We start from the raw sequence: 56,556 nt of genomic DNA, 5'->3' as shown, positions 1-56,556 counted from the left end.
GACCTGCTCGACCTCCGTCAGCACACCAACGGCGAACAGACGGTTAACGCGCGCCCCCGTCGGGGTGACGACGTAGTTCGGCGCGCGCTCCTCGTCGCTCTCGGAGTAAGACAGCGTCGCGTCGTCGAACTCCGCGGCGAACAGCCGCCGGGCGACCTCGCGGTTGCCCGGCCCGGAGTCGGCGCTCATGGGCCCACCCCCAGTTCCGCGAGGAGTTCGTGCGCTCGCTCGCCCGGATCGACATCCGTGGGCGCGAACTCGTCGGCGTTGAGGTTGGCGCCGTATTCGTCGACCGAAAGCGAGCCGCGGGCGCCGTACTCCCCGCCCTCCAACTCGGCGGCGATGGCGTCGGCCACGACGTCGCGGTCCATCGCCTCGCGAGCGGCCTCACGGGCGTCGTCGAGGTCACCGCCGTAGATCTCCTCGGTGATCTCTCGGTCCAGAATCACCGTACAGGTGCCCGTGCCGTCGTCGAGGATCGCTTTGGTCCGCAGGTCGTCTTCGCCGTCGACGCTGCCGTGGGAGCGGCATTCGCCGTTCTGAATCGCGCGATTGCACTCCGGACAGCGCTCGATGAGGCCGGAGCCGTCCCGGACCTCGATGACGCTCCCGGTGAGCTCCACGTCGAAGAGACCGCCGCCGGCGACGGCCTCGCCGATGCTCATCGACGGGGCATCGTCGGTGACGACGATTTCCCTGTCGAGTTCTTCGACGGTCGAGAACGCCGAGATATTCACCGATGGCGCGCCGCGATACTCCCGAACGTAGACGTCCTCGAGTCGGACGCTCGCGCCCGCTTCGATTTCGGGGTGCGGGTCCCAGTCGGTGAACGGCAGGCGCGCGGTTTCGTCGCCGATGACCCCCGAGAGGATCTCGGTTTCCCCATCGCGACCATCGATTACGCGGTCCTCGACCTCGACGATCCGGGCCTCGATGTTCCGACCTCGGTCGCCCGCTGCCAGACCGATGAGGTCGCGGTCGCCGCCGACCTCGTACGGAACCGGGAGCTCCTCGTTTTCCAGGGCGACGCTGGTGCTATCGCCGAGATTGAGTTCGGGGCTCCCCTCCCACTCGCGTACACCGGCGTTGCCGACGGTGACGGTATCGCCCGGTTCGAAGCCGAACTCCTGCCAGGCTGTGTAGGAAACCGCCCCCGTCTCGTCGGCGAACTCGCCCTCGCGGATGGTGATGTCCTCGCCCTGATAGCGGATGGAGCGAGTCCCTTTCGTCAGCACCCGGACGGTGACGGTGACGTTATCGTGCTCGGTCGTGAGGTCGGCCACATCGAGCGATTCGGGAGTGCCGTCGCCGCCGCCACCACCGCCGTGTTTGCGGCGGATGCTCTGTTTTGCCTCGTCGACCGGAACGCTGTACTGGAGCAGGTTCTCCAGGTCCTCTTTGACCTCCTCTTTGTCAACACCGAGAGCGGAGGCGAGCTCCTCGGCGTGTGTATCAACGTCCATCAGGCGAATCTGGGTCTCCATGGGTAATAAGGGTTAGTTCCCACAGCCTGCGGCCAATCGAACTACCCTTGAGCCTCGACCACCCACTCACCGATATGGACACACAAACGCGACTCTCGGTCGCCCGGGAGGCCGCAGTCACGGGGGCCGAGGTCGCGATGGGCGGATTTCGCGGGGAGTTCACCGTCGAGTCGAAGGCGAGCGCACTCGACTCCGTCACCGAGTTCGACCGCGAGGTCCAGCGGCGAATCGCCACGCTGCTACGAGAGGAGAAGCCGGACGCCGTCATCGTCGGCGAGGAAACACTCCCCAACATCGACACCCGGACGACCGTTCCCGAGGAGGGCGACGCCTGGGTGGTCGACCCCATCGACGGCACGAACAACTTCGTCGGTGGCAACCGCAACTGGGGTGTCGCCGTCGCCGCCGTCGATGACGGCGAGCCGGTCGCTGCTGTTAACGAGTTCCCCGCGATCGGTGACACGTACGTCGCCGCCGCCGGCGGAACGAGGCGGAGCGGCGAGTCCTGTTCGGTGAGCGACCGGACTGCGCCGGAGGAGTTCACCATCAACCCAATCTTCGGACTCTCCCCACGCCACCGCCGGATGCTATCCGAATACGTCGGAATCGTCGCCGAGGAGTTCGGTGACCACCGCCGGTTCGGCTGCGCGCAGCTCGCCCTCTCGGCAGTGGCTGCGGGCGAACTCGAAGCCGCCGTTTCGGCGGTCCCCCTCCATCCGTGGGACCTCGTCGGCGGCGCCCATCTGGTCCGCCAGGCCGGTGGTACTGTCACCGACATCCACGGCGACCGGTGGACGCCACACGCCGTGGGACTCATCGCCTCGAACGGCGCGGCTCACGACCGACTCGTCGACGCCTTCGACGCGGCGGATTGACTGGCCATCGACGGAGAGGGCTTATACTGCCGGACAGAACGATGCAACTATCGCTCGCCGTGGATCGGCCGTCACCTGGTGTGATGGTTAAAGGTTGGTGCGCAACTCTGTACTGACTTCTGTCCGGCAGTATTACTCCTCGACGTCGTAGCGAAGAACCACGCCCTCGTCGAGTCGGTCCACGTCCTCGAGCGAGAGCTCCGGGAACGCGTCCGTGTCCGTGAACCCCGTCCCGTCGGCGAGCGTCGGGGCGTCCCGACCGCCGATAACGACGGAGCCGACGAACACGGTGAGCCGGTCGACCAGCCCGGCCTCGAACAGCGAGAAGATGAGTTCGCCGCCGCCCTCGACCAGCAGCCGCTGCATGCTGAGTCCGGCGAGTCGGTCCAACCCCGCGCGGAGGTCGACCCGCTCCGTCCCGGCGACGATGACGGTCCCGCCAGCAGTGTCCAGTGCATCGATAGCGGCGTCGTTCGCCGCCTCGCTCACCAGCAGATACGTGGTCGCGTCGTCGTCGAGCACCGCGGCATCCGTCGGCGTCCGCGCCCGCGAGTCGGCGACGACGCGAGCCGGGTTCGGGTCGCATCCGTTCTCCACGCGGCGCTCGCGCCGTGCCCCATCTTTGATCGTCAAACTGGGATCGTCAGCGAGGACGGTCCCGACGCCGACGAGGATCCCGTCGGACTCAGCGCGGAGCGCGTCCATCCGGTCGAAATCCATGGGACCGGAGATGGCCACCTGCTCGCGCTCGCGGGTCGAGAGCTTCCCGTCGACGCTCTCGGCAGCGTTCACGTGGACGTGCATAATACGACTCCGGGCGCCGACGGGTCGGGTCTTTCGGTCGCGGACGAGGAACGCTCAAGTCGGCCCCTCCCCACCGCCGAAATAATGAGCATCGAGACGGCGGTTGTCGTTATCGGCGGCGGCGCCACCGGCGTCGGCATCGCGCGCGACCTCGCGATGCGGGGCGTCGACGTGACGCTGCTTGAGCGCGGCGAGGGGCTCAACGCCGGCACGTCTGGGCGCTCCCACGGCGTGCTTCACAGCGGCGCCCGCTACGCCGAATCCGACCCCGAGGGCGCTGCCGACTGTGGGCGCGAGAACCGTATCCTCCGAGAAATCGCCGAGGGATGTGTGGCCGATACCGGTGGGCTGTTCCTCCAACTCGAGGACGACGATTCTGCGTACTTCGACCGGAAGGTCGAGGCCTGCCGGGAGGTTGGCATCGACGCCGAGACCCTCGGTGGAGCAGCTGTCCGCGAGCGGGTCCCCGACGTGAGCGAGAATATCGCTCGCGGCATCGCAGTTCCCGACGGTGTCGTCTACCCCTCAAGACTCGTCGCCGCGACAGCGGCCAGTGCCTGTGAGCACGGTGCTGAGATATCTACAAGGAGCCCAGTGACGGCTATCGACGCTGGTAGCGAGGGGGTAACCGTTCACGTCGGCGGCGAGAGCGACCGGTGCATCGAGGCGAACGCGGCTGTCAACGCCGCGGGGCCGTGGGCTGGCAAAGTGGCCGCGTTGGCGGGCGCTGAACTGGAGATGCGACCCACCCGGGGCGTGATGGTCAGCGTCGACTACACCGGAATCGGTCCGGTGCTGAACCGCTGCCGGCCACCCGCTGACGGAGATATAGTCGTTCCGCACGGCAATCAGGCCGTGCTCGGCACGACGAGCGTCGCCGTTGCCAACCCGGACGAGTTCGAGCGAGCCGACTGGGAGGTCGCGCGAACGCTCCAAGAGTGCGCCGAGATGGTGCCGGCCCTCACCGACGCGACCGTCGAGCGCACCTACTGGGGCCTCCGGCCGCTCTACGAACCCGACGAGGTGGACCGCGGGAGCCGTGGAATCTCCCGCGATTTCGCCATCGTCGACCACGCCGGCGCGCAAGAACTGTACAGCGTCGTGGGGGGGAAGCTGACGACATACCGCCAGATGGCCGAAGCTGCCACAGATCGACTCTGCCAGCGGCTCGGTATCGACGAGTCCGGTCGAACGGCTGACTACGAACTCCCCGGTGCTGGCGAGCCGAACCGGCTCGACGACCTGGTCGCCGAGTTCAGCGCGGCCGGCCCGGCCGATAGCGATATGATCGGCTGAGCACGCGGGCCTGCCAGCTCCCCGAGGCTGAAGAGCGTCGTCGCCGATGCACCCCGTATGGCCTACTACTTCGGCATCTATCACTGGCGACGCCGGGGTCGTCGACTGCTCGGTGCTGTGGCGCTCGTCATCGCCGGACTCGTTGTGGGACGGCGGGACGGGGCGCTCGCGAAAGCAACAGCGCTCACTCTCGTCGCTGCGGGTGCCAAGCGCGGTCGCGGCCCGCTGGACCGGCTGCTCTCGCCGCCGCCCTGGCAGCCCGACGACTGGAAATACCGAGCGCTCCGCGAGGCGATGCCGTACGCGGAGGCCGAGCAGGCCCTGGATGTCGGCTGTGGCACCGGTCGCTCGCTGGTCGGCCTCGCTCCGGCGGTGCCAGAGCGCTGCCGGCTCCTCGGCCTCGACGTGTTCGACGACCGGGTCATCCTCGGAAACGGCCCGACGCTGGCACGGCGGAACGCTGCAGAGGCGGGACTCGACGCCGGGGTGGTCGCGGGGGACGCGGCGAGGCTCCCTCTCGCCAGCGGGAGCCAGGACGTCGTCACTGCCTGTCGCGTGCTCCACGACCTCCCGCGAGCGGCCGCTGAGTCGGCGCTCCTGGAGGCCCGGCGCGTGCTCCAGCCCGACGGAACCCTCGGGGTGCTGGAGCTCCCGATTCCGCACGACTCGGCGGCGGACCCACTCGACTACTGGGAGAGGCTCGTCGCCGACGCAGGGTTCGCCGTGGAGGAGGCGCGGGAGGTGGAGGCCGGCGGCTACTACCTGCTGGTGGCGACTCCCGAATAAATGAGGGAGGCCCTGATGCCAGAGTCGACGGCTGGCGAACAACCGGAGTAGTGGGGTCGGCGCGACGGGCTCCGGAGGTCCTCGCCGTGTTCGTCGCGCCGTGACTCTCAGATCACACGGTTGGCTGGTCCCGTTATCCGAGAAAAAGGTTCGTCGTGGCTAGTTGGCTGTTAGTCGTCGACGGGTTCGACGCCGATCGTGACCGTCACGCCCTCGATCTGCCACTCCTCGACCAGCCCACTGTCAGTGTCGATGTCGTCGACGTCAACGAACGCGGCTGCACGAACCTCATCTGCGACCAGGTCGCGCTTGTCCTGGAAGAAGCCGGCGACTCGGTCGTCCTCGGCGTCGACGGCGACGCGAATCTCCTCCTCGACGTCGAGATCCAGACGCTTTCGTGTCTCCTGGATACGCCGGATCAGGTCGCGAGCGTACCCCTCGCGCTCGATCGCCTCGGTGAGCTCGGTGTTTACGTACACCGTCCCGCCGTCGAACTCCGCAGCGGAGACGTTCTCCGGCGGTTTCGCATGGTACTCCACCATCTCGTCGTCGAGTTCCACCGTCTCGTCGTCGACTTCGACGCCGTTTTCGACGTCCTCGCGGCGCTTGCCCCGAACGGCGGCCATCACGTCCTGGGCGTCGCCGCCGAAGGCGGGACCGATAACACTCATTTGCGGTTCGGCCACCTCGACCAGTTCCCCGTAGCGCTCCGTGACGACGAGGCGCTGGGCGTTCACGCGCTCGAGGAACAGCTCCTCGAGCGAGACCATCGCCTCGGCGACCTCCTCATCCGCGGTTTCGATGACGACCTCCTGAACTGGCCACCGCAGCTTCCGCCCGCCCTGCTGGCGTGCGTTCGCGGCGGCCTCTTCGGCGTCCCGGAGGACGGTCATGTTGCGCTCGAGTTCGGGGTCGCGGAGCGCCTCGTCCGGCGTCGGCGCCTCCAGCATGTGGACCGTGGCTGCCTCACCGTCGAGGGTCTCGTACATCAGCTCGGCGAGGTACGGCGTGTACGGCGCGATGAGGCGAACGACTTCGTCGAGAACCGTCGAGAGCGCAGCGTAAGCGCCGCGCTTGCTCGCGGAGTCGCTCTCCTCCCACATTCGCTCGCGGATGGCCTTGATGTAGAACCGGGAGACGTCCTCCGTGACGAAATCGAGCAGGACGTTGAGCCCGTCGTGGACCGCGTACTCGTCCCAGGCCTCCTCGGTTTCGGCCGTCACCGTCTGGAGCCGCGAGAGAACCCATTCGTCCACGACGCTGAGCTCGCCAACGCCGGAGCCTCCGGCCCCGACTGGCTCGTCGTGCTCGGAGCGATCCCGGCGAACGTTGCCGAGGTCAGCCTCACCGGGGTCGTAGTCGTCCAGCTCCATGTACGGTAGCGGGAACCGGAACACGTTCCAGAGGATGTTGAGCGTCGACTGCATCTCCTCGAGTCCGTCCCACTCGAAACGCAGATCCGCCCCATGTTGGTCGTGGCTGAGCAGATACGCCCGGAGCGGGTCCCGACCGACCTCCTCGATGGCTTCGTGCGGGGTGATGATGTTGCCCAGACTCTTGGACATCTTCCGGCCGTCGCTGTCCAGCGCGAAGCCGTGCATCACTACCTCCTTGTATGGGATGCGGTCCAGCGCGGCGGTGCCCATCCCGAGCTGTGACCAGAACCAGCCACGAGTCTGGTCGTGGGCCTCGACGATGACGTCGGCGGGCCAGAACTCCTCGAAATCCGCCTCGTTGCTGGGGTAGTCGAGCGTTCCCCAGGAAGCGACCGAGGAGTCCAGCCAGACGTCGAACACGTCAGGGACGCGCCTATGGGTCACGCCCTCTTCGGTGATAGTCAGGTCGTCGACGGTCGGCCGGTGGAGGTCGAGTTCCTCGACGTCGACGTCCTGGTCGGCTCGCTCGACCAGTTCCTCACGCGTACTGATGACGACGAGATCATCGGGGTCTCCCTCCTCGGGCACCCAGCCTTCGGGCGTCCAGATCGGGATGGGGATGCCCCAGTATCGCTGCCGGGAGACGTTCCAGTCCGGCGAATCCTCGACGAAGTTCCTGAAGCGACTGTCTCGGGCCTCCGGCGGATGCCACTCGCTGTCCTCGATGTTCTCGAGCAGTTCGTCTTTCACGTCGGTGACGGTGATGAACCACTGATTGGTGGCGAGGAAGATGATATCCGTGTCACACCGCCAGCACTGCCCGTACTCGTGGGTGTACGTCTCGCCAGCGAGCAGAGAGCCGCTGGACGCCAGGTCGTCGATGATGTCCTCGTTGGCGTCGCGGACGAACTGACCGGCGTACTCGCCGGCGCGCTCGTCGAAGACGCCGTCGCCGCCGACCGGACAGAAGATGTCGAGGCCGAGTTCGTCGCCCCGCTCGAAGTCCTCCTGCCCGTGGCCGGGGGCGGAGTGGACCAGTCCGGTGCGGTCGAGTTCGACGTAGTCGGCGTGGTAAACCTGGCCGGCGCCGACGAAGGAGGGGTGGTCGGGCACCTCCTCGGCCAGTGGGTGCTCGTACTGCCAGCCGACGAGGTCGGCGCCGTCGTACTCCTCGAGCACCTCGTAGTCGTCGTAGCCCGCCTTCGAGAGCACCTCCTCGACGCACTCCTCAGCGAGATAGAGCACCTCGCTCTCGCCGTCGCCTTCGGCGCGGAGCCGCTGATACGTGGCCGCCTCGTCGACGGCGACGAACGTGTTCGCCGGAATGGTCCACGGCGTCGTCGTCCAGATAACCAGGCTTCCTTCGTGGTCCTTCAGCGGGAACTTCACGTAGACGGAGGGGTCCTCGACCTGGTGGTACTCGACCTCGTTTTTCGCGATGGCCGTCTCACACCGGGGACACTGGGTGATGGAGCGCTTGCCCTGCTCGACGAGGTCGTTCTCGTGGGCCTCGGCGAACGCCCACCACGCGGCCTCGATATACTCCGGCGAGATGGTCTGATACGGGTTCTCCCAGTCCATCCAGACCCCCAGCGACTGGAAGTCCTCGTCCATCTTCTCGCGGTTCTCCACCGCGAACCGTTTGCACTCGTCGATGAACGCCTCCATCCCGTACTCCTCGATCTCCTGTTTGGAGTCGAAGCCGAGTTCCGACTCGACTTTCGTCTCGATGGGCAGGCCGTGCATGTCGTAGCCCGGCCGGTCGGTGACGTTGTACCCCTCCATCCGTTTGCGCCGAACGACCGAGTCCTTCAGCGTCTTGTTCCAGGCCGTCCCCAGGTGCATCTGACCCGAAGTGTAGGGCGGGCCGTCGACGAAGAAGAACGGTGGGTCGTCGGCGTGGGCGTCTTTCGTCCGCTCGTAGGCGTTGTGGTCGTCCCAGTGGTCTGCGACCGCCTCCTCGATCTCCCGCGGCGCGTACTGGTCCGGAACCTCCTCGTCCATACTGTGTCGCTGTCGTGGGTCGCTTATCAACCCGGTGGTCCGGCAGCCACACTGTCGAACCTCTCCCCACAAACGGTTTATCGGAACGGCAACACGAACGGATCGATGCGTACCCTCATGCTCGCCACCCTCCTCGTCCTCGCCGGTTGTACTGCGCCGCTCGGAACCGACGCTCCTCCGACACCGACAGGATCCTGTATGGAAGAGCCGAAACCGACGCCGACCGCCGACGGATCCGACGTCGACGCGCAGCCCTACCCGGACCCGCCGGCGACGTTCTCGACGGATTCAGTCCGGGAGTACGTCGAGGTCTACGAGTCAGCGCTGCTCCGGAACGACGCGCTCGCGGGGCAGAACCTGAGCTACCTCGAGGTGTACGTCGAAGACCTGAGCGTCACACGACGGGGAGACATGTACGTGGTCCGACTCCAGTCGTACACCAACGGCGGCTACTACGAGCGGGAGGGCGAGGGAACCCCGATCGTGGTTCACTGGGACGGGGCTCCCACGCCGGCGAGTTACCTCGTGACCGAGGACCGCCTCGTTCGGGCTGAGTCCGACGGCGACGACCACGTCTCGCTCGCCCGGCTCCGGAACGGGACGACCCTCGAGTGCTTCTGAATCGACGCCGGCCGAGAAGATTTACGGCCGCTCTCCGATGGTGACCGCATGGCTGAGCACGACCACGCCGATCCCGACCGCAGCGGCGCGATTCATCATCTCGAGCTGTACACCGCAGATATCGACGCCGCCGTCGATTTCTGGGGCTGGCTCCTCGGTGAACTGGGCTACGAGCTGAAAAACGACTGGGCCGGCGGCCGGTCGTGGATGAACGGGCCTACCTACGTCGTCCTCGTCGAGACCGACAAGAACGCGGAGTTCGACCGCAACGCCCCGGGACTGAATCACGTTGCGTTCCACGCCGCCTCGCGGGAGCAGGTGGACAGGCTCACGAAAGGCGTCCAGGAACGGCGGGACGCGACGCTACTCTACGAAGACCAGCACCCCTACGCGGGCGGGTACTACGCGCTCTACTGCGAGGACCCGGAGGGGGTGAAGGTAGAGGTGGTGGGGCCGGAGGCGTGACCGGCAAGGCGAGGCGGGTGCCACGAAGGAGATGTTCAAACCGCCTGAGCCCGAACCGCCCGTATGAGCGAGATTCCGCTCGAATACGTCCACCGAGAGCCCGATGGCGACACCGACAGCGCGCTGTTCATCCTCCACGGCCGCGGCGCCGACGAGCAGGACCTGCTCCCCGTCGCCGAGCAGCTTCCGGGTGACCGGCACGTCATCAGCTTCCGCGCGCCGGACCGCCTGCAGGGCGGCTACACCTGGTACGAACTCGACCTCTCGGCCGGTGGCCTGGAACAGAGCCAGCCCCACGACGAGCAGTTCCGCCGGAGCCTGGACCTCGTCGCCGAATCAGTTGACGCCGCCGTCGGGGCGTTCGACCTCGACGCCGACAGCCTCGGCTTGCTCGGGTTCAGCCAGGGCGCTATCACCACCCTCTCGCTGCTGCTCGAGGAGCCGGACCGGTTCGCCTGGGTCGCCGCTCACCACGGCTATCTCGCCGAGTCTCACGCCGACCACGACCCCGAGGGAATCGAGGGCAAGCCCGTCTTCCTCGCTGCCGGACAGACCGACCAGATCATTCCGACCCATCGGGGCGAGGCCGCCGCGGACCGGCTGGAAGCGGTCGGCGCCGAGGTGACGTTCGGCGCGTTCGACACCGGACACGGAATCGGGCGCGAGGAGCTCGCGTCACTCGTCGAGTTCGTCGAGGAGCACACGTAGCCCCTCGTTCGTCGAGGTTTCCACCGTCCATGGCGTGTTGTTCTCACGCCGAGGACGACTCGGATGTCGCGTTTTTCGCCTCGGGGAGCCACGCGGGTTCGGCAATAGTGGTCGTGTCCAGCGACTCGTAGGAGAGCGTGAACTGAACAGGCTCGCGAGCACCGTCGCCGTCACTGTCCGGGAGTGTGTAGCTCACGGCGAGAGAGGTCACGACCCCGTTCCTGTTGACGACGGCCGTGGCCCGGTAGGACTCCGCGTTCGGGATCGTCGCCGGCGCGCCGGTGACGACGATTCGGCAGCTATGTGTCTTGATTCCGGCACCGCCGTTCCCGGACTCGGTACAACTGATCCGCGACTGCTCCTCGCTGAGGAAGTATTGGAGATACCTCGTCACTTCGGTGGTGAACGTCCAGGCCCCGCCCGCCGCCTCTGTGGGGTACCGCAGATAGCTCGTCCCTGTCGCATCGACCCGCTGGCGGTAGTTTACCCCGCCGTTAGCGAACACGCCGATACGGACGGAATCCGCGCCGGACCTGTTTCTCGAGAGCCCCCCTGACGGATAGGTGTAGTTCATGTCGAAGCTGTAGTGGTAGGATCGCTGAACACGAACAGTGTAGTTCCACGCGGTGCGACTGTCCATGAACGACGAGTTCGGCGGCCCCGTCGCGGCAACGTGGAGCGTCCGTTGCCGACCGATCACCCGCTGTTCGTGCGCCGCGAGAAGCCTGGAGAGGTCGGTGATGCCGGACCTGCCGACTCCCGGCGGGAGACCGTCCGAGTTCGTCGCCTCGGTTGCCGAATCGCTCGGCCCACTCGACTCGCCGAGCGCGCCAGCCCCCGCAGTCCCGGCAGTGGCATTTTCGGCAACTTGTGGCACGTCTCCCTCGTTCGGGGTCAGTACGGGGCCAGCGACGACGACCCCAACGAGGACGACGACGAGCAGCACACTCAGCGCGAGCCGGGGCTCTCCGAAACCGTTTCGGGCTGTCCGCGGTGTCTCGGCCACGAACTGCCTGAACCGTTCTGAAACCGGCGGTCTGACGTGGGGGCCCGGCGCATCGAACGGTTGTTCGAACGTCGACTCGAACAGCGTTGTGGCTGTCTCTCGGTCGACCGCATAGCGGAGCTGTTCGTAGAGGACAGCGGGCGGGACGTACCGAACGCCGGCCCGTTCAGCAGCTCTCCGGACGGCGTCCCGATCGCGTGCGGGAGCGAGGGTGTCCGCATCATCGAGTGCTGGCACGCCGACACGGCCCGGGTCGACCACGCGGAGGTGCCGCTCCATGCCGTCGCGGGTGGCGACGACTGCACCCCCTTCGATCGACGTCTCCCAGCCCCGGGCCGCCCAGAGGTCGGCGACGAACGCCGTGCGCTCCGCTTCGTCGAGGCTGCGGAACAGCCGCGTGAACGCCTCCTCGGAGGGGAGCGACATTGTCGAGGGGAGGGTCTGCGTCGGCAAAAGCGTTCACCGCGCTGGCGTGTTTGTTTGATGGACGACCCGATAGTGCGGCTTCGACAGTTCGAAGCAGCGTCGTGTGTCCGCCATCGTCAGGGAAGACGCGTCGGACGAAGCTCATCCGACTCCGTCCCGGACTCAGTTGCTCGTCTCGTTTTTCGCTTCGGGGAGCCACTCGGGTTCCGACACCGTCGTCGAGTCCAAGGATTCGTACGCGATCCAGAACCGGACCGGCTCGCGCTCCCCGTCGCCGTCACTGTCCGGAAGCGTATAGCGAACGGATAACGAGCGGACGACACCTGTCCTGGTCACGGTGGCTGTAGCGCGATAGGCCGCCGCATTCGGCAGCGCCGACGGGGCGCCGGTGACGACGACCCGGCAGCTCTGAACGTCGACATGTGCCACGGCGTCAGCAGCGGTATCCCCGGCATTGGGGCCCGAGCAGTCGACCCGTGAACGTTCGCCGTCCAGGAAGTACTGTAGATACACGGTCACCTCGTGAGTGAACGTCCGGGCACCACCCTCCACCTCCGTCGGATACGTGATGTAGCTTGTTACGGTCGGGTCGCTCCGGCGGCGATAGGTAGTGCCACCGTTGGCGAACCTGTCGATACGGACGATGTCGACACTGGACCGGTTTTTCGAGTCCGTCGCTGGTGGATAGGTGTAGTTAGCGTTGTATCGGTAGTGGTAGGACCGCTTGACTCGAACGGTGTAGTTCCACGCGAGCCGGCTGACCATGAACGTCGCGTTCGGCGGCCCGATCCCGGCGACTCGGAGCGTCCGTTCTCGATCGATCACACCGCGTTCGTGTGCCCCAACGAGAGCGTCCAGGTCCTCGATACCGTTTTCGCCGATCCCAGGCGGGAAGCTGTTCGAGTTCGACGCCTCGGTCGCGAATGCCCCCGCCCCGCCGAGAGCGCCCGCAGCCTCGGTGGAATTCGTCGCCATTCCAGCGAACGGTATCGCCTCCGGCTCATTCGGGGACAGGGCGGGACCGACGACGACGGCGCCGACGAGGAGTATCGCGAGGAGTACGCTCATGGCTACGTGGAATCCACCGACGCGATCACGCGGTGCCTGTCGAACGCCTGTGGCCCACTGCCGGAGCCGTTCGGCCAGTGGCGACTCGGCGTGTGGGTCCGGCGCGTCGAACGGCTGGCCGAACGTCGATTCGAACAGCGCCCCAGCCGTCTCCCGGTCGATCCCGTACCGGAGCTGGTCGAACAGTACAGGAGGCGGGACGTACCGAACGCATGCTGCGTCGGCGGCCGCCTCGACGGCCTCTCGGTCGCGGGCCGTGACGAGTACGTCCGTGTCCTCAACTGTCGGGACGGCGAACCAGCCCGGGTCAACGATGCGAATCCGCTGTTCGGTGCCGTCGCGGGTGGCGACGACGACTTCGCCCGCAGTCGTCGTCTCCCAGCCCCGGGCCGCCCAGAGGTCGGCGACGAACGCGGTTCGCTCCGCTCCATCGAGGGCGCGGTACAGCCGCGTGAACGCTTCCTCCGAAGGAAGCGACATTTGTGAAGCAAGGGACTACTTCGGGAAAAGCGTTCACTCCGGTGGCGTGGCTAGTTGAAGACCGGATCCGCTAGTTCGGTTCCGGCGGTTCGAGGGAGATGCGCGTGCTGAACACCATCAGGCAAGACGCGTTGGGCGAAGCTCATCCAACTCCATCCCGGACTCAGTTGCTCGTCTCGTTTTTCGCTTCGGGGAGCCACTCGGGTTCCGACACTGTCGTCGTGTCGAGCGTGTCGTACTCGAAGCTGAACTGGACGAGTTCGCGCTTGCCGTCGTTGTCGGTATCAGGGAGCGTGTAGCTGACCGAGAACGAGGAGACCAGACCGCTTGGCCTGATGGTTGCGGACGCTCGGTAGCCTTCGGCGGCCGGGAACGACGGCGGGGCCCATCTTATGATGATGCTGCAGTGGGCGCCGCGGTAGTCAGTATCGTCGACGCAGTCGACCCTCGTCAGCTCGCCCTGGAGGAACGTTCCGAGGAACCCGCTCACTTCGTCGGTGAACGTCGACGCGTCGTCCCCGTCCGCCATCGGATAGCGACGATAGGTTGTTTGGGTTGCGTTCACCCGTCGGCGGTAGTTGACCCCGCCGTTCGAGAACAGGTTTATTCGGACAGTTCCGGGGCCAGCCGTCGCCGTATCCGCCGCTGCTGGAAACGTGTGGTTGGCATCGACGCGGTAGTGAAAGGAGCCTTCGGCTCGCATCGTGTAGTTCCACGCGAGGCGTCCGGACATGAACGTCGCGTTCGGGGGGCCGGCCGCGGCTACGTGCAGCGTCCGTTGGCGATTCCTCACTGCGTTCTGATGCGCCTCGATGAGCGCCGAGCGGTCACTGATACCGGACTCGACCATTCCCGGCGGGAAAACGGGTTCCCCCTGCGCGTCCGTTCCGAGTCCGCTCGGCCCGGCGGCTTCATTGGCTTCACCGGGTGAAGGCGTCGCGGTCTCGACGACCCGTGTGGGCTCCTCATCGGTGGAGATGAGCGCTGGACCAGCGACGGCGACACTCACCAGCAGCACCACGACGAGCACGCTCACGGGGATGTGAGAGCCACCAAACCGGTCGTAGCTGCGATTTCCCAACTCCAAAACAGCCCCCCGAAGCTGTTGGGAACGTGGCGGCGCGACGTGGCTCTCTGCGTCCAACGGCTGGCCGAACGTCTCCTCGAAGAGCGCTGCGGCGATGTCCCGGTCAACGCCGTAGCGGAGTAGCTCTCGGAGCTCGGCGGGTGGCACGTACTGGAGATCGGCACGCTCGGTCGCAGTCCGAAGCGACGCACGCTCCTGCACCGGCACAAGTATATCGGCATCGTCGGGGACAGCCGTTCTGAACCGACCGGGGTCGACGACGCAGAGACGCTGTCGCTCCCCGTCTGAGGTTGCGATGATCACACCGTTCACGACAGTCGTCTCCCAGCCTCGCGCTGCCCAGAGTCCCGCAACGAACCGCAGCCGCTCCGCTGTGGAGAGGTCGCGAAACAACTGTCTGAACGCCTCCTCCGAGGGGAAGGGCATTGGTGTGAGGAGGGACCGCGTGGGGAAAAACATTCACCGGGTTGGTGTGACTCTTCGGAAACTGCACCGCGGGAGTGGTCACGATAGCTCGGGAGATCCGAGAACGCTCCGATACGAACAGGCGAGCGCAATCCGCAAGCGTCCCGTATTCAACCCCCCGTCTCGTTCCTGGCCTCCGACAGCCAGTCCGGCGTGGAGACAGTCGTCTCTCCAATCGCGTCGTACTCGACAGTGAAGTACACCGGTTCGCGGCTACCATCGCCGTCCCGGTCCGGCAGCGTATAGGAGACCTCGAGAGAGGTGATGATACCGTCGTCCTGCACAACTGCGACCGCACGGTAGGAGTCGGCGTCGGGAAATGTTGAGGGCGCCCCGGTGACGACGATCCGGTAGGCGAAGCACTCCCCGGACTCGAGCGTGCCCACACAGTCCACGACCGAGCGGTCCCCCCGAAGGAACGCCTCGAAGTAGCTCCGGACTTCCCTGGCAAAGCCTGAAGCGTCGCCGGTCGTGTCGATGGCGTACTCGCGGTAGCTCGTCTCGGTCGGGTCAACCTGTTTCCGGTACTTCGACCGCCCGTCGGCGTAGATACTCACGTCGACGATATCGACAGTGGAGTCGTTCGCCGGCGGGAACCGAGACGGTGGGAAGACGAACCGCCCGTCGAAGCGATACTGCCGCGGGCTCGCGATACGGCTCGTGTACCGCCACATCTCTCGCCCGTTCATCAGTGTCGCGTTCGGCGGCCCGCTCGCCCGCACTTTCAGCGTCCGCGACGTCCAGAGGACCGCGTCGACGTGGCCATCCAGCAGCGCCGAGCGGTCGGTGATGCTGCGCTCGCCGAGACCGTCCGGTCGGGCAGCGTCGTCGACAGCGGTGGCTGCAGTCGCCGATGTCGCTGTTTCAGTGGAGCCACCGAGTGCGCCTGCCTCGCCCGCCGTGTACGTCTCCGAGGGGACTGTGACGTCGCTCTCTCCCGCCGGCGAGAGCGCGGGCCCGGCAACCGCGACGCCCACGAGCAGCGCGACAACCAGCAGCAGGCTGAGCTGTCGGGAGCCGCCGACGCGCTCGCGAACGGCGCCCAGGGTGGCGGTGCCAGCCCCCAGAATCCGCTTCGAGAAGGGAAACGTCGTGTCCGGAGCGGCCTCCAGCGAGTGGTCGAACGTCTCCGCGAACAGCGTCGCCGCTGCTTCGCGGTCGAGCCCATAGAGCAGCCGGTCTCGGACCGCCTCGGGAGGCAGATACGTCACATCCGCGGCCGCCGCTGCCTCGCGCACGGGCTCCCGATCGCGGGCCGTAACGAGCACGTCGGCCTCCTCCAGCGACGGCATCCCGAACCAGCCGGGATCAACGACACGGATGCGCTGGGTAGCGTCACCGCTAGTGGCGATGACATCAGTCCCGTCAATCGTCGTCTCCCACTCCCGGGCCGCCCAGAGTCGCGCGATGAACGCTGTCCGCGCCGCCGAATCGAGAGACCGAAACAGCGTCCCAAAGCGCTCCGGAGAGAGGAGAGGCATCGACGAACCCAGGGGACGGCGAGGTAAAAGCGTTCACCGTCGTGGCATGCAGCGGAGGAAAGCCCCGAAGGAAACAACCTGGGTCGGCAGAGCTAAACCAGCCGCGCTATTAACCCGGCTATGAGCGTCGGGACGACTGTCGACGACCTCGGAACCGAACTCGGCGAGCGCATCGCCGCAACCGACGAGTACGAGCGGTTCGAGGCGGCCAAACGGGCCGTCGAGAGTAACGAGGCGGCCCAGGAGCAGATCGAGGAGTTCGAACAGCTCCGCCAGGAGTTCAATCTCGCCCGTCAAACCGGCTCGGCCGACCAGAAAGCCGTCGACGAGGTCAAGCGCGCACAGCGGGAACTCCACTCACTGCCAGTGATGCAGGAGTATCTGGAGGCACAGGAGGTGCTCCAGGAACGGCTCGAAGCCATCAACCAGGCCATCTCGGAGCCGCTGGCCGTCGATTTCGGCGGCGAGGCCGGCGGCTGCTGTCAGCACTGAATCGACTGCGCGAACTCGACACCAGCCACCGATTCCTGCTGCCGAGAGTTCTTGTAGGGGAACGCGCCCAGTAGCGCCATGCTCGCAATCGCTGGCGGCAAGGGTGGGGTCGGCAAAACCACGACAGCGCTCGGACTCGCCGCCGCGCTGCCCGGCAAACCGCTCGTCGTCGACGCCGACCGGGATATGCCCGACCTCCACGCGCTCGCAGGGGTGAACCCAGAGCCGGGGCTCGACGCAGCAGTGCGAGATCAGTCAGGGCACGGCCAGCCCTGTCCCCAGCATGACTGTCGGGTGCTTCCCGCACCGCGTGGAGACGCCCCGCGAACCGACCGGCTGCTGAATCGTCTGGCGGCCAAGCACGGCGGCGATGATGGAACCGAGGAACCGATACTCGTCGACACCCCCGCAGGGGTAAGTGTCGACGCCGCCGCGCCGTTGCAGGCCGTCGATGCGGTGCTGCTCGTGAGCACTGCGTGCGCACCGGCGCTCCGGGACGCAGCGAAGACGGCGTCGATGGCACGAGCGGTCGGGACTCCCGTGATCGGCGTGCTGCTCACCCGAGCCGTCGTTCGTCCCCCGGGGGCTGGGGACCTGCTCGACTGTTCGGTTGTTGGCTGCATTCCCTCCGAACCAACGCAGCCCTTAGAGAGCCACCGCGTGCAGGAACGGTACTCCGCGATCGCCAACCGGCTTCGGGAGGCGGCTCCGGCCGAAATCGGTTGTGAGAACTGATAGCTGCACGGAACGCTTTTAGCATAGAAGTGTGTATGGGCGGACATGGTTGGACGGCTATCGACGGGGATTTCCGTCCTCGACCGAGAGATTCAGGGCGGTATTCCACCGGGCTCCATCGTGCTACTGGTGGCCGACCCCAAGAGCCAGTCCGAACTGTTCCTCTACGAACTCACCGCCGCCAGGCCGACGCTCTACCTCACGACAGTACGCTCGGACCAGGCCGTCGGGAACGCGATCGCGAAAACGCAAACACGGACCGGGAGTCCAACGGTCCGCGACGTCGGCGGCGACGCGCCACTGGACCGAGCCAACCGTCTCGTCGGCACGCTGCCGGAGGAGTCGACGCTCATCGTCGACGTCGTCGACACGCTGGAACAGTACGAGAAAAGCCGCTACCGGCGGTTCCTCAACGAGCTACAGACGGCGATGGTCAACACCGGCAGCATCGCCGTCCTTCACGGGATGAAAAGCGATAGCGAGCCCGAGAACCGCGACGTGACCGGGCACGTTTCCGACGTGGTGTTCGACCTGCGAACCAAGATCACCAACGCGGAGGTCGAGAACCGACTCGTCGTCCCCAAGTTCCGCGGCGGGAAAGCGCTGAAAGAGCCCATCAAGCTCCAGCTGGCCAACGAGGTCAGAATCGACACCTCTCGCGACATCGCCTGACCGACGGCCCGGTGCGCTGGCGGTTTCAGTCCCCGTTCTCTGCCGTTCTCCGAGCTCGGTTTCCGCAATCCACCGGGCTATCCTATCCTTGGTTGTCAATATCTACCAAAGACTTATCTCTACAGAATCGCATTTACAAGCTATGGTGCAGTCAGAAACACCGCGCGTCGTTCGCGACGAGCCGACCCGTGACCTTGGCCCGGATCTCTCGGCCGTGGGAACCGACCTCGTCATCTGTGACGGCGAGGCGATGACCTACCGAGAGTACCGCGAACGGCAGCGTGAGCAGTGATCGGGACGGCCCAACGGCGGGTCGTCGCCGACCTCAGAACGCGTTTCCTTCGAAGCTCGTCTCAGCGTGCAGCTCAGTTTTGAGCGCGTCGTGGACCTTACACAGGTCGAACGCTCGGTCGATAGTTTCCTGACCCTCCGCCTCGCTCACGTCAGCGCCGACAGCGATATGCATGTGGACGCTCGCGAGTTTGTCCTCGTCGTTGAGCTCGCCGGTGATCTCGATTTCGATATGGCCGAGTTCGCCAACGTCGCGCTGCTGGGCGCCGACGCGGAGCGCCGGGACGTAGCAGGCGCCGTAGGCCGAAAGCAGTGCCTCCAGCGTGTCGGGTGCGGACTCTCCACCGGGGTCGATATCCACGGAGAACTCCCGGACGTCGGTCGTCGATGCGTACCCTTCCTCTGAAACGGTGGTGACCTGTTTGCTCATTGCGTCCCGACGTTAGACTGCTCGGCGCCTAAAGCTTGCTACACCGACAGAACATCGGAGAGGGCTCCCGGTACCCGCTACTCCGAGAGCGTGTAGGACTGGTCGCCGCCGAGGACGACGACGTCGGCATCGCTGCCAGTCGCTCGGACCTCGCGACCGAAGTCGTCGACGTCGATTTCGATGGGTGGGAACGTGTCGTAATGCATCGGGAAGGCCACGTCCGCAGCCACCCAATCGACGGCGACGGCCGCCTGCGCCGGCCCCATCGTGAAGTGGTCACCAGCCGGAACGGCGACGGCGTCGGGTTCGAGGAACGGGCCGATGACGTCCTTCATCTCCGACATCAGAGCGGTGTCGCCGGCGTGGTAGAACGACGTGCTGTCGGTATCGCTCAGCTGCGTTGGTTTCGTGTCGCTGACCACGTAGCCGGCTGGCATCCCACCCGAGGCGCCGTAGCCGGTGTCGAGGCCGTTGGAGTGATCGGCCCGGACCATCGTCACGAACGTGTCGTCAAGTTCGACGGTCCCGCCGAGGTTCATCCCGGTCGACTGGTCGATACCGTACTCGTCGCCGAGATAGCCCGTCACCTCAGGCGTGCCGACGAAGTGGGCCCCCGAGAAGCTGTCGGCGTCCGCGATGTGGTCGGCGTGCCCGTGGGTGATGAGCACGTGGTCCGGGTCCAGTTCAGCGGGCGTAGTGTCGGTGAACGGGGTGTCGAAGAACGGGTCGATCAGCAGCGCTGTGCCGTCGACGGTGACCGACCACGTCGAGTGGCCGTGGTAGGTAAGTTCGAACGTCATGCAGTTGCGTGTAGGGTCCGCGCACCCTGAATGTTACTGCCGTGACTGGACGGTCGTCTCTGCCGTCACGGGACGATGAAACACGCTCACCGGGTGAGCGATTTCTGCATGATGACCACCGCCTCGTCGTCGCCAAACGCCTCACGCACCTCCTCGACTTCAGGGGCCTCAGTCACGCGGGTCGAACGCGGCACGCACGCCCTCGCCGACGACCCCCAGCGCGAGCGCAGTGACGGCAAGTATCACAACGGGTATCGTGGAGATCCAGGGGTACGATTGGAGCGAGGGGAGCCCGATTGCCGCCAGCCGACCGAGCGAGTACGCCTGCGGCGGTCCGAACCCGAGGAACGAGAGCGACGCCTCCGCGAGGACGAGCGTCCCCACGCGGTTCGTCGCCGAGGTCAGCGCCCCGCCGGCGACGTTCGGGATGATGTGCGCGCGGAGCACACCCAGCCGACTCGCGCCGGCCGCACGCGAGGCTGTGACGTAGCCCGACTCCGCGACCGTCCGCGTTTCACTCCTGACGAGGCGTGCAGTCCCGCCCCAGTTCAGCAGGCCGAAGACGAACACCAGCGTGAACAGCGACCCCTCCAACACCAGCCGAAGGACGACGTACACCAGAAACGCGGGCACCACCTGCTGTACGTCGATGTAGCGCATCAGCACCTCGTCGAGACGACCGCCGACGTAGCCCGCCACCGCACCCGCGGCAGTCCCAACGCCGGCGACGACCAGCCCCGAGATGAGTGCGAGCGCCGCGGTGACTCGAAGCCCGTGCACCGACCAGACGAGGACGTCGTAGCCGCCCCGGGCCGTGCCCAGCGGGAACCGCCAGGTGCCGAAACAGTGGCCATCGACGACCGCGCCGGTACAGCCGTTCACCAGAATCGTCGGGACGGACATCCAGACCGGCGGCTGGTTGCCGTGAGCGATGTGAACCCGCGGTTCAGAGAGAAGAAATGGCCCCAGGAGACCAACCAGAAACAGTACCGTGACCGTGAGCAGCGAGAGCAGGGTCCAGCGGTCCTCGGCGAGATCCGCAAATCCCTCGCGCGCGAGCGCCGGCCGCCGTGCGAGCGGGCCGAGCCCGTACACAACCACCACGAGCACGGCCGCGGCGAGCGGCCAGTCGAGCTGCCGGAACGCGACGAGAGACGAGTCGACCGTGTAGTCGTAGACGAACAGTGCCCCGAGCAGGAGGAACGCCGCCCCTGCCACGGCCGAGGCTGTGAGCGAGAGCCTTGGGCCTCCGGCGGCGTCGTCGAACTCGAGGTCGGTGAACCGCAGGTCGCTCATCCGACTACAACTGCTCGGGGCCGTGAAAAAAGCTGCTGGAGACCGTAGCGCTCGTTTGAGTAACAGCTTTCCGAGTGCCGTGGAAAGCGTTAGCAGATGACCGAATCGCGGCTGGAACAGAGTGGCCAGCTGCCAGCGGGGAGCGCCGCCCCGCTCTCGCATCCAGAGACGGCCGCCACCGATCCGCTGGAGCGGTGGCGATGAGCAGAACCCGCTATCTCCTGGGTCGGCTGGCGTTCATCGTCGTCGCCGCCTACGCCCTGCTCTCGGTGACGTTCTTTTTCGTCGCGTTCACCCCGGACCCGAACGAGGCGTTCGTCGCGTACGCGGCCGCCATGAGTGGCAGCGACACCGAGGCCGCCATCGCAGGCTACCGGGCCGCTCGGAACCGCGACGTGGCGCTGCTCACCCGGTATATCGGCTGGCTGGTTTCCTACACCACGCTCGACTGGGGGCAGGCCCGGGCCGCTGGGGAGGGCTCCGTCCTCGGACTGATCCGCTTCGTCAGCCCGAACACCCTCGCATACGTGCTTCCTGGACTGGCGTTCGCGGCGATAGCCGGGGTCGTGACGGGCGTCTGGAACGCGGTTCGACCTCGTTCGCTCGCGGCGCGACTGGCCGCGGGCGGGGCTATCGTGCTCGGCGCCGTCCCGAGCTACTGGCTGGGCTATCTGCTGGCGATGCAGTCGATTCAGCGCCTCGAACTGCTGCGGTTCTACAAGTACGAGCCGTCGACAACGTTCGCGGCGACGAACCTCCCGAACCTGTTTCTGGCGTCGGTGACGATTGCCGCCGCGTTGACCGTGGTACAGGTCCGGTACGTCCGTTCCGGCACCGCGGAGTTCGTCCGGACGGAAGCCGCCAAACTGGTCCGGATGAAGGGCGGCCGGGACCGGGACGTGGTGCGACACGCGCTCCGCCTGCTCGGCGCCTCCGTCTTTACGCTGTTCCTCACGGAGTCGCTGACTGTACTGTTTCTGGGCATCTACGTCGTCGAGACGGTGTTCAGGATCCCCGGGTTCGGTGAACTCAGCCTCCGGGCGATCGATGCACGAGACGTTCCGCTGATTCTGGGGACGACGTTCGTCCCGGTCGTTATCGGCCTCCTGGGTACGTTCGTCCAGGACCTCGTCGAGATGGCACTGGACCCCCGTGTCGGCGAGTAACGCAGTGGCCAACCCTTAACACGACCTATGGTTCACCAACACGTATGACCAAGTCGAACCGCCGAGCGTTCCTCGCCGCCTGTGGTCTCACGACGATAGCCGGCTGTGCGGCGCCATCGACGACGACAGAGACGGGTGCGACGACAGCGGCGGCGGAAGCGACGAGTACGCACACGGCGGCCGACGAGACGGAGAGCCAGACCGCAACGGCCACGCAGAAATCAATCGAGCTCGGGGATGATCCCGTCTGGCCCATGTTCGGCGGCGATGCGGCAAACACCGGGCGCCGCGGGGACGGCTCGGGGCCGGCAGGACCAGTCGAGCCGGCCTGGAAAACGGACGTCGGCGGCATCTACACGATGCCGGGCCCGGTGCTCGCGGACGGCAGAACGTTCGTCGGCAGCGGCGAGCGCGCCTACGCGATGGACGCGGTGACCGGCGACCCGCTCTGGGACGCCGCCATGGGCTCGCTGACCCACTACTTCTCGCCAGCGATAGCTGACGATCGCGTGCTCTTTGGCGCACAGTCGAACATCGCGAGCGGGGGCGACCCGGGCCGACTCAGCTCGTTCAGTTTCGACGGGAGGGAGCAGTGGCGCCGCGAACTCGCGATCAGCAGCTCACCCACGGCGGTCGAAGAGACAGTTTATGTTGGCGAGAGCGCCGAATCGGGCGCACAGCTCCGGGCGCTCGCGACCGACGAGGGTGGCGACCGCTGGACCGCAGCCCTCGACGCGAACACGCTTCGCGGTGCGCCGGCAGTCGCCGACGGCATCGTCTACGCGGCGGCGTCGCTACGTGGGGGTGACGCGGGCGTGGTCGTCGCCCGTGATACTGCCGACGGGAGTGCCGTCTGGAGCCATTCGGTCGGCGCCGGGGTCACCGCTGCACCGGCTATCCAGAACGGGACCGTCTACATCCAGGCCAACGACGGCCGACTGCTGACGCTCGATGCGGAATCGGGCGACCCCGGCTGGTCGGTTCGACTCGGCGAGAGCGGGGCGTCGGCGCCGGCACTCACGGAGAACAAACTGGTGGGGCTCGTCGAGAACACGCTGGTCGGAGTCGACCTGGAGGCGGGCGAGCGCGTGTGGGAGACGGATATCGGCTACGCGCTCATCAACGGCGTGACTATCACCCGGGGTCGCGCCTACGTCGGCGGCTCACGGTTGAGCGCCGTCGATGTCGCTTCAGGTGACCTCGTATGGGAAAAACCAATTCCAGGTCAGGGTGGTGCGTTCGGTGCACCAGTTATCGTCGGGAACACCGCGTTCGTCGGCGTCTGCATCAAAGAGGAGGCGGGTGACCCGTACGACGACTTTTTCTACGCATATTTCTGAGGAAGGGAATAGCCCGGATTCGGATAATTTAGCTCGAGAGAGCCTGAACCGCCGAAATCTTTGTAGGTCAAACGGCCATTTCACCCTGAGTAAGACTTATCCGTACCACTCAATAGTTATTCCCATGCCGAAAGGTGACAATGACGCGCCATTCCGGCGACGGAAAGTGTTACAGACTGCAGGTGCGCTCGGGGCTGCCGGTCTCGCAGGGTGTTCGACAAACACGGACGCGACAGATTCCCCAACCCCCGGGGGCGGTGGCGGTGGCGAAGACACTGATACCCCTGAAGACACGCCGACGCCAACCGAACCGCCGCAGAAGGTGGTCGGCGGGGATATGGTGTACGCGAGCACCTCGACTCCGAGCAGCATCAACCCCTACCGGGTCGACGACACGACGACCGGGGCGCGGGTCAACAAGATGCTCGACTACCCCGGCGGCGCGGACGGCACCGAGACGTTCGACCCCGGCTGGCTCAAGTCCTGGGAGCTCTCCGACGACAGTACCGTCGTCGAGTACGAGCTCTACGACGGCCTGGAGTTCGGCGGAGAGTACGGCCAGTTCACCGCCGAGGACGTCCTCTACAGCCTGAACGAGTTGATGCTCCTCACCGGCGACGAGGACTGGTACGCCTACACCGACACCGACTTCTACATGATCGGTCCGGACTCGGAGATGATCCAGTTCGAGCAGACCGGCGAGCTCACGTTCCGCGCGGACCTCCCCGTCTCGAAGGCCAACTGGCTCCACGAGGACCCACTCCTCGGCACGTGGTTCCTGCCGATGGAGTTCGTGAAACCCTACCGCGACGAGGAAGACGCGGAAGGGATGGACAAGGACTCCTACATCACCGAGGGAACCTACTCCGAAGGGAACCTCGGTCCCTACGAGTTCGACGGCTGGACGCGTAACTCCCAGATGGCGTTCGTCCGCAACGACGACTACTACCGCCGCGAGAAGATCGGCGAGGTCAACGGTGTGGACTACTCCAAGTCGCCCTACTGGGACACGCTGACCTACCAGCAGTTCGACGAGTCCTCGACGGCGCTCTCGGCGCTGCAGACCGGCGAGGTCGACCTGGCGGGCATCCCCGACCAGAAGGTGAGCAACTTCCGTGGCAACGAATCGACCCAGCTCTACGAGAGCCCGTTCGACAACGGCGTCTTCTGGCTCAACCTCAACCACCGGGTCAACGGCTGGGGTCCCATCCGGGAGAGCCGGGAGGTCCGCTACGCCCTCGGGAACGCGTTCGACCCCGACACCGTGATCGAGGAGGCGTACAATGGCCTCGCCGTCCCGCTGCGGACGTTCCACCCCAGCTGGGGTCCCTACTACCCACCGGAGGACAAGCTGACCAGCCTCCCGGGCGATCTCGAGGCGGCGAGGACACAGCTCCAGGAGGGAACTGGTAGCGAGTACGGCTACGAGGGTGACAAGTTCGTTGGACCAGACGGGCAGCTCGAACTCAACATCGTCCGAACCGTCGGGAACCCGTCGGTCGAAATCGCGACGAACTGGCTCAAGCAGCGCCTCGAACAGCTGGGCATCAACTCCACCATCGAGGCCAAGCAGTGGTCCACGCTGCTCCAGAACTACGCGATGAACAGCCCCGACAACGTCGAGGGCGTCGACGAACCCGACTGGTCTATCGGTGCGTTCAACGGCGGCCCGTGGGACCAGTCCGCCTCCGCGGAGGACTGGGACATCATGGTCGGCCTCGGCTTCTCCACCTCGCCGTACGCGCCGTGGAGTGCGATAAAGTCCACGCTCGACGAGAAGGGGACGTTCAACCTCTGGGGCTACCAGACCGACGAGTACGACATCGGCGCCTTCATCGGCGAGGCTTCGACCGCCGAGAGTCAGGAGGAAGTCCAGACCAAGATGACGGAGATCTTCTCGTTCATCAGTAAGGACATGCCGTTCATCTTCACCTCTTCGGGCTACAACGTCACGGGACTGGCCAACGACATCGTCGGTATCCCGGGGAAGAAGACCGACGACGGCCGGAAGTCCACCAGCTACTGGCAGGACGTCAACGAGGCGCAGCCTGAACGGCTCTACGCCCGGAACAAGGAGTAGTCGTCCAGCCCCCAGATCAGCTGCCGTTTGTTTACCCCTTTTCAATACACACATGGGAATGAAATGGTATATCGCCCGCAGGCTCGCGTGGACGGTGTTCGCCACGTGGCTGGCGCTCACCATCACGTTCGGGTTACTCGCACTGTCCCCGAACGCAGGTGAGCTGCAGGCGGCCCAACAGGCCGCGATGCAGGGCGGCGACGCCGAGGAAGCGACGCAGGACTACAAAGAACGGATGGGGCTCGACGCTCCGTTCCACGAGCGGTATCTCGACTGGCTCGTGGGAATCCTGACGCTCAACTGGGGGTGGTCGATATCGAGACAGCAGACGGTGTTGGCCGCTATCGGGAGCGCGTACCCCTACTCGTTACAGTACGCGGTCCCGTCGACGATCTTCACCACGATCGTCGGCTACGGGTTGGGGCTCTGGGGCGGGATGCACCGCAACCAGCCCTCCGACTACGCGGGCATGATCATCGCCTTCTTCGGTATCAGCATCCCGAACTTCTGGTTCGCGATCATGCTGATCCTGATCACCGGCGTCTGGTTCCAGGACGCCGCGGTACTCGGGATCGCCTTGGAACCGTTCAAGCTCCCGACGTTCTACGACAGCGCGGTCCCGAGGTCGGAAGGCTGGCTCTCGTGGGCCAACATCAAACAGCTCATCCTGCCGATAGCCGTGCTGTCCACGGCGTCACTGGCGGCGCAGATGCGCTACTCGCGGGCCCAGGTGCTCGAGTACGTCAACTCCGACTTCGTCAAGACCGCACGAGCCAAAGGCGCGAGCGACGTGTACGTGCTGTTCCGGCACATCCTGCGCGTCGCGCTGGTCCCGCTGACGAACATTCTCGTCGGCACCGTACTCGGGACGCTGTTCGCCGGCTCCATCATCATCGAGCAGGTGTTCCAGATACCCGGACTGGGACAGCTCATCTTTAAGGGAATCACGAACAACGATACCGCATTGGTGCTGGGACCGGTGCTCATCAGTACGTTCCTGGTCATCCTGGGGAACCTGCTCGAGGACCTGCTGTACACCGTCCTCGACCCGCGCGTCGACTACAGTGATCGATAATGTCCAGTGAAAACGAGTATGCGGACCTCACGTTCCGCGACATTGATTTCGACGAGGAGGAGCAGGGGTCGGGCGTCGAGGTGACCCTTGACAGTCTCGGGCAGTTCCTGACGCTCGGCATCCTCAGTATCGCTTACCTCTACGATTATCTCGTCGTCCCGGAGAACACCTCGATGTTCGTCCACATGGGCTCACCGGTGCTCACGGGGTGGGACGTCACCAGTGTGGACTGGATGTTCATGATCACGCTGGCGTTCCTGCTGTTCAACGCCATCGTCCCCCTCTACCAGAACCCGCGGCTGACGGGCTACTACTGGCGGCAGTTCCGGAAGAACCGGCTCGCAGTCTACTCGAGCTGGATCGTGCTGGGCATCAGTCTCATGGGGCTACTTGGCCCGATCCTGCTCGACCCGCCGACGCTGAGCCTCACGGATTCGTTCATGCCGCCGGTCGGCATCACCGCCCGCCCCGAGGGAACCCCCGTCACTGGGACGTGGGAGTACCCGCTGGGGACGAACCACCAGGGCCAGGGGATGCTCAAACTGCTCGTCTATGGCGCACGGGTGAGCCTCCAGATCGCGCTCATCTCGACGCTCGTGGCGACGGGCATCGGCGCCGTCGTCGGCGCCACCGGCGCGTTCGTCGGCGGCATCGTCGACGAGATCCTCTTCCGGTACGTCGACGTTCAGTCGGTGTTCCCGGTGTTCATCTTCCTGCTCTACCTCGTCTACCTGTTCGGGGCGGAGCTCTACTACATCATCCTGCTGTTCGGCCTCTTCAGCTGGGAGGGCACCGCTCGCCTCGTGCGGGCGGAGGCGCTCCAGCGCACGGAGGAGGCGTACGTCCAGGCTGCCGAGGCCGCTGGCGCGAGCCGGTCGTGGATCATCGGCCGCCACATCATCCCGAACGTCTCCAGTACCGTCGTCACCGTGGCGACGCTGATCCTGCCGACGTTCGTGCTCGGCGAGGCGGCGCTTGCGTTCCTCGGCTTCAGCGAGCCCGGTATCTTCTCGTGGGGGACCACCATCGCAGGCGGGCGCGGCTCGCTCGCCACGGCTCCCTGGATCACCACGATTCCGGGCTTCTTCCTGTTTTTCTTCGTCCTCTGTGTCAACTCTGTTGGGGACGCACTAACCGACGCAGTCGACCCGCGGGGTGAGACCGGCGAATGAGTGACCCACTACTCTCAGTCGACGACCTGAAGGTACAGTTCAACACCGACACCGGCGTCGTGAAAGCCGTCGATGGTATCAGCTTCGACGTCCACCGCGGGGAGACGGTCTGTATCGTCGGCGAGTCCGGCTCGGGGAAATCCGTCACCGCCGAGTCGATCACCCGGCTCATCCCCCAGCCGCCGGGGAAGATCGCCGGGGGCTCCATCGAGTTCGACGGGATGGAGCTGACCGATATGCCGACCAAGGAGCTACTCGACCTCCGGGGCGAACGCATCGCGCACGTGTTCCAGAACCCACAGGGAGCGCTCAACCCGGTCTACACGATCGGCCATCAGATCGCCGAGACGCTCCATCTCCACCGCGACGTGAGCAAGAAGGAGGGACGCAATCGGGCAATAGACCTGCTCGACCGGGTTGGTATCCCCGATGCCACCAAACGCGTCGACGAGTACCCCCACGAGTTCTCGGGCGGCATGAAACAGCGCGCCGTCATCGCCATGGCGCTCGCGGCCGACCCGGACCTGCTCATCGCGGACGAGCCGACGACGGCGCTGGACGTCTCGATCCAGGCCCAGATCCTGGACCTGCTGCGGGACCTCCAGGAGGAGTTCGACATGAGCGTCATCTTCGTCACCCACGACCTCGGCGTCGTCGCCGAGATCGCCGACCGCGTCGTCGTGATGTACGCGGGGAAAGTGATGGAGCGGGGCGACGTGTTCGATCTGTTCGAGGATCCGGGCCATCCCTACACGCGGGCGCTCCTCAACTGCCGACCAGGACAGGCTGGCGATCGAACCGTCATCGAGGGCTCGCTGCCGAGCGCGATGAACCCACCCGACGGCTGTCGGTTCAATCCACGCTGTTCCCACGCCGTCGAGGAGTGCCGGACCGGCGAGCAGCCACCGATGTACGAACGCCAGTCGGCCGACCAGGCGGTGTCGTGTGTCCACTACGGCGACGGGTTCGATCCCGCTGTCATCCACGAGGACGGAGAGACAGGCACCGTCGCGACCGACGGCGGGGTGGAGCAATGAGCGGCCCGGTGCTCGAAGTTGACAACCTGGAGAAACATTACCCCATCACCCAGGGCGTCCTCAGGCGCCAGATTGGGATGGTCCGGGCCGTCGACGGCATCAGCTTCCAGATCGAGCCGGGCGAGACGGTCGGACTGGTCGGGGAGTCCGGTTGTGGGAAATCCACGGCTGCAACCTCCATCCTGCAACTGGAGGAGCCGACCGGCGGCGACGTGCGGTTCAACGGCGAATCACTGCTCGACCAGACCGACGCCGAGCGGAAAGCGTTCCGCCGGAACGCCCAGATGGTGTTCCAGGACCCCGAGTCGACGTTCGACCCACGGATGTCGGTCGGCGAGTCCATCGCCGAACCGTTGCGAATACACGGGGTCTCGGACCGCGAAAAGCGCCGTGCCGTCGCGATGAACCTGCTCGACCGGGTTGGGATGGAGCGCTCGGACATCGACCGCTACCCCCACGAGTTCTCGGGCGGCCAGAAACAGCGCATCGCGCTGGCTCGCGCGCTCGTGGTCAACCCGGAGTTCATCGTCGCTGACGAACCCGTCAGCGCGCTCGACGTGAGCATCCAGGCGAAGGTGATCGAACTCATCAACGACATCAAATCCGAGTTCGGGCTCTCCCTGCTGTTCATCAGCCACGACATGGGGGTGATTCGCGAGGTCTGTGATCGGGTCGCGGTGATGTATCTTGGCGAAATCGTCGAGATGGCACCGACCGAACAGCTGTTCGAGGATCCACAGCACCCCTACACGCAGGCGCTCATCGCCGCCATCCCGAACTCCGACCCGCGAAAGCGCGGGACGGGCACCCAGCTCACCGGCGACGTACCGAGCCCGCAGGACCCGCCGGACGGCTGTCGGTTCCACACGCGCTGTCCCTCGGTCATCCAGCCCGAGGGGTACAACTTCGAGCAGTCGGCCTGGCGCAGCGTGATGGACTACCGTCTGCGGCTTCAGCGCGAGGGTGTGGACCCGGAGAGCGTCCGCGAGTTCGTCGCGAACGAGACGGATATCGAGGAGTCGGCGGTCTCCGAGGACGCGATTCGGGAGGCCATCAGAGAAGAGTTCGGCATCCCCGAGGAACTGTCAGACGCAGACGCCGAAGAGACGTTCGTCAAAAGCCTCGACTACGTCTTCGACGGCGAGCACGACCGTGCTGTGGCGCTGCTCCGAGAGGAGTTCGAGACGGTCTGTGAGACCGATGCGCCCGAAACCGTCGAGTTGGAGGGGAACCGCCGTGCGACCTGCCACCTCCACGCCGGTATCGGAGAAAGCGAGATTATCGACGCGGAAGTCGCCGACGCAACCGGCGACTGACCACCGTCACCGCAATCCGATGTTTCACTGGGGACGCCCGGCTACTTCGCCAGCGCCGCAGCCACCGCCTCGTCAGTCAACGGCATGTCCAGATGGGCGACGTCCGGGAGCGCGTCGGCGACGGCGTTCACCACAGCCGGCGGTGCAACGACCGTCCCGGCCTCGCCGATTCCTTTCACGCCCAGCGCGTTCGTCGGGCTGGGTGTTTCGGTCGCCAGCGTCTCGATATCCGGCAGGTCCCCCGCTCGGGGCAGCCCGTAGTCGAGCATCGTGGCCGCGTCGAGTCGACCATCATCGTCGTATGTCGCGTGTTCCGAGCGAGCCTGGCCGATACCCTGGGCGACGCCGCCGTGGACCTGCCCCGCCACGAGTTCCGGGTTGATCTGGACCCCGCAGTCGTCGACTGCGACGTAGCGCTCGAACGCGAGTTCGCCCGTCTCGGGGTCGACCGCCACTGCGACCGCGTGGGCGCCGAAGGTGTAGGCGGTCGCCTCCAGTTCGTAGAACGTCGTCGCCTCCAGGCCCGGTTCGAGCCCCTCTGGGAGCCCACGTCCGTAGGCCGCGCTCGCGACCGCCGCGAACGAACAGTGCTCGCCGCCGGAAACGAAGCCGGCGTCGGCGGCTGCCACGTTCTCCGGGTCGGCGTCGAGTTTCGTCCCCGCGATCCGGCGGGCTTTCTCCCGAACCGCCTGTGCGCTCTCGGCGACGGCGTTGCCGCCGACGATGGTGCTCCGGGAGCCGAACGTCCCAGTCCCGGTCGGAATCTTGGCGGTGTCACCTTCGACCACGCGGATATCGTCGATATTGACGGGGAGTTCGTCGGCCACGATCGCCGCGTAGGTCGTCTCGTGGCCCTGGCCATGGTCGTGTGTCCCGGCGGTGACGGTGACGCTGCCGTCCGGATGGACCCGTACGACGCCGCTCTCGAAGCCGCCGCCGGTGCTCTCGACGTAGGCGGCGACGCCGACACCCCGGAGCCGGCCGTCCTCGTCGCGTTCGCCGCCGCGGGGTTCCTCAGCCACCGCCTCGGCAACCGCATCGAGCACCGGTTCGTAGTCGCCGCTGTCGTAGGTCGCCCCAACCGGCGTCTCGTAGGGGAACGGCTCGATTGGATCCTCGGCATCTCTTCCGATCAAATTCCGTCGACGGAGCGCCACGGGGTCACGCCCCAGTTCCTCTGCGGCCACGTCGACCAGTCGCTCCGTGACGTAGATGGCCTCCGGCCGGCCGGCGCCGCGGTAGGAGTGTACCGGCGCCGTCGTCGTGAACACGGCGTTCGTCTCGCAGTGGATGGCGTCGACGGTGTACTGGCTCGACAGCAGCCGACCGTACCAGCCCGGCATCGCGGCGCCGCCGCCGAGCGCATAGCCGCCCGCGCCCGCGTACGTCTCGACCCGGATGCCGAGGAACTCGCCGTCGTCGGTGAGTGCCAACTCCGCCTCAGTCCGGTGGTCGCGGCCGTGGGCACCCTCCCGATAGTTCGCCGATCGGGTGGCGGTCCACTTCACCTCCCGGCCCAGGTCGCGGGCGGCCCAGGCTGCCATCGCCTCGCCAGGATGGTGGTGGCCTTTGTGGCCGAAGCCGCCGCCGACCTCCGGCGAGATGACGCGGATATCCCGCTCGGGCAGGCCGAGCGTGTACGAGAGCTTCCGGCGGTGGCCATGGGGCGACTGGCTCGACAGCGTCACGGTCAGCCCCTCCTCGTGGCCGTAGCGGGCCAGCGCCGCCCGCGGTTCGAGCGCGCTCGGGACCAGCCGGTTGTTCTCCAACTCGACCGAGACGACCTCGTCGGCCGCCTCGAACGCCGCCTCGGTCTCCGCTTTGTCGCCCAACTCCGCCGTGACGGCGACGTTGTCCGGCACGTTCTCGTAGAGCGTCGGCGCATCCTCGCTCGCGGCTTCGTCGGGTTCGGTCACCGCTTGCAGTTCGTCGTAGCGCACCGCCACGGCCTCGACGCCGTCGGCCGCGAGATACCGGTCCTCGGCGACCACAGCGGCGACGGGCTGGCCGTCGTATCGGACTTTCTCGCGTGCGAGCACGGGGTGACCAGGTACCTCGCAGTCCAGCGGCTCCGTCGAGGCTGGCAGCACCATCGGCGCGTCGCCAGCAGCGAGGTCGTCCCAGGTGTACACCGCCAGGACACCGTCGATCGCCGCCGCGTCGGTCGTCTCGATCGCCTCGATCTGGCCGTGGGCGACCGTGGAGCGGACGAACGCGAGTGCCGTCGTCTCCGGGCCACCGAAGTCGTCGGTGTAGGTCGCCTCGCCCCGGAGCAGCGGTGCGTCCTCACGGCGCTTCTGGGACTGGCCGACCGAGCCCGGCGCCTCCGCTGGGTCGACGTCCGGTTCGAACCCCTCGGCGTCCAGCACGTCGCGGTCCTCGGTGGACATCAGGCGCTCACCCCAGCCCGGTCGGCAGCCCGCGCAAGTGCCTGCGAAACCGCTCGTTCGGTGTAGCTCGGCAGCAGGCGACGCCGCTGCTCGGCGGCGACGAGATGGTCGGCCCGCACCCGGTCGGGGTCGACTCCCGCACCGGCGCGGTCCGCGGCGTCGGCGACCGCCTCGTTCGGGCGCTCCGAGTCCTCCCCCGCTGAGACGCCGATGAGCGCCTCCTCGACGCCTGTGAGCCGCGTCGGGCGCGGTGTCAACCCGTTCACCGCGACGCGGGCCTCCTCGACGACTGAGCCGTCGAGGTCGACCCGCGCCGCCACGCCGATGGCTGCATAGCCCGACGAAGGATGGGTTTTCCGCACATACGCACTGGCGCGATCCGGCTTCGTGTGGAGGGTGAGCTCCGTGAGTAGTTCGTCGCCGCGACAGACGGTCTCACCGTCGACGTCGTAGAACTCCTCGACGGGAAGGGTTCGCTCCCCGCCCGGCCCGACCAGCTGGAGCGTCGCGTCGGCGACGAGCGCGGCCGCCGGGATATCACTTGCGGGGTGGGCGGCGGCGAGGTTACCGCCCACAGTCCCCCGGTTGCGAATCTGTTTGTCTCCCACGGCGGCGGTTGCGTCGAGCAACCCGTCGACACCGGTCGGCTCAGCATCGAGCAGGTCGGCGTAGGTGGTGAGTGCGCCGATGGTGAGGGCCCCGGCCACGCCGGTGGCGGCCGCCGAGCGCTCACGCGCCACGCCACGGAGGCGTTCCAGTGCGCCGAGGTCGACGACGGTTCCTGGTGACTCCTCGCGCTGTTTCAGCGTGGGAACCAGATCGTGGCCACCCGCGAGCGCGACAGCGTCCTCGGCGGCGAGTGCAGCGAGTGCGGTGTCCAGATCCGCGGGCTTCCGGTAGTCGAACGCCGGCGGAAACATCAGTCCTCACCCCCGTTGGCAGCCGGTGCGTGAGCGCACCCGCCGTCGGTCTCGAGCGGTTCCAGCTTCCGTGCCGCGTCCTCGACGGCGTCGACGATGTTCGTATAGCCCGTACAGCGACAGAGGTTCCCTTTCAGCCCGGCACGGATCTCCTCACGACTCGGGTTGGGGTCGTCCTCGAGCAGCTCTCTGGCGGTGAGTACCATCCCCGGCGTGCAGTAGCCACACTGGAGCCCGTGCTCCTGGTGGAAACTCTCCTGTATTGGGCCGAAATCAGGCTCGCTCGGCGCCGTTTCGGTCGCCTCAGTCGTCCTCGCGAGCCCCTCGGGCGGCCCCTCGACGCCGGAGACGGTGGTGACCTCTCTGCCGTCAGCCTGGACCGCCAGCAGACAGCAAGATTTGACCACATCCCCGTCCAGTTCGACTGTGCAGGCGCCGCATTTCCCCGACTCACAGCCGACGTTCGGTGCGGTGTGGCCGTGTTCTCTGAGCGCGTGGACCAGAAGCCGTCTGGCTTCGACCGTTACGGTTTCTCGCTCCCCGTCGACGGTGATCGTTATCTCGTGTTCTGACATTCGTTGGAAACTCGATTGGGCCGGCCCGACTTAGGGATTGGTGCGCATGTCAGTGGCTACCGGTGGCCCGACAGTCCAGAAGCCGTTTGTTCTTCGAGCCCGAATCACGGTTACATGAGCCCCTCGCTCCCGCTTGCCGCGGGCGTTCACGGGCAGTCACCGGCGACGCTGGTGCTACTGACCCTCGGCGCGGCGCTGACCGCCGTCGTCGCCGGGCTCGCAGTGGCCGCGTTCGTCCGCCGGCGCTCCCGCCCCTATCTGCTGGTTGCGATGGCGCTCGTCTCGCTCGTCGCCCGGACGGCAGTCGGGCTAGCTGGCTACGCCGAGATGGTCAGCCCGGAGCTCCATCACCAGTTGGAACACGCCCTCGACATCGTGATGTCCGCACTGGTCATCGCCGCCGTCTACCTCGTCGGTAGCTCGACTGCCGACAACGGAGGCCACCGGCCGGCCAGAGCTGATGGAGGGAGCGATGCCGGGCAGCACACTGAGAACCAACGACGGCCAGAGGAGGTAAACCGGTGACGACGCGCGAGCGACTGCTGGCCCACGTGCACGAGCATCCGGGTGTTCACGTCAGTGCGCTCGGCAGACAGCTCGACCTCGCGCCGGGGCAGGTGCAGTACCATCTCCGGCGGCTGCGCAAGCGCGATGCCGTCGTCGCCGACGAGCGCTACGGCCGTACCCACTACTTTCCGCCGGGCTACGACGACCGGGAGCGCCGAACGCTCGCACTCGCCCGCCGGGAGACGGCTCGGGGCATCCTGTTCGCCCTGCTCGAACGCGAGGAGGCCACCGCCGGCACGCTCACCGACGAGCTCGGGATCGCCCGGAGCACGCTCTCATACCACGCCGACCGGCTGGTCGAGGCTGACCTGGTCGAGCAGTCGAAAGACGAGCGTGGCCGCGTCCACTTCTCGCTCGTCGAACGGGAGGAGACGTTACGGCTGCTGGGGACGATCCGCCCCTCGCTACCCGAGCGGTTGGTTGACCGGTTCACCCGGCTGGTCGACGATCTGCTGGAACCATAAGGGCGAGCACGGCGCCGGCTGCTGGCTTTCGACAATCCCACCAGAACCCACTTTCCCGTCCGGACCCTTTCCGGAGCTATGAGCGACGCAACCGGAATCGACCGACGGGAGTTCGTGAAGGCGGCGGTCGCCATCGGCGGCGCATCGGCGCTCTCGGCCTGTCTAGACCGCGGTGGCGTCGACGTGCCCCGCGGGCCGGACGAGCCAGGCACGACATACCCCGAGCGCCAGCACGCCTGGAACGAGTTCCTCCCCTCCGATGACGCGGGCAACAACCACCACCCGCGCCACCGGGTGTTGCTCGCGCTCGACTACGGTGACGGGACACCAACGGACAGCGAGCGCGAGACCGTCGAGGTCGCGCTCCAGGGAGTCGAGCGCGCCTACGAGCGGTCCAGCGACGGGCTGCTGACGACGATCAGCTACTCGCCGTACTACTTCGACCGGTTCGACGAACCGCTCCCGGAGAGTGTCGACCTGCCCGAGCCCGAGGCGCTGGCCTCCTTCGAGGACCCTGACCCCGACGATATCGACGCACTGGTCCATCTCGCGAGCGACCACGCCGAAGTCGTGCTTGGCGCCGAAGAAGCGCTGAAAGGAGAGGTCTCCACGCTCAACGACGTTGAGCAGCCCGAACCCGCCCTCACCGATGTGTTCTCCGTGCGGGAGCGGCGGACGGGGTTCGTGGGCGAGGGGCTCCCCGCCGAGAATCAGGACGTGGACGGCGTCCCAGACAGCGGACCGGTGTCCGAGGACGCCCCGCTCTACATGGGGTTCGAGTCCGCGTTCGACGGGAACCAGCCGACTGAGAACCGCGTGACCGTCGAGTCAGGGCCGTTCTCGGGGGCCACCACCCAGCATCTCTCGAAAATCGAACTGAACCTCCAGCAGTGGTACGAGCAGGACAGCCGCGACCAGCGCGTCTCCAAGATGTTCTGTCCCCATCACGCAGCCAACGATGTCGTCGAGGGGAGCGGGAAGAACCTCGGTGACAACGCACAAATGAACGACTGCGGCGACCCGACAGAAACTGCACGCACCAGCGGCGTCGTCGGCCACGGCCAGAAGATGGTCGACATCCGCGAGGACGACGCGCCGATCATCTTGCGCCGGGATTTCGACTCCACCGACGGCGGACGGGCCGGCGTGCATTTCCTCTCGCTCCAGCGAGCGGTCGATGATTTCGTCCGAACCCGGGAGGCGATGAACGGCGAGGCCGTCGCGGCGGACTCCGCGGTCGGCCAACGTACCAACAACGGGATTCTCCAGTATATGAACGTGAGCCGGCGGGGGAACTTCCTCGTCCCGCCGCGCTCGCTGCGTGCGCTCCCGCCCGCGGACCCCGACGCTACCGAGCGGTCCACGGAGGTAGCAGATGTCTCGGCCTGACGGTGATTCACCGCCCAGACGGGCGTTCCTCGCCGGCCTCGGCGCCGCGGGGCTGAGCGGGCTCGCGGGCTGTGCCGGCTTCTCGCTCGAATCCAGCAACCGACAGCCCCCACTGGTCGAAAACCGTCCGGATGGTGTGTACTACCCGACCCACGTCGAGGGGATGCAGATGTCGGGGATGGGAAGCGACGGCGCCTACAAATGCGCATTGACCTACACCTACCCCCATCGATTCTGGACCATTACGGGGACGAACCGCAACACGGTGACCGTTGGCGAGGACGACTCGCTCCACCTGATGCCGGTCGTCTGGCACGCGGAGACCGGTATCGTCACGCCGGACGTGAACCCGAACATCGCCGTGGCCCAGGACGGCGAGCGCGTCACCGAGGTCAGCCCGTGGCCGATGCTCTCCCAGCCGATGGGGTTCCACTTCGGGGATAACGTCCAGCTTCCCGGGGAGGGGAGCTACGAGATCACTGTCTCCGTCGGCGAGCCCGGGAGCCGGCGGACCGGCTCGCTGGCGGATGCGGGGTCGGCCAGCTTCGAGTTCAGCCTCGACTACCAGCGCTCGAAGCTCGACGAGCTTTCGTTCACCGATATTCCCGAGGAGAAAGAGGGGACTCTCGGCGCGGTGCCGGCGATGGGGATGGAGATGGTCCCATCCACAGCTGTCCCCGAACCCGACGCGCTCCCTGGAACGCTCCGCGAGACGGGAACGAGCGGTGACGCCGAGTTCGCCGTGACCACGCTGGAGCGCTCGGCGCAGTACGGCGGGAGCGAGAGCGAGCCGTATCTCGCGGTGTCGCCCCGGACGCGGTACAACGGCTACACGCTGCCGTTGATGTCGCTCTCGGCGACGCTGGAGCGCGACGGCGAGACCGTGTACGACGACGTGCTCCGCGCCACGGTAAGCCCGGAGCTCGATATCCATTACGGCGCCGCGGTGCCGAGCGTCGAGACGGGCGACGATCTTACGATCATAATCGACGCGCCGACACAGGCGTCCCGCCACGAGGGGTACGAGACCGCGTTCCTGGAGATGGAGCCGGTCGAGTTGACGCTGTAAGCCGGCTCAGTCACCCAGCTCTCGTTTCGCCCGCTCGCCCCGGTGGAGTTCGAGCGCCGGAAGCTCGTCCGCCGGGGCGAAGCCGAACGCCTCGCCGTAGAACGCCAGTTCGAACTCCAGGGCCTGCCGGCTCGCGTCGGCGGTGCGGAAGCCGTGGCGCTCCTCGGGGAACAGCACGTACGCATACGGCGTGCCAGTCTCGACCAGCGCGTCGACCATGTCCGCTGCCTGCTCCTGGGGCACGACCTGATCCATCCCACCCTGGAGCAGGAGCAGCGGCGCGTCGATACCGTCGGCGTGGAACACCGGGGAGCGCGCCTCGTAGATGTCGCGGTCCGCCGGGAGCGAGCCCACCAGCCCGTCGAGATAGCGCGACTCGAACTTGTGAGTGTGTGTGGCGAGCGCCTCCAGGTCGGCGACGCCGTAGTGACTGGCGCCGGCGTCGAACTCCTCGTGGAACGCCAGTGCACAGAGCACGGCGTAGCCGCCGGCGCTGCCCCCAGTGATGGCGAGACGGTCGCCGTCAGCCCGTCCGGTCTCCGCGAGATGTGCCGCAGTGTCGACGCAGTCCGCAGTATCGAGCACGCCCCACTCGTCCTGGAGTGCGTCGCGGTACGCGCGGCCGTAGCCTGTCGAGCCACGGTAGTTCACGTCGGCGACGGCGAACCCGCGGGAGGTCCAGAACTGGATATCGAGGGCCGCAACGGGGAGCGTCTGGCTCGTCGGCCCGCCGTGGACCATCGTCACCAGCGGCGGCTCCGCATCCGGGGGCGCGTCCACCTCCGGGTTCTGGGGCGGGTAGTAGAACGCGTGGGTTTTCTCACCGTCCCGGGTCGGCACGTCGAGATGCTCGGGTTCCGAGACCACCTCGGGCGCCAGGTCGAGTTCGAAGGATTGCCGAATCCGGTCGAGCGCCCTCTCGCGTTCGTCGTGGCCCTCATCAGCTGCCGGGGGCGCCCAGCGTGCAACTGTCGCTGGCGTCGTCGGCCCGCCGCCGATGAACGCGAGCGCCTCGCCGTCGGAAACGAGTCGGGCGTGCGGATACGCCTCGAACGGGAGGGTAGTCTCAGTCAGGTCGTCGTCCTCGTCGAGCAGGCAGAGCGAGCCCACACCGTCGGAGTTCCGGAGGACCGCGGTCCGGACGTTGCCGCCCGACGCGCCTGCACGGTTCGCGTCGTCTTCGCCCGACGCGCCTGCACGGGCCGCGTCGTCTTTGAGGAAGGCGTACGTCGAGAGGCCGAAACTCCACTGTGGAACGCCGAACTCCGCGTCCTCGGGGGTCCGGTTCGTCGGCTCGGCCTCGCCGTCTGCGTCGACGGCGTAGAGGTTCCACCAGCCCGTGCGGTCGGAGACGGCGTGGAGTCGGCCCCCGGGGCTCCAGCCCGGCTGGAACACCGACTCCTCGGGACCGCCCATGACAACTCGCTCCCCGGAGAGGCTACCAGCTTCGTCGACGGCTGCGACGTGGAGTTCGGTGCCGTCCCAGGGCATCCGCGGGTGGTCCCAGGTGGTCCACGCCAACTGCTCGCCGTCGGGCGAGAGTCGCGGGAACGAGTAGAAATCGTGGCCGCTGGCGACGACCATCGGCGCCGTGCTGCCGTCGGCCGGCAGCGTGACCAGCTCGGTTACGGCCTCCCCGTCGGTGTCCTCGCCTTCGTGACGCTCGCGAACGGCGTAGAGCCGTGAGCCGTCGGGCGTCACCTCCATGTCCGCGTAGCGCAGCCCGTGCTCAGTTTCGGGGTCTGGGGTGACCGGCGTCGGCTCAGCGTCCGAGCCGTCCGTCCGATACAGCCGCTGGTCGTCGAAGTCCGCGTAGTAAACGGTCCCCTCGTGGACGGCGAAATCCCCGCCGCCGTACTCGTGTACGAGCGTGCGGACGTCCGTCTCCTCGGGGGTGACCTCGACGGCCCCCGCGTCGGCGGAGTTGTTCGTGCGCATGACGACGCCACGGCCGTCCTCGTCCGGTCGTCGTTCGAGCCAGTACGTGTCCCCGTCTTCGGCGGCGATAGGGCCGAACCGGAGCGTCTCCGCAGCCACGTCCCCGGCGGAGACGGGAGAGGCCCACTCGCCGTACGGTGTGTGAGACATAGCCCTGAGTTGTGAGCTATCCGACTTTACCGTTGGCCCTGTGACTACACGATGTATGAAAAGTGTGGAACTTGTAGAAATTCTATGCTGTAGCCCGAGGAGCGTGCCAGTTTTTACCTCACAGTCGAACCCCTCAGGTTTGCGTGGACCGGGGATGTCGCGTGCTGCACTCGCTGGCTGTGGTGCTGCCGGTCTCGGAACCACGTTCCCGAAATCCTGGAGGTTGACGGTGCTGTTGGGGCTGTACTGGCGGTCAGCAGGAGCGATGGTTGCCGGTGTTCTTTTCGACGCAGGAGCCCCTCGGGGGGCGTCCCGTGCCGTCTTCACGAGCGATGAACCACCCCTCACAGAGCAGCGGTTGGGCGGGCGCGTAGTCGGACAGCGATAGCGAAGCCAAAGATACCCGCCGGCGAAAAAAGAACTCGGGGGCAACGTCATCGAGACGGCCAACACCTCCCGGGATGGCGGGAGCGAATCGGTCATCGGCGGCGTGATCTCGGAGGACGACCGTGATTCACTGGTCGTCGCCTCGAAGCTCTACGGGACGATGGACGAGGGGGATCCAGTATGGAATGGGGCCGTTCTCAGATCGCTTCATAGACGGTGTCGGCCAGCACCGGGAGCCCGGTTTGGCGGTAGCCACCGTCGGGGCTCGTGTGGCGCTCCTCCCGTTCGAGAACGCAGCGGGGGCTGGCGTCTCAGCTTCTATCGCTTCGTAACAAGTGGAAGACGTACGTCTGTGCGTAGCCCGCGTAGGCCTCGGCGCCGCTCTCGCCGAACACCTCGTCGGTCTCCGGGAGGCCACCGCCCAGGCGCTTCCGGAGCGCACGCGAGGTCTCGTCGTAGTTTCCGCCCGCGCAGTCCGAAAAGTACTCCTCGATAGCTGTCTGAATCCAGGTGTCGAGCGGGTTGGCCTGTAGATAGCCCAGCGAGAACAGCAGCACGCAGTCGGCCACCTTGTCCCCGACCCCGACGAAACGGGTGAGATGCGCTCTGGCCTCCTCATAGGGTTTCCCGCCGGCGTCCGCGGGGTCGTCCTCCCCCTCGGCGACCATCTCGGCGGTGCGCTGGACGTACGGCGCGCGGTAGCCGAGACCGAGCTCTCGGAGGTCGGCCTCCGTACAGTCCGCCAGCGCCTCCGGCGTCGGGAAGGCGTGGAGCGTTCGGTCGCCGAGGCTGACCGGCGTGCCGCAGCTCTCCCGGAGCGAGCGCTGCATCCCGTGGATGCGAGCAACCCGCATCTGTGCCGAACAGATGAACGAAACCAGGCAGGGGAACGGCGGGTCCCGAACGACCCGCATCCCACGGTACCGCTCGATGGCTTGCTCGATCAGCGGCTCGTGGTCCGTAGCGTCATAGATAGCGTTCAGGTCATCATCGAGCCGAAGGAGATGGGTAAGCAGCGCTTCGCCGTCCGCGGGTTCGGTTGGCTCGTTGGGCCCCTCCTCGTCGACGTCGACGCCGCCGGCCTCCCACTCCAGCCGGCCGTCGTCGACGCTGCCGGTCTGCCGCACACGGAGCACTGTCGGGCGTTGGGTCAGCTCTGTCGACAGCGAGTGGCGGTCTGGCAACCGGGCGAGACCCGGTGACGCCGGGAGGACTGTCTCGTACCAGCCATCGCCGCCGTGGGCTGCGAGCTCGGTGTAGTCCTCGCCGTCAGCGCGCTCCCAGAGATACGTCTGGCCGCTTTCGAGTGTGGACTGCAGGTCGAGGGGACCGTCCAAATCCGCAATATCGAGGTGTCCGGACTCCATTATCGGATTCAGGTGGAGCGGGCGCTTCGGGGTTTCGATACTGTCCAATCAGGGCCCGGAAAGCGATAATCGTGCGTGACCTCCTGGAGTCGGGTCGGACCCGCGCCGGCAGGGTTAGCCGTCGAACAGCTCCGGCACCCCGCCGTCGGTGACTGGATTCGAGCTGACGCTCCGCATCGCGTACGTCATCTCCGCGAACGCAGCCGTTGGCCGGATGGAAGACTGCATGTCATCGAATAACACACTCCACCGTTGAGTATCTTCGGGAGGCTCCACAACCGCTATGCAGGGGGGCGCCCCAGAGCCGAGCATGACCACGAGCGATTGGGGCGATTGGCTGCCACGGGCCGTCGAGGCGGCGAAGCCGGCCGGTGTCGCCATCTGGTATCTGGGCTGTAACGGATTCGTACTGAAAGGGAGCGACGGGACGACGCTGTTCGTCGACCCGTATCTCGGGACGGGTGATCCGCCCCGGACGGTCCGGATGATTCCGGTGCCGTTCAATCCCGAAGACGTCGACGAGGCCGATGCAGTGTTCGCCACCCACGAACACAGCGACCACGTCCACGGCGAGTCACAGGCGCCGATACTCGAAACGACCGGTGCGGAGTTCATCGCGCCCGACGCGTCGATGGCAGCCGCACGCGAAACCCAGGCGTGGGAGGACCGCTGGGACCTCGATACAGCGCAGTTCCGGGAGGTCGCCGAAGGGACTGTGCTGGATATCGGCGAGTTCACCGTCCACGTCGTCGAGGTGAACGATCCCGACGCCGAGCATCCGGTGGGCTACGTCTTCGAACACGAGGCCGGAACAGTGTTCCATCCCGGGGATTCCCGGCCCACCGACTCCTTCAGCGCGCTGGGCCGGGAGTTCGATATCGACCTCGGCATACTCGCGTTCGGCACGGCCGGAATGATTCCCGACAAGGAGACGCGGGAACCGAAATACACCCGCTGGTACAGCGACGAGTCCCGGGTCATCGAGGCTGCAAACGCTCTGCAGTTGGACCGCTTGCTCCCGAGTCACTGGGACATGTGGAAAGGGCTGACGGGTGACCCGACCGCGCTGCACAAACACACAGCTTCCTTCGAGCACCCCCACCAGCTCGAACTGGTCGAAATCGGCGATCGGGTCGACCTGTCGGCCTGAAGACGCTCTCGAGACTCCCAGAGGCCGTTTCGGAGTTGGCAGAGTCCGGTGACACCCGTTTCTGTATCTGGATATTGAGCGCGGTCGCGAAGATCGTCGACCGCATTCCCGACTCGTTGCCGATGGAGCGTGTGGGGCTCCATCCGGGTTTCGAGAGCGTAACTGGACGGCTTATCAGGCTTACCGCGTCGAGTTCGAGTGAGTCAGAGCGTCGTCGCGAGCAGCAACCCGACACCGGCGAGGGACAGCAGGAGCGCGACCAGATAACCGACGAAGCGTCGGCTCCCGTGGGCGTGGGTGGCGTCGAACAGAACGCTCCCGGCGCCCGCCAGGGCGAGCACCACACCGACGAGGAGCAGGGTGTTCGAGAGCACCATTATCGGCCGCCCCGCCCCTCGCGTTCCTCCTCGCTGTCATCCGCGTGAGCCTCGTCGTCGCTGACGCCGGAGAATCGCTCTACTTCGTCGGGGCCGAAGCCCAACTCCTTGCGCTGCTGTTCGTCCATCCCCTTCTCTACGTCCTGTGTCCCGATGCCGGAGATGATGGTGGTCCCGACGCCCCCCTCGACGGGCATATCCACATCTATCAGCCGGTTGCCGTAGCGATGGCGGCCCAATATTCCGAGGCCGACGATGATGACCACCTCGAATAACACCAGCGCCCTGACCACCGGGTCGAGGATGTACACCGGCACGACCAGCAGGAGGGTGACGGCGATACCGCTCAGTACCAGGTCGACGAGCTCCTCGGACGCTGACTGGCCTGCAGCTGACATCCGTCCCCTGGGTTCGAAGGCGGAGTCCATGAGACGTCTGCGTACGCACCACACGAAGGGATTGTGGTCGGTAGACACTCCCGGCCAGCGGCGTCTGGTTCCGCAACGGCTTTTCCGGCGGGCCTCGTTTCTGGGGTAATGACCGAACCGGTTCCCATCGCGGTACCCCGCAAAGGCCGCCCCTTGGAGGCGGTGTTAGAGCGGGTAGCGACCATCGCCGACGAGCCCGACGCCGAGTCGCTCGTCGATAACGTGACCTCGGTGCTGCGGTACGAGAAAGCCATCACGAAAGGCGAACAGCGCACCGAGGCCGACAGCTACGAGCGGCTGGCGGAGTACTCGGAGCTCTCCAGTGGCCCCGAGTACACACTGCTCCGTGACGATCGTCCGGGGAAACCACGCCGTATCGTCTTCGACAGCCTGCAGTTGCGCCTCGATGGGAAACCGGTTCATCTGGTGGGCCGCGAAGAGCCGTTCCGCGCGCTGCGAACCCACGAGTTCGCGCTCGGGTTCGACGCTGCGGACCTCGTGCTCGAGGAAGTGGTCGCCCTGGCACCTGAAGGGGTGGCCGACCTCGACGCCGTGAACGAGCGCATCGACCCGATGGAGTCTGACGTCCGGGTCGTCACCGGCCTGGGCGATACGGTGTATCACACGCTGCTCGGCGCGCCCGAAACGGTGCCCGCCGGGACGGAACTCGACCGAGAGTTCCTCCGGGAGTACGTGGGGGCGCTCTGTATCTCACCACGCTACGAACGGCTGGTAGAGGCGGTGCTCGGCACTGAGGCCATCGACGGGCTGGAGTTCGCCTACCCCGACGAGGAGGAGGAGGAAGAAGCGGCTATCGCCGAAGCGGGGCTCGGCATCTACCTCACCGTCACCGGGACCACCGCTCGCGAACACGGATTGATACTGGGTGAACAGCTGTTCCCCAGCGAGACGGTGCTGTTGGAGAACTCCGCGGAGGTCGACGAGGAGATCGAGCGCATCCGGGCCACCATCTCCGGTGACGACCTCAGAGAACAGACCGAACTCTGGGCCGAGTAACGCGGACCGAAAATAGAGAGACCGCGCGGGCGACAGGGATCGGTCTGGCGACGTACCGCGCGCCGGTATCAGGCCAGCCTGAAAGCGTCGCCACTCCTCGCGGCCCACGTTTCGTCACGCATTAGCCGGGGGCACCCGAGCGCAAGATATGAACCTCGAAGCGACGTTCGGCCGGAGCCAGCCTCTCGTCGGGATGGTCCATCTCGACCCGCTCCCCGGCGCACCGCAGTTCGACGGCGACCGCGAGGCCATCATCGAGAACGCCCGTGAAGACGCGCGCGCGCTCGAGGACGGTGGTGTCGATGCCGTGATGGTCGAGAACTTCGGCGACGCACCGTTCTACCCCGACGACGTACCCAAACACGTCGTCGCCTCGATGACACAGGCGGCCGGTGCGGTCGTCGACGAGGTGGCGCTCCCGGTCGGGATCAACATCCTCCGGAACGACGCGATGGCCGACCTCGCCGTCGCGCAGGCCGTCGGCGCCGAGTTCATGCGCGTCAACATCCACACTGGCGCTCGCGTGGCGGACCAGGGGGTCATCGAAGGACAGGCCTACCAGACGATGCGCGAGCGCGACCGGCTCGGCGTCGACGTGAACGTGTTCGCCGACCACGACGTGAAACACTCCGCGCCGATCGCCGCCGAGGATTTCACCGCCGAATCCTTCGCCGACAACGTCGAGCGGGGGCTAGCTGACGCGACAGTGGTCTCCGGGATGGGGACCGGGCACGCCGTCGATGGGAAGGAGCTCCAGCAGGCCGCCGACCGCCGCGAGGAGTTCGGCCTTGACGTCCCGCTGTTCGTGGGCAGCGGCGTCACAGCCGACACGGTCGGGGAGATCCTCCAGATCGCCGACGGCGTCATCGTCGGCACGGCGCTCAAGGCGGGGGACGCCTCGGGTGACCCGGTGAGCGAGGTGCGAACCCGGGAGCTTGTGGAGGCCGCCGACGCGGTCCGACAGGACTGAGCGCCGCCGCGGCTGGCAAGCCTCGCGAACAGGCGGCCGGTTCGACCCCCGAGCGCGTGGCCGCGCACCCGCTGTGCGCTCAGGGACTGTTCTCAGTGCATCGGAGGCCATGGTCCCGTCCTCGCTGATAAGCTCTTGTAAGCGGTGCGGCCGAGCAGCCCTCAGAAGCCGATCATCGAGCAGCAATCCCGCCAGTCCAGCTCGACCTCGACGAGGGTGGGACAGCTGTTTCGCGGTCTTCCCACGTCCTGGAACGTGGACCAAGGTTCATTATCTGGGTACTGTAACCTGTTCACCATGGATGTTCTTGCACCCATCGACGGGTCGGAGTGTAGTTTCAGAGCACTGGAGTTCGCCATCGAGTTCGCCGAACGCTACGAGGCGACGCTCCACGTGATCCACATCACGGACTTCGAAGGGGAGGGGACCAACGACGTAATCGACCGCGCCAAGGAGAAACTCGCGGATGCGGGGGTCGAAACCGTCCCCCAGGTCGAAACGAACCTCAGTATGTCTACCCCCGGGTACGCCAACCGTGTCGGGAAGGACATCCTTCAGATTGTCGACGAAGAAGGACACGACCACGTGGTGATGGGTCACCACGGAACGGGCCGCGTCGGTCGGATTATTCTCGGCAGTGCCGCCGAGACAGTGCTCCGAGCGACTGACGTGCCAGCAACCATCATCCCGTAGCCCACGTCCGGCCAGGCGTCCGCGATACGCTCTCCGAATCGTTGTAACTGATTCAGCAGCGAGCGCCCCTTCGCTACTCGTTCAGAGCTCCGGCGCGGCGTTCCCGCTCACAGCCCGCCGGTGCCCGAAGGCGCGCTGGGAATCTCGATCTCGTTGATGGGGAGGTCGAGCTCCTGCAGCCCGGCCTTCATATGCTCGTCTTTCACGTACTCCGCACCCGCGTGGACGCGGTTGGCGTGGGCGCGGGCGAGCACCTCGCCGCGCCGGTCGTCCGGAATCTCGAACTTGTCTGCGGCGAGTTCGATCACCAGCCCGTTGTGGTCACGGGTGTAGAGCGAGTGGAACGCGCCGCGGTCGAACTCGTTGTAGCTCATCCCTTCGGCCTCCAGGGCCTCGGCGATCTCCGCCATGCGCTCGCCGTCGATGCTGAACGCGAGGTGGTGAACGTCGCCGATGCCGCTGCGGCCGGGCCGGGGGTCGGAGTCCCGGTCCTCGCTCACGAAGAACGTGATGATGCGGCCATCGCCGGCATCGAAGAACAGGTGAGTCACATCCGGTGCGTCGAGGTTGGGCTGGCGCAGCACCAGCGGCATCCCGAGCACGTCCCGGTAGAACTGCACGGTATCCTCCTCGTTACTGCCGATGAGGGTGATGTGGTCGACACCGGTGACGCCAACGGGGCTCTCGGGTGTCTCGGCGGAGATCGGAATATCGCTTTCGTCTGCCTGTGTGGGGGATGGGTTTTCGGCCATGGGTGTTTCGAGTTTCGAGTCACGGACGTAAATCCGTTCCCCGACATGACCGATACCCCGTGACACGAGGGTTACGGGGGGCGGCCGCGAGACCCTACCGACCGTGCTCACTGAGGAATGCCCGGACAGTCTCCCTGTCGGCCAACCCGCCACGGGCACCCTGGGCCGAGCAGTTCAGCGCTGCTGCCGCGGCGGCGAACTCGCCGGCCATCGCGGGGTCGGCCTCGCCGAGCAGCCAGCGGTCGATGAGCGCTGCGACGAACGCGTCGCCGGCCCCGGTGGTGTCCACGACGTCGACGTCGAAGGCATCGATTGCAGTCGTTTCCTCGCCGTCGAACACTGTCGAGCCGGCCTCGCCGAAGGTGACGGCGCCGCGGCGACAGCCCCGTTCCCGGAGGGCGTCGACGGCCATCGTTGCCGGCCGGTCGAGATAGGACTCGGCGGCCAGTTCGCCGACGACGAACAGGTCGGCCGCGCGAACGGCCCGGTCGATCGTTTCGCGCTCGGTACCGCGGTCTTTCAGCTCCGCTACCGGGCCGGAGAGATCAAACACGAATGCGGGCCCGTCGGGCTCCTCCGCGAGCGCTATCAGCTCCGTCGTCACCGGGTCAGGGACGTACGCGGTCGCGAAGACGGCGTCCGCGGCTCTGAGCGCCGTGCGGTCATCCTCGTCGAGTCGCAGTCGCGTTGTCGAGTCGCCGGCAGTGATAATCATGCGGTCGCCCGCCGGCCCGCGCGGGATGATGCAGTGGGTTGTGGTCCCAGGACGGCGCCGTACCAGACTCGTATCCAGGGGACCGGCGTCGAGATCGGCCTCCACGCGGTCACCAAACCCGTCCTCGCCGAGGCGGGCCAACAGCCCAGCCGCGCGGCCCAGGCGGGCTGCACCGGTGGCGACGTTGGCACCGACCCCGCCGAAGGAGTCCGAGACGGAGTGGGCGAACGCCCCGCCGTCTGGCTCCGGGAGGTTCGTTACCTCGTAGGTGCGGTCGACGGTGGCAGCGCCGACGGCGACGAGTTCGTGGCCGTCGCTCCCGGCGGTTGTGTCGGCATGCGTCGAATCCGGCTCAGGACTCATCGACAAGCGGGAACTGGGCCAGTCGAACCGCCGCCATGGCCGTGAGCCCCTTCCCGGTGACGGAGTCCTGGCTACGTTCGCGGTGGCCACGCATCATGCCGGCGTGGTCAGTGACCGGCACCAGTCGGGCTTCGGTCCCCTCACTGGTGACGTCGAGCAGCAGGTACGACTGTGGGAACGAACAGGTCGTCGGCGTCATCAGCTCCCGGACCCCCTGCTCGATCGTCGCGGAGGGGAGGTGGAGATGGCCCGTCACGATCAGCGGGACGCCGTGTTCCGAAAGCGTGGCGACGAACCGGTCGGGGTTGCGCAGGACGGGTGGGATCGCCATCTCGGGCTCGTTGGTCTCCTGATGTTCGAGGAGCTGGTCCGACATCGTCGGCAGGTTGTGATGGACCGCGATCAGCGGCGACGCAAGCTCCGGCAGGGTCTCCTCGAGCCAGTCCAACTGTTCGTCGGGGACCAGCCCGTCGTGGGAGTCGGTGAGCCAGTCGTGGCCGCCTGCGCTGTTGAGCCCGACGATATCGACACCGCCCACGCGCTCGTGGAACGGGAAGCCGTCACCGTCAGGGGTGTACCGCTCCACGAACTCCGAGAGAGGGAGGGGCTCGTGGTCGTCGCCCTCCTTTGGGACGTCGTGGTTGCCCGGAATGGAGCGGAACGGCGAGTCGAGGTCGGCGAGAATCTCGTCGGCGGCGTCGAAGTTCCAGCGCTCGCCGTCCTTGGTGATATCCCCGACACAGAGCGTGTACTCCACGTTCCGCTCGTTGATATCGGCGACGGCGTTCTGGAGATGCGCCTCGGTGTAGTCGAACAGTTTCGAGGTCCCCGCCGATCGGGTAGAGACGTGGGGGTCGGCGACGACAGCGATACGGGTTGGCTCCTTGCTCCGTGGACGCTCGAGATCGGCCATGAGGCTCCCGGGCGGGCTCCCGCTGTGGTCGACAGGTTCGGCCATGGGGACTGCTGGGCCGACCGCGGGCATAAGTCCACGGAACACGTGTCGCGCCAGTAACGGCTCGTCGCCGGGCCGGGTTTCGAACGACAGAACGTGTCCACTCGTTAGTGCCGCCCATCTCTGAGGAGAATAGCTCCCCCTCGATAGCCGAACCAACAACAGAGTGTTCGGACCGTCACCCGTAAAAAGGGTCAGAGATTCCGGCCGGTTCCCGGCTGTAAGCCCGGCAGAATCCGGCGGGGCGGAATCGCCGCCAAAATCACAGAACCGACACCTCAGAGCCGATTACGCTATATATCTCTCAGGAGCCATCCCCAGACATCGTATTTTGATTCCTCGATAGCGCGGAGAAAACATATCCGGAGAGTAAGGTATATACATCGTCGGTTTTCGTCTCAGAACGATGCCCGAGGAGAGTACTCGGCGGTCGTTCTTGACGGCGGCAGGCACCGGTCTTGCAGCGGCGCTTGCCGGCTGTGGCGGTAATGCACCGGACGAACAATCGACAGAGACGGAGTCCGACACACCGATGTCGTCCGAGACGGCGACAGCGACCCCGACCGAAGAGAAGACCTTCACCGGCGGAACCTTGCAGATGGCCTCGGAGGGGCCGGTTCAGACGCTCGACCCCGCCAACGCGAAAGGGTCGGGCGCGGGGTACAACCAGTACGCGGAGTCGCTGATGGAGTTCCCCAACGGCGACCTGCCGCCCGAGCCGTCGCTCGCGACGGACTACTCCATCTCCGACGACGGTCTGACGTACACGTTCGACCTGAAGGAGGGCGTGACGTTCCACAACGGCGACGAGCTGACCGCGGACGACGTGATCTACTCCTGGGAGCGCCTCGCCGGCGCCGAGGAGACCCAGAACGCCGACGACATCGTCGGTGGGACGTTCACCATCGCCCACGAGGGCAACACCGGTGAGTCCGTCACCAACTACGTCCCCGACAGCCTCGAAATGGAGGCCGTCGACGACTACACCTTGGAGGTCACGCTGGCGGCTGCGTTCCACGCCTCAATCTCCCAGATCGCGGGCGGCGCGTTCGCCATCTACCCGGAGAACTCGGTCGCCTATCCGAAGGACTACCAGGACCACGGCCTCGACGGCCTGATGTACGAGGGCGAGTACGACTACAACGAGTTCTTTTCGACGAAAGGCGACGGTCCGTTCTTCGCCGCAACCGGCCCGTTCAAGGTCGACTCCTGGTCGAAGGGCGACACCATCGAACTCTCGATGTTCGAGGACTACCACGGCGAGGGCCCCTACATCGACGGGATCACGTTCACCGTCATCGGCAAGGCCAACACGCGGTACAGCCGGTTCGTCAACGGCAACCTCGACATCCTCGAGGGGCCGCCGACAGCCCAGATCAACCCCGACAATCTGAACATCGAGCGTGACCGCGGGAGCTACAGGGCCGGTACCTACGAACTCGACAACGGGTCCACGGTCAACTACGGGGAGGCCACGGCACTGGACACGGACTACATCGTGTTCAACACCGCCCGGACCCCCAAACCCGTCCGGAAAGCGTTCGCCTACCTCACCAATCAGCACGCCATCGCGGAAGACATCTACAAGGGGATGGCCGAACCGGCCTACTCCCTCACGCCGCCGCCGGTCTACATGAACGACGGCGACATGTCGCCGACCGAGAGCTACGAAGCGCACTATCAGGACGGCGAGAACAACCAGCTCGACTTCGCGTCCGACGGCTGGATGTACGGCGTCGGCGAGACGCGCATCGAGGACGCCAAGGCGGTCATGGAGGAGGCCGGCTACGGCCCGGACAACCGCTACGACGTGGAGTTCACGGTCTTCTCCGGCAGTAGCGACTGGGACCGCATCTCCAAGCGCCTCCGCAACAAGGCGGAGACGGCCTACATCAACGTCGACATCACGAAGGCGGACTTCGGGACCATCATCACCCAGGCGATCAACGGGAACATGGACATGTTCTCGCTGGGCGACGGGATGGAGTGGCCCGAATCGGACAACTTCCTCCGCTTCATTCCGCCGTACGAGAACCCGGCGTTCATGTTCACGCGCTGGACCCACCGAGTCGAGGCGCCGGACGTCGACTTCAACGGCAACGACCCCGAGACGGTCGAGGAGGATCTCGTCGCGGAGATGCCCGATAACGTCGACTCCGGTCACGTCTCCGTGTCTCCCTCGGATGACACCGACGGGCAGGGGACGGCCGCGGTGTTCATCGAGGACATCACCGCCGACGAGTTCGCGGATATCATCGACTCAGCAGGCTACTCCTCTTCCACGCCGACGGCCATCGGCGCCGGCTTCGACGACCTGATGCCGGTCGCCGATAACGCGTGGGCGGAGCACTACGAGCCCCACACGGGTGCGGGCGAGGAGAACCAGCAACAGCGGAACATCGGCTACTACACAATCGAGGAGGTCAACTGGGAGACGGTACAGGAGATGCCGACGGTGTACGGCACCACCCAGCGGCTCTGGAACCCTGAGGTCAACGTCCGCATGGCGGGAACGATGGAGAACCAGACGTTCAACACGGTCACTATCGAGCGCGACGACTAACGCCGTTTCGTCCGCTCCCCGTCGAACTCCTTGCGAAAATTCTTCCCGTCGCCCCGGCAAGCCTCGAACCCACCACAACACACCCAATGAGCCGATTCAACTACCTCGGTAAACGTCTGCTGATGTCGTTCCCCGTGCTCTGGCTCGGCACCAGCGTGACGTGGTTCATCATCTATCAAGGACCGATCAACCCCGCAGCGTACGTTCTGAGTCAGTCACAGACCCAGGACCCCGAGAAGGTCGAGGCCGCCGAGACCCAACTCGGGCTCAATCAGCCGCCGTTGGAACATTACCTCGACTGGATGTCGAGTCTGTTCATGCTCGATCTGGGCCAGACGTGGCTCCTCTACCCGGGCTCGAACGTCAACGCCCTCATCATGGACTTCCTGCCCCGGACGGTGTGGCTCGGGTTCTGGTCAGTGATCATCGCCGTCTTCATCGGCGTCCCATTGGGGTTCTACGCGGGGCTCCACTCGAACACGCTCGCGGACTACATCGCCTCGGTGTCGGGCATCGTCTGGCGGGCGATGCCGAACTTCTGGCTCGCGGTCATCCTGCTGTCCCTCCTCGTTAGCTCCGAAGCGATGTTCGGCGTCGACTGGGACACGGCCCTTATCCCGCTCGACTCCGGCATCACTGGCAACCCCCAGCTCAGCTATATGGACGGCAAGCCGTGGGCGCTGTTCACCGAACCCGGCAACACGTTGGCGGCCATCAAGAAGATCATCCCCCCGGCCATCGTGCTCGGCTCGGCGTCGATGGGCAACGAGATGCGCATCGGCCGCACGGCCGTGCTGGAGACGAAAAACGAGAAGTACATCGACCTCGCGCGTGCGAAAGGCGTCTCCGACCGGATGATCGTCTGGAAACACGTTCTGCGGAACGCGCTGGTGCCGCTCGTCCCGGTCATCACCAGCGAGGCGTTCCTGCTCATCGGCGGCTCGGTCCTCGTGGAGTCGGTGTTCGGGATTCAGGGCATCGGCTTCCTCTTCTTCAAGGCCGCCATCCAGGGCGACCTCCCGCTGGTCGGGACGCTGATGTTCGTTTTCATCGTACTCATGCTCACTATCAACATCGCACAGGACATCCTATACACGATTATCGACCCGCGCGTCGGCTACGAGGAGAAGTAAGATGGCGACCAGAACGCAAACCCGCTCGACGACACTTCGCACGCGCATCGCGGAGTACCCCCAACCGGCGCTGCTGTGGGCCGGCGTGGCGGTGTTCCTCCTGCTGCTGGAGCTCGGTGCGCTGCTCCGGTTCCCCGGGACGCTGCTGGTCGACTTCGTGCAGGCAGTTCCCGGCGATTACGACGCCGGTATCTTCGTGGCGTTCGTCGACGCCGTCTCCGGAATCCCGACGCTACTCTCCCGCGAAACGATCCCTAACCAGGGCTACTTCGACGGGAGCGGCTACCAGGGCACGTTCCTCGGCCTCGCGCCCGCGGTTGCGTGGGGAGTCCGCGTGACACTCATCTACCTCTACGCGGCCGCCTGCACCTATTGGGTGTGGGTGGCGTACGACTGGTACCGGGTCTACTACCGGGCCGCCGACTGGACCCCCCGCGACGACGTCGTCGATCGGCTCCGGGGACACAAATGGGGGATCTTCGGCTTCGTCGTCGTCTTCATGTTCGTCACGATGGCGATCTTCGCGCCCGCGCTCGGGCCGACGACCGTCGACCGGAACCTGCAGGACCCCTACGGGCACACGCTCGAGTACTGGGACGGCGACTCCGTCCAGGAGACGACCGTCGGCGCTGCGAACATCGGGGCCCAGTCGGTCGGCTCCGAGGGCTCGAACGTCGGACCGATGGAGTACGACGACTTCGGCCGGTTCCATCCGTTCGGGACGTTACCCGGCGGGAAAGACCTCTTTACGTTCATCGCTGCGGGCTCGCGCATCTCGCTCATCATCGGCCTGCTCTCGGTGGGGCTCTCAGCGGGTGTCGCCGTGTCGCTCGCGCTGATCTCCGCCTACTACAAGGGCGCCGTCGACCTGGGTCTCGTGCTCGTCTCCGACTCCGTGATGGGGATGCCCCAACTCCTCCTACTCATCATGCTGACAGTGGTGCTTGCGGGCACGTGGATCGGGAAGCTCTACTCAGGGGCGTTCGTACTCGCGCTCATCTTCGCCGGGACGGGCTGGCCCTACCTCTGGCGCTCGCTGCGCGGGCCCGCGCTCCAGGTGTCCGAGCGCGAGTGGGTCGACGCGGCCAAGAGCTTCGGCCAGACCCCGGGGAGCATCATGCGGAAACACATGCTCCCCTACATCACGGGCTATCTGCTCATCTACGGCTCGATGACGCTGGGCGGGGCGATAATCGCCATCGCCGGGCTGTCGTTCCTCGGCCTCGGCGTCGACCCACCAACCCCCGAGTGGGGCCGGGCGGTCAACGCCGGGCAGGACTACGTCGACACCGCGTCGTGGCACATCTCCCTGATTCCGGGAATCCTCATCACACTGGTTGTCACCGGCTTCAACGCGCTCGGTGACGGCATCCGCGACGCCATCGACCCCGAATCCGACAGCGCTGCCGGCGAGGCCGGCAGCCGCGGAGGTGGTGCCTGATGGCGCTGCTCGAAGTCGAGGAGCTGCACACGACGTTCCACACCGAGAAGGAGACCATCCGCGCCGTCGACGGCGTCTCCTTCGAGATCGAACGCGGCGAGACGCTGGGGCTGGTCGGCGAGTCCGGCTCGGGGAAATCGGTCACCGCTCGCTCCGTGCTCGGCCTGGTCGACGAGCCCGGCATCGTCGAGGCGGAGGCGATGCGGTTCCGCGGCGACGACCTCGCGGAAGTCGGCTGGGAGCAGGCCCGTGGCGACCTCTCCATCGTCTTCCAGGACCCGATCAACTCGATGAACCCGGTGTACACGGTCGGGAACCAGATCGAGGAGGCGCTACGAATCCACCAGAACCTCCGGGGGAAGGCAGCGACGGACGAGGCCATCTCGCTGCTCAAGGACGTCGGGATTCCCGACGCCGCACGGCGGGTCGACGAGTACCCCCACCAGTTCAGCGGTGGGATGCGCCAGCGTGCGGTCATCGCTATCGCGCTCGCCTGCGACCCGGATCTCCTCGTCTGCGACGAGCCGACGACGGCGCTCGACGTGACCATCCAGGCCCAGATTCTCGACCTGCTGGACGAGCTCCAGCGCGAGGAGGATCTCGCGGTGCTGTTTATCACCCACGACATGGGCGTCATCGAGGAGACGGCCGACCGGGTGAGCGTCATGTACGCCGGCGAGCTCATCGAGACCGCACCCGTCGACAAGCTGTTCGAGAACCCCCGGCACCCCTACACCCGTGGCCTACTCGCGAGCATCCCCGGCCGGACCGTCAACGGCGACCGGCTCCCCACGATCGAGGGGGAGGTGCCGACGGCGACGAGCGAGCCCGACTCCTGTCGGTTCGCCCCGCGCTGTGCGTACGCGTTCGCTGACTGCAACCAGGTCCATCCGGAACGGATCAACGTCAGCGAGGACCACGGGGCCGCCTGCCTGCTCTACGACGAGCGGTTCCCCGAGGAGCCGCCAGCGGGTGGCATCGACGCCGTCGTCGGAGGTGACGAACGATGAGCGAGCCGTATCTCGAGGTCAAGAACCTGAAAAAGTACTACGACGCCGGCGGCTTCCTCGGGGGCGACCCCGTGAAAGCCGTCGACGGCGTCAGCTTCGAGATCCGCGAGGGCGAGACGCTCGGGCTGGTTGGCGAGTCCGGCTGCGGGAAAACCACGCTGGGTCGCACCATCCTGAACCTGGAGACGGCGACCGAGGGGCGGGTGATGTCGGACGGCCGTGACGTGAGCAGCATCTCCGGGAAGGAGCTCCGGGAGTGGCAGCGCGACGCCCAGATGGTGTTCCAGGATCCCGACTCCAGTCTCAACGATCGGATGACCGTCGGCGAGATCGTCCGCGAGCCCCTGGACGCCCACGACTGGAAGACGCCGCAGGAACGGCGTGATCGGGTCCACGACCTGCTCGAGAAAGTCGGACTCCAGGAGGAGCATTACTTCCGCTACCCCCACCAGTTCTCCGGCGGCCAGAGCCAGCGTATCGGTATCGCCCGCGCGCTCGCGCTCGAACCCGAGTTCCTCGTCCTCGACGAACCGGTGTCCGCGCTCGATGTGAGCGTCCAGGCCCGGATCATCAACCTGCTCGAGGAACTGCAGGAGGAGCTCGGGCTCACCTACCTGTTCATCGCCCACGACCTGAGCGTGGTTCGGCATATCGCCGACCGCACCGCGGTGATGTATCTGGGCGAGGTGATGGAGCTCGGGAAGACCGAGGCGGTGTTCACTGACCCCGCCCACCCCTACACCGAGTCGCTGCTCTCGGCCATTCCGGGCTCCATCGCCGACACGGGCAAACGCATCACGCTGCGCGGGACGCCGCCGAGCCCGCGCGACCCACCGAGTGGCTGCCGCTTCTCCACGCGCTGTCCGGCGAAGATCCGCCCCGACGAGTACAGTCTCACCGGCCAGCAGTGGGAGGCCGTCGACGAGCTCTACTCCGTGTTCCGTGCGCGGGCCAACGCGGAGTTCGACCTGCTGGACGAGCTACGCAAGCGGCTGGGGATCGAGGACTCCGAAACCGTCGATGAGCTCCTGGTCAGCCTCTTCGACGGCACCGCCGTCGGCGACGACGGAACCGTCGACCTGCCGATGGACGAGGTCGAGGCGACGGTCGTCCAGGAGGCCGCGGAACTGGCTCGTGACGGTGATGACGAGGCCGCCGGCGAGCGAATCCACGAGGCGTTCGGTAGCGTCTGTAGCGAGGAGCATCCCAAGTCGAACGCAGTCAGTGAGGACCGCGAGAGCCGCTGTCTCCGCCACGGTGAGGAGTACGAGCCCCCGGGAGTCGTCATCGAGCGGCGGTACCGGAGCGGCGACGACGGCGGGGCGACCGAAGCGGCCGGCGACGACTGATAGTGATTACTGCGAGTCTGTCCCGCCGTGACCAGCCGTGTCGGTGATGGGAGCCCCTGACCCGGCGGCTTTCGACACCGTCGATGACCC

Annotated in this window: 51 protein-coding genes (1 of these 51 only partly in view); 30 read left to right on the top strand and 21 right to left on the bottom strand. The window is 66.3% G+C overall.

From position 1 onward, the window contains the following. Both V5A38_RS00995 and V5A38_RS00990 read right to left on the bottom strand, forming a co-directional pair. Positions 1–189, bottom strand: partial view of a hypothetical protein gene (locus V5A38_RS00995; RefSeq protein ID WP_332323878.1) — the start only. 1,422 nt of this gene lie to the left of the window's left edge; the window shows 189 of its 1,611 coding nt (coding positions 1–189); it begins with the start codon at positions 187–189; its stop codon lies off the left edge, out of view. After that, on the bottom strand, positions 186–1,463 hold the full coding sequence (locus tag V5A38_RS00990) for a Single-stranded DNA binding protein (RefSeq protein WP_332323877.1): 1,278 nt from the start codon (positions 1,461–1,463) through the stop codon (positions 186–188). The genes V5A38_RS00995 and V5A38_RS00990 overlap by 4 nt, the downstream gene beginning before the upstream one ends. 95 nt (positions 1,464–1,558) lie before the next feature. Between V5A38_RS00990 and V5A38_RS00985 the strand changes: the two genes are divergently transcribed. Continuing rightward, positions 1,559–2,359, top strand: coding sequence for an inositol monophosphatase (locus V5A38_RS00985; RefSeq protein WP_332323876.1), 801 nt, complete (start codon positions 1,559–1,561; stop codon positions 2,357–2,359). Positions 2,360–2,491: 132 nt separating this feature from the next. On the opposite strand, the gene V5A38_RS00980 is transcribed toward V5A38_RS00985, so the two are convergent. Continuing rightward, the gene (locus V5A38_RS00980) at positions 2,492–3,163 is read right to left on the bottom strand and encodes a 2,5-diamino-6-(ribosylamino)-4(3H)-pyrimidinone 5'-phosphate reductase (RefSeq protein ID WP_332323875.1); all 672 of its coding nucleotides are present in this window, start codon (positions 3,161–3,163) and stop codon (positions 2,492–2,494) included. Between the two features lie 84 nt (positions 3,164–3,247). Here V5A38_RS00980 and V5A38_RS00975 point away from each other — a divergent pair, with 84 nt between their 5' ends. After that, positions 3,248–4,459, top strand: a complete 1,212-nt coding sequence (locus tag V5A38_RS00975; RefSeq protein ID WP_332323874.1) for a glycerol-3-phosphate dehydrogenase/oxidase — start codon at positions 3,248–3,250, stop codon at positions 4,457–4,459. Between the two features lie 57 nt (positions 4,460–4,516). Beyond that, positions 4,517–5,245, top strand: coding sequence for a class I SAM-dependent methyltransferase (locus tag V5A38_RS00970; RefSeq protein WP_332323873.1), 729 nt, complete (start codon positions 4,517–4,519; stop codon positions 5,243–5,245). Positions 5,246–5,415: 170 nt separating this feature from the next. Here V5A38_RS00970 and ileS read toward each other — a convergent pair whose 3' ends face one another. Further along, a complete protein-coding gene (ileS, locus tag V5A38_RS00965; RefSeq protein ID WP_332323872.1) occupies positions 5,416–8,625 on the bottom strand; it encodes an isoleucine--tRNA ligase in 3,210 nt (1,069 codons plus the stop codon). A gap of 105 nt (positions 8,626–8,730) precedes the next feature. Here ileS and V5A38_RS00960 point away from each other — a divergent pair, with 105 nt between their 5' ends. The 3 genes from V5A38_RS00960 (at position 8,731) to V5A38_RS00950 (ending at position 10,419) form a co-directional block, all read left to right on the top strand. Next, positions 8,731–9,246, top strand: a complete 516-nt coding sequence (locus tag V5A38_RS00960; RefSeq protein ID WP_332323871.1) for a hypothetical protein — start codon at positions 8,731–8,733, stop codon at positions 9,244–9,246. Positions 9,247–9,294: 48 nt separating this feature from the next. Next, positions 9,295–9,711 (top strand): VOC family protein, encoded by a 417-nt coding sequence (locus V5A38_RS00955; protein ID WP_332323870.1) that lies wholly within the window; start codon positions 9,295–9,297, stop codon positions 9,709–9,711. A gap of 63 nt (positions 9,712–9,774) precedes the next feature. Then, positions 9,775–10,419 carry a dienelactone hydrolase family protein gene (locus V5A38_RS00950; RefSeq protein ID WP_332323869.1) on the top strand — a complete coding sequence of 215 codons (645 nt, stop codon included), beginning with the start codon at positions 9,775–9,777 and terminating at the stop codon, positions 10,417–10,419. 43 nt (positions 10,420–10,462) lie between these two features. Here the strand turns inward: V5A38_RS00950 and V5A38_RS00945 are convergent, their stop codons facing one another. The 4 genes from V5A38_RS00945 to V5A38_RS00930 all read right to left on the bottom strand — a co-directional run bounded on the left by V5A38_RS00945 (position 10,463) and on the right by V5A38_RS00930 (position 16,432). Beyond that, entirely contained in the window at positions 10,463–11,851 is a 1,389-nt protein-coding gene (locus V5A38_RS00945; protein WP_332323868.1) for a hypothetical protein, read from the bottom strand. A gap of 162 nt (positions 11,852–12,013) precedes the next feature. Next, a complete protein-coding gene (locus tag V5A38_RS00940; protein WP_332323867.1) occupies positions 12,014–13,399 on the bottom strand; it encodes a hypothetical protein in 1,386 nt (461 codons plus the stop codon). 163 nt (positions 13,400–13,562) lie between these two features. Next, the gene (locus V5A38_RS00935; protein WP_332323866.1) at positions 13,563–14,912 is read right to left on the bottom strand and encodes a hypothetical protein; all 1,350 of its coding nucleotides are present in this window, start codon (positions 14,910–14,912) and stop codon (positions 13,563–13,565) included. Between the two features lie 149 nt (positions 14,913–15,061). Further along, positions 15,062–16,432, bottom strand: a complete 1,371-nt coding sequence (locus V5A38_RS00930; protein ID WP_332323865.1) for a hypothetical protein — start codon at positions 16,430–16,432, stop codon at positions 15,062–15,064. A 120-nt stretch (positions 16,433–16,552) separates the two neighbouring features. On the opposite strand from V5A38_RS00930, the gene V5A38_RS00925 reads away from it, so the two are divergent. The 4 genes from V5A38_RS00925 to V5A38_RS00910 all read left to right on the top strand — a co-directional run bounded on the left by V5A38_RS00925 (position 16,553) and on the right by V5A38_RS00910 (position 18,623). Next, positions 16,553–16,924 (top strand): YlbF family regulator, encoded by a 372-nt coding sequence (locus V5A38_RS00925; RefSeq protein ID WP_332323864.1) that lies wholly within the window; start codon positions 16,553–16,555, stop codon positions 16,922–16,924. A gap of 78 nt (positions 16,925–17,002) precedes the next feature. Beyond that, the gene (locus V5A38_RS00920; RefSeq protein WP_332323863.1) at positions 17,003–17,659 is read left to right on the top strand and encodes a CDP-4-keto-6-deoxy-D-glucose-3-dehydrase; all 657 of its coding nucleotides are present in this window, start codon (positions 17,003–17,005) and stop codon (positions 17,657–17,659) included. Positions 17,660–17,704: 45 nt separating this feature from the next. Further along, on the top strand, positions 17,705–18,331 hold the full coding sequence (locus V5A38_RS00915) for a transcriptional regulator (RefSeq protein ID WP_332323862.1): 627 nt from the start codon (positions 17,705–17,707) through the stop codon (positions 18,329–18,331). A 142-nt stretch (positions 18,332–18,473) separates the two neighbouring features. Further along, a complete protein-coding gene (locus tag V5A38_RS00910; protein WP_332323861.1) occupies positions 18,474–18,623 on the top strand; it encodes a hypothetical protein in 150 nt (49 codons plus the stop codon). A 33-nt stretch (positions 18,624–18,656) separates the two neighbouring features. On the opposite strand, the gene V5A38_RS00905 is transcribed toward V5A38_RS00910, so the two are convergent. The 3 genes from V5A38_RS00905 to V5A38_RS00895 all read right to left on the bottom strand — a co-directional run bounded on the left by V5A38_RS00905 (position 18,657) and on the right by V5A38_RS00895 (position 21,148). Beyond that, complete coding sequence (locus V5A38_RS00905) at positions 18,657–19,052, bottom strand: OsmC family protein (protein WP_332323860.1); 396 nt, start codon at positions 19,050–19,052, stop codon at positions 18,657–18,659. A 77-nt stretch (positions 19,053–19,129) separates the two neighbouring features. Continuing rightward, positions 19,130–19,852 (bottom strand): metal-dependent hydrolase, encoded by a 723-nt coding sequence (locus tag V5A38_RS00900; RefSeq protein ID WP_332323859.1) that lies wholly within the window; start codon positions 19,850–19,852, stop codon positions 19,130–19,132. A 168-nt stretch (positions 19,853–20,020) separates the two neighbouring features. Beyond that, the gene (locus V5A38_RS00895; RefSeq protein ID WP_332323858.1) at positions 20,021–21,148 is read right to left on the bottom strand and encodes an ABC transporter permease; all 1,128 of its coding nucleotides are present in this window, start codon (positions 21,146–21,148) and stop codon (positions 20,021–20,023) included. A gap of 200 nt (positions 21,149–21,348) precedes the next feature. Here V5A38_RS00895 and V5A38_RS00890 point away from each other — a divergent pair, with 200 nt between their 5' ends. From V5A38_RS00890 to V5A38_RS00860, 7 genes are all read left to right on the top strand, one after another. Then, the gene (locus tag V5A38_RS00890; protein WP_332323857.1) at positions 21,349–22,314 is read left to right on the top strand and encodes an ABC transporter permease; all 966 of its coding nucleotides are present in this window, start codon (positions 21,349–21,351) and stop codon (positions 22,312–22,314) included. 44 nt (positions 22,315–22,358) lie between these two features. Next, positions 22,359–23,654, top strand: a complete 1,296-nt coding sequence (locus tag V5A38_RS00885) for a PQQ-binding-like beta-propeller repeat protein (RefSeq protein WP_332323856.1) — start codon at positions 22,359–22,361, stop codon at positions 23,652–23,654. Positions 23,655–23,778: 124 nt separating this feature from the next. Continuing rightward, positions 23,779–25,734, top strand: coding sequence for an ABC transporter substrate-binding protein (locus V5A38_RS00880; RefSeq protein WP_332323855.1), 1,956 nt, complete (start codon positions 23,779–23,781; stop codon positions 25,732–25,734). Between the two features lie 58 nt (positions 25,735–25,792). Next, a complete protein-coding gene (locus tag V5A38_RS00875; protein WP_332323854.1) occupies positions 25,793–26,809 on the top strand; it encodes an ABC transporter permease in 1,017 nt (338 codons plus the stop codon). Next, a complete protein-coding gene (locus V5A38_RS00870; protein ID WP_332323853.1) occupies positions 26,809–27,981 on the top strand; it encodes an ABC transporter permease in 1,173 nt (390 codons plus the stop codon). Before V5A38_RS00875 ends, V5A38_RS00870 begins: the two co-directional genes overlap by 1 nt. Continuing rightward, positions 27,978–29,018 carry an ABC transporter ATP-binding protein gene (locus tag V5A38_RS00865; RefSeq protein ID WP_332323852.1) on the top strand — a complete coding sequence of 347 codons (1,041 nt, stop codon included), beginning with the start codon at positions 27,978–27,980 and terminating at the stop codon, positions 29,016–29,018. Before V5A38_RS00870 ends, V5A38_RS00865 begins: the two co-directional genes overlap by 4 nt. Next, the gene (locus tag V5A38_RS00860) at positions 29,015–30,334 is read left to right on the top strand and encodes an oligopeptide/dipeptide ABC transporter ATP-binding protein (protein WP_332323851.1); all 1,320 of its coding nucleotides are present in this window, start codon (positions 29,015–29,017) and stop codon (positions 30,332–30,334) included. Before V5A38_RS00865 ends, V5A38_RS00860 begins: the two co-directional genes overlap by 4 nt. Positions 30,335–30,375: 41 nt before the next feature. On the opposite strand, the gene V5A38_RS00855 is transcribed toward V5A38_RS00860, so the two are convergent. Genes V5A38_RS00855 through V5A38_RS00845 form a run of 3 tightly spaced genes read right to left on the bottom strand, consistent with a single transcriptional unit; the run spans position 30,376 to position 34,219 of the window. Beyond that, the gene (locus V5A38_RS00855; protein WP_332323850.1) at positions 30,376–32,724 is read right to left on the bottom strand and encodes a xanthine dehydrogenase family protein molybdopterin-binding subunit; all 2,349 of its coding nucleotides are present in this window, start codon (positions 32,722–32,724) and stop codon (positions 30,376–30,378) included. Further along, a complete protein-coding gene (locus V5A38_RS00850; protein WP_332323849.1) occupies positions 32,724–33,644 on the bottom strand; it encodes an FAD binding domain-containing protein in 921 nt (306 codons plus the stop codon). The genes V5A38_RS00855 and V5A38_RS00850 overlap by 1 nt, the downstream gene beginning before the upstream one ends. Beyond that, entirely contained in the window at positions 33,644–34,219 is a 576-nt protein-coding gene (locus V5A38_RS00845) for a (2Fe-2S)-binding protein (protein WP_332323848.1), read from the bottom strand. Before V5A38_RS00845 ends, V5A38_RS00850 begins: the two co-directional genes overlap by 1 nt. 114 nt (positions 34,220–34,333) lie before the next feature. On the opposite strand from V5A38_RS00845, the gene V5A38_RS00840 reads away from it, so the two are divergent. The 4 genes from V5A38_RS00840 to V5A38_RS00825 all read left to right on the top strand — a co-directional run bounded on the left by V5A38_RS00840 (position 34,334) and on the right by V5A38_RS00825 (position 37,708). Further along, positions 34,334–34,744: a hypothetical protein gene (locus V5A38_RS00840; RefSeq protein ID WP_332323847.1), complete on the top strand. Its 411-nt coding sequence runs from the start codon at positions 34,334–34,336 to the stop codon at positions 34,742–34,744. Then, positions 34,741–35,250, top strand: a complete 510-nt coding sequence (locus V5A38_RS00835; protein ID WP_332323846.1) for a MarR family transcriptional regulator — start codon at positions 34,741–34,743, stop codon at positions 35,248–35,250. The genes V5A38_RS00840 and V5A38_RS00835 overlap by 4 nt, the downstream gene beginning before the upstream one ends. Positions 35,251–35,328: 78 nt before the next feature. Further along, positions 35,329–36,639, top strand: coding sequence for a Tat pathway signal protein (locus V5A38_RS00830; protein WP_332323845.1), 1,311 nt, complete (start codon positions 35,329–35,331; stop codon positions 36,637–36,639). After that, on the top strand, positions 36,626–37,708 hold the full coding sequence (locus V5A38_RS00825) for an iron transporter (RefSeq protein ID WP_332323844.1): 1,083 nt from the start codon (positions 36,626–36,628) through the stop codon (positions 37,706–37,708). Before V5A38_RS00830 ends, V5A38_RS00825 begins: the two co-directional genes overlap by 14 nt. 6 nt (positions 37,709–37,714) lie before the next feature. Here the strand turns inward: V5A38_RS00825 and V5A38_RS00820 are convergent, their stop codons facing one another. Together V5A38_RS00820 and V5A38_RS00815 are read right to left on the bottom strand one after the other, a co-directional pair. After that, positions 37,715–39,796, bottom strand: coding sequence for a prolyl oligopeptidase family serine peptidase (locus tag V5A38_RS00820; RefSeq protein WP_332323843.1), 2,082 nt, complete (start codon positions 39,794–39,796; stop codon positions 37,715–37,717). 698 nt (positions 39,797–40,494) lie between these two features. Beyond that, complete coding sequence (locus V5A38_RS00815) at positions 40,495–41,550, bottom strand: DNA glycosylase (protein WP_332323842.1); 1,056 nt, start codon at positions 41,548–41,550, stop codon at positions 40,495–40,497. 310 nt (positions 41,551–41,860) lie between these two features. Between V5A38_RS00815 and V5A38_RS00810 the strand changes: the two genes are divergently transcribed. Continuing rightward, positions 41,861–42,700, top strand: coding sequence for an MBL fold metallo-hydrolase (locus V5A38_RS00810; RefSeq protein WP_332323841.1), 840 nt, complete (start codon positions 41,861–41,863; stop codon positions 42,698–42,700). A 203-nt stretch (positions 42,701–42,903) separates the two neighbouring features. On the opposite strand, the gene V5A38_RS00805 is transcribed toward V5A38_RS00810, so the two are convergent. Beyond that, a complete protein-coding gene (locus tag V5A38_RS00805; protein ID WP_332323840.1) occupies positions 42,904–43,077 on the bottom strand; it encodes a hypothetical protein in 174 nt (57 codons plus the stop codon). Continuing rightward, positions 43,077–43,505 carry a hypothetical protein gene (locus V5A38_RS00800; RefSeq protein WP_332323839.1) on the bottom strand — a complete coding sequence of 143 codons (429 nt, stop codon included), beginning with the start codon at positions 43,503–43,505 and terminating at the stop codon, positions 43,077–43,079. The genes V5A38_RS00805 and V5A38_RS00800 overlap by 1 nt, the downstream gene beginning before the upstream one ends. Before the next feature lie 108 nt (positions 43,506–43,613). Between V5A38_RS00800 and V5A38_RS00795 the strand changes: the two genes are divergently transcribed. From V5A38_RS00795 to V5A38_RS00785, 3 genes are all read left to right on the top strand, one after another. Next, positions 43,614–44,522, top strand: coding sequence for a hypothetical protein (locus tag V5A38_RS00795; RefSeq protein WP_332323838.1), 909 nt, complete (start codon positions 43,614–43,616; stop codon positions 44,520–44,522). Positions 44,523–44,670: 148 nt separating this feature from the next. After that, positions 44,671–45,492, top strand: a complete 822-nt coding sequence (locus V5A38_RS00790; RefSeq protein WP_332323837.1) for a BtpA/SgcQ family protein — start codon at positions 44,671–44,673, stop codon at positions 45,490–45,492. Positions 45,493–45,789: 297 nt separating this feature from the next. Further along, positions 45,790–46,185, top strand: a complete 396-nt coding sequence (locus V5A38_RS00785) for a universal stress protein (RefSeq protein ID WP_332323836.1) — start codon at positions 45,790–45,792, stop codon at positions 46,183–46,185. 107 nt (positions 46,186–46,292) lie between these two features. Here the strand turns inward: V5A38_RS00785 and V5A38_RS00780 are convergent, their stop codons facing one another. From V5A38_RS00780 to V5A38_RS00770, 3 genes are all read right to left on the bottom strand, one after another. Next, positions 46,293–46,937 carry a VOC family protein gene (locus V5A38_RS00780; RefSeq protein ID WP_332323835.1) on the bottom strand — a complete coding sequence of 215 codons (645 nt, stop codon included), beginning with the start codon at positions 46,935–46,937 and terminating at the stop codon, positions 46,293–46,295. A 94-nt stretch (positions 46,938–47,031) separates the two neighbouring features. Beyond that, a complete protein-coding gene (locus tag V5A38_RS00775; RefSeq protein WP_332323834.1) occupies positions 47,032–48,015 on the bottom strand; it encodes a carbohydrate kinase family protein in 984 nt (327 codons plus the stop codon). Continuing rightward, complete coding sequence (locus V5A38_RS00770) at positions 48,005–48,973, bottom strand: metallophosphoesterase (protein WP_332323833.1); 969 nt, start codon at positions 48,971–48,973, stop codon at positions 48,005–48,007. The genes V5A38_RS00775 and V5A38_RS00770 overlap by 11 nt, the downstream gene beginning before the upstream one ends. Before the next feature lie 403 nt (positions 48,974–49,376). Here V5A38_RS00770 and V5A38_RS00765 point away from each other — a divergent pair, with 403 nt between their 5' ends. From V5A38_RS00765 to V5A38_RS00745, 5 genes are all read left to right on the top strand, one after another. Next, positions 49,377–51,533, top strand: coding sequence for an ABC transporter substrate-binding protein (locus tag V5A38_RS00765; protein ID WP_332323832.1), 2,157 nt, complete (start codon positions 49,377–49,379; stop codon positions 51,531–51,533). Positions 51,534–51,619: 86 nt separating this feature from the next. Next, entirely contained in the window at positions 51,620–52,666 is a 1,047-nt protein-coding gene (locus V5A38_RS00760) for an ABC transporter permease (RefSeq protein WP_332323831.1), read from the top strand. Position 52,667: 1 nt separating this feature from the next. Then, a complete protein-coding gene (locus V5A38_RS00755) occupies positions 52,668–54,107 on the top strand; it encodes an ABC transporter permease (protein ID WP_332323830.1) in 1,440 nt (479 codons plus the stop codon). Then, a complete protein-coding gene (locus V5A38_RS00750) occupies positions 54,107–55,117 on the top strand; it encodes an ABC transporter ATP-binding protein (RefSeq protein ID WP_332323829.1) in 1,011 nt (336 codons plus the stop codon). Before V5A38_RS00755 ends, V5A38_RS00750 begins: the two co-directional genes overlap by 1 nt. After that, positions 55,114–56,466 carry an oligopeptide/dipeptide ABC transporter ATP-binding protein gene (locus tag V5A38_RS00745; protein ID WP_332323828.1) on the top strand — a complete coding sequence of 451 codons (1,353 nt, stop codon included), beginning with the start codon at positions 55,114–55,116 and terminating at the stop codon, positions 56,464–56,466. The genes V5A38_RS00750 and V5A38_RS00745 overlap by 4 nt, the downstream gene beginning before the upstream one ends. Positions 56,467–56,556 lie beyond the last annotated feature (90 nt).

The sequence above is a fragment of the Halolamina sp. genome, assembly GCF_036626355.1.
Lineage (GTDB): Archaea > Halobacteriota > Halobacteria > Halobacteriales > Haloferacaceae > Halolamina.
Note: the sequence above shows the minus strand (reverse complement) of the source record. Positions and strands in the feature narration are given on the sequence as shown.

Excerpts from the sequence above, each read along its gene's own strand:
- V5A38_RS00990 (WP_332323877.1), bottom strand. The coding sequence starts at position 1,463 with ATGGACGTTGATACACACGCCGAGGAGCTCGCCTCCGCTCTCGGTGTT.
- V5A38_RS00985 (WP_332323876.1), top strand. The coding sequence starts at position 1,559 with ATGGACACACAAACGCGACTCTCGGTCGCCCGGGAGGCCGCAGTCACG.
- V5A38_RS00980 (WP_332323875.1), bottom strand. The coding sequence starts at position 3,163 with ATGCACGTCCACGTGAACGCTGCCGAGAGCGTCGACGGGAAGCTCTCG.
- V5A38_RS00975 (WP_332323874.1), top strand. The coding sequence starts at position 3,248 with ATGAGCATCGAGACGGCGGTTGTCGTTATCGGCGGCGGCGCCACCGGC.
- V5A38_RS00970 (WP_332323873.1), top strand. The coding sequence starts at position 4,517 with ATGGCCTACTACTTCGGCATCTATCACTGGCGACGCCGGGGTCGTCGA.
- ileS (WP_332323872.1), bottom strand. The coding sequence starts at position 8,625 with ATGGACGAGGAGGTTCCGGACCAGTACGCGCCGCGGGAGATCGAGGAG.
- V5A38_RS00960 (WP_332323871.1), top strand. The coding sequence starts at position 8,731 with ATGCGTACCCTCATGCTCGCCACCCTCCTCGTCCTCGCCGGTTGTACT.
- V5A38_RS00955 (WP_332323870.1), top strand. The coding sequence starts at position 9,295 with ATGGCTGAGCACGACCACGCCGATCCCGACCGCAGCGGCGCGATTCAT.
- V5A38_RS00950 (WP_332323869.1), top strand. The coding sequence starts at position 9,775 with ATGAGCGAGATTCCGCTCGAATACGTCCACCGAGAGCCCGATGGCGAC.
- V5A38_RS00945 (WP_332323868.1), bottom strand. The coding sequence starts at position 11,851 with ATGTCGCTCCCCTCCGAGGAGGCGTTCACGCGGCTGTTCCGCAGCCTC.
- V5A38_RS00940 (WP_332323867.1), bottom strand. The coding sequence starts at position 13,399 with ATGTCGCTTCCTTCGGAGGAAGCGTTCACGCGGCTGTACCGCGCCCTC.
- V5A38_RS00935 (WP_332323866.1), bottom strand. The coding sequence starts at position 14,912 with ATGCCCTTCCCCTCGGAGGAGGCGTTCAGACAGTTGTTTCGCGACCTC.
- V5A38_RS00930 (WP_332323865.1), bottom strand. The coding sequence starts at position 16,432 with ATGCCTCTCCTCTCTCCGGAGCGCTTTGGGACGCTGTTTCGGTCTCTC.
- V5A38_RS00925 (WP_332323864.1), top strand. The coding sequence starts at position 16,553 with ATGAGCGTCGGGACGACTGTCGACGACCTCGGAACCGAACTCGGCGAG.
- V5A38_RS00920 (WP_332323863.1), top strand. The coding sequence starts at position 17,003 with ATGCTCGCAATCGCTGGCGGCAAGGGTGGGGTCGGCAAAACCACGACA.
- V5A38_RS00915 (WP_332323862.1), top strand. The coding sequence starts at position 17,705 with ATGGTTGGACGGCTATCGACGGGGATTTCCGTCCTCGACCGAGAGATT.
- V5A38_RS00910 (WP_332323861.1), top strand. The coding sequence starts at position 18,474 with ATGGTGCAGTCAGAAACACCGCGCGTCGTTCGCGACGAGCCGACCCGT.
- V5A38_RS00905 (WP_332323860.1), bottom strand. The coding sequence starts at position 19,052 with ATGAGCAAACAGGTCACCACCGTTTCAGAGGAAGGGTACGCATCGACG.
- V5A38_RS00900 (WP_332323859.1), bottom strand. The coding sequence starts at position 19,852 with ATGACGTTCGAACTTACCTACCACGGCCACTCGACGTGGTCGGTCACC.
- V5A38_RS00895 (WP_332323858.1), bottom strand. The coding sequence starts at position 21,148 with ATGAGCGACCTGCGGTTCACCGACCTCGAGTTCGACGACGCCGCCGGA.
- V5A38_RS00890 (WP_332323857.1), top strand. The coding sequence starts at position 21,349 with ATGAGCAGAACCCGCTATCTCCTGGGTCGGCTGGCGTTCATCGTCGTC.
- V5A38_RS00885 (WP_332323856.1), top strand. The coding sequence starts at position 22,359 with ATGACCAAGTCGAACCGCCGAGCGTTCCTCGCCGCCTGTGGTCTCACG.
- V5A38_RS00880 (WP_332323855.1), top strand. The coding sequence starts at position 23,779 with ATGCCGAAAGGTGACAATGACGCGCCATTCCGGCGACGGAAAGTGTTA.
- V5A38_RS00875 (WP_332323854.1), top strand. The coding sequence starts at position 25,793 with ATGAAATGGTATATCGCCCGCAGGCTCGCGTGGACGGTGTTCGCCACG.
- V5A38_RS00870 (WP_332323853.1), top strand. The coding sequence starts at position 26,809 with ATGTCCAGTGAAAACGAGTATGCGGACCTCACGTTCCGCGACATTGAT.
- V5A38_RS00865 (WP_332323852.1), top strand. The coding sequence starts at position 27,978 with ATGAGTGACCCACTACTCTCAGTCGACGACCTGAAGGTACAGTTCAAC.
- V5A38_RS00860 (WP_332323851.1), top strand. The coding sequence starts at position 29,015 with ATGAGCGGCCCGGTGCTCGAAGTTGACAACCTGGAGAAACATTACCCC.
- V5A38_RS00855 (WP_332323850.1), bottom strand. The coding sequence starts at position 32,724 with ATGTCCACCGAGGACCGCGACGTGCTGGACGCCGAGGGGTTCGAACCG.
- V5A38_RS00850 (WP_332323849.1), bottom strand. The coding sequence starts at position 33,644 with ATGTTTCCGCCGGCGTTCGACTACCGGAAGCCCGCGGATCTGGACACC.
- V5A38_RS00845 (WP_332323848.1), bottom strand. The coding sequence starts at position 34,219 with ATGTCAGAACACGAGATAACGATCACCGTCGACGGGGAGCGAGAAACC.
- V5A38_RS00840 (WP_332323847.1), top strand. The coding sequence starts at position 34,334 with ATGAGCCCCTCGCTCCCGCTTGCCGCGGGCGTTCACGGGCAGTCACCG.
- V5A38_RS00830 (WP_332323845.1), top strand. The coding sequence starts at position 35,329 with ATGAGCGACGCAACCGGAATCGACCGACGGGAGTTCGTGAAGGCGGCG.
- V5A38_RS00825 (WP_332323844.1), top strand. The coding sequence starts at position 36,626 with ATGTCTCGGCCTGACGGTGATTCACCGCCCAGACGGGCGTTCCTCGCC.
- V5A38_RS00820 (WP_332323843.1), bottom strand. The coding sequence starts at position 39,796 with ATGTCTCACACACCGTACGGCGAGTGGGCCTCTCCCGTCTCCGCCGGG.
- V5A38_RS00815 (WP_332323842.1), bottom strand. The coding sequence starts at position 41,550 with ATGGAGTCCGGACACCTCGATATTGCGGATTTGGACGGTCCCCTCGAC.
- V5A38_RS00810 (WP_332323841.1), top strand. The coding sequence starts at position 41,861 with ATGACCACGAGCGATTGGGGCGATTGGCTGCCACGGGCCGTCGAGGCG.
- V5A38_RS00805 (WP_332323840.1), bottom strand. The coding sequence starts at position 43,077 with ATGGTGCTCTCGAACACCCTGCTCCTCGTCGGTGTGGTGCTCGCCCTG.
- V5A38_RS00800 (WP_332323839.1), bottom strand. The coding sequence starts at position 43,505 with ATGGACTCCGCCTTCGAACCCAGGGGACGGATGTCAGCTGCAGGCCAG.
- V5A38_RS00795 (WP_332323838.1), top strand. The coding sequence starts at position 43,614 with ATGACCGAACCGGTTCCCATCGCGGTACCCCGCAAAGGCCGCCCCTTG.
- V5A38_RS00790 (WP_332323837.1), top strand. The coding sequence starts at position 44,671 with ATGAACCTCGAAGCGACGTTCGGCCGGAGCCAGCCTCTCGTCGGGATG.
- V5A38_RS00785 (WP_332323836.1), top strand. The coding sequence starts at position 45,790 with ATGGATGTTCTTGCACCCATCGACGGGTCGGAGTGTAGTTTCAGAGCA.
- V5A38_RS00780 (WP_332323835.1), bottom strand. The coding sequence starts at position 46,937 with ATGGCCGAAAACCCATCCCCCACACAGGCAGACGAAAGCGATATTCCG.
- V5A38_RS00775 (WP_332323834.1), bottom strand. The coding sequence starts at position 48,015 with ATGAGTCCTGAGCCGGATTCGACGCATGCCGACACAACCGCCGGGAGC.
- V5A38_RS00770 (WP_332323833.1), bottom strand. The coding sequence starts at position 48,973 with ATGGCCGAACCTGTCGACCACAGCGGGAGCCCGCCCGGGAGCCTCATG.
- V5A38_RS00765 (WP_332323832.1), top strand. The coding sequence starts at position 49,377 with ATGCCCGAGGAGAGTACTCGGCGGTCGTTCTTGACGGCGGCAGGCACC.
- V5A38_RS00760 (WP_332323831.1), top strand. The coding sequence starts at position 51,620 with ATGAGCCGATTCAACTACCTCGGTAAACGTCTGCTGATGTCGTTCCCC.
- V5A38_RS00755 (WP_332323830.1), top strand. The coding sequence starts at position 52,668 with ATGGCGACCAGAACGCAAACCCGCTCGACGACACTTCGCACGCGCATC.
- V5A38_RS00750 (WP_332323829.1), top strand. The coding sequence starts at position 54,107 with ATGGCGCTGCTCGAAGTCGAGGAGCTGCACACGACGTTCCACACCGAG.
- V5A38_RS00745 (WP_332323828.1), top strand. The coding sequence starts at position 55,114 with ATGAGCGAGCCGTATCTCGAGGTCAAGAACCTGAAAAAGTACTACGAC.